At 64.7% G+C, this 56938-nt stretch carries 52 protein-coding genes and 1 tRNA gene (1 of these 53 cut by a window edge); 28 read left to right on the top strand and 25 right to left on the bottom strand.

Annotation, left to right across the window (positions count from 1 at the left end; genetic code table 11):
* Together acnA and ASG57_RS29855 are read left to right on the top strand one after the other, a co-directional pair.
* A protein-coding gene (gene acnA / locus ASG57_RS29860; protein WP_024338853.1) for an aconitate hydratase AcnA crosses the window boundary here: on the top strand, positions 1-713 show its 3' end. Its footprint begins 2008 nt before the window's first position; 713 of the gene's 2721 nt are visible here — the last part of the coding sequence; the start codon falls outside the window, past its left edge; it ends in the stop codon at positions 711-713.
* 232 nt (positions 714-945) lie between these two features.
* The gene (locus ASG57_RS29855; RefSeq protein ID WP_024338854.1) at positions 946-1722 is read left to right on the top strand and encodes a DUF1223 domain-containing protein; all 777 of its coding nucleotides are present in this window, start codon (positions 946-948) and stop codon (positions 1720-1722) included.
* A gap of 337 nt (positions 1723-2059) precedes the next feature.
* Here ASG57_RS29855 and ASG57_RS29850 read toward each other — a convergent pair.
* Positions 2060-3008 (bottom strand): IS630 family transposase gene (locus ASG57_RS29850; RefSeq protein WP_156402870.1). Its coding sequence is split into 2 segments (ribosomal slippage): positions 2060-2671 and positions 2673-3008, totalling 948 coding nucleotides; the frame shifts between segments, so codons are not numbered across the junction.
* A 317-nt stretch (positions 3009-3325) separates the two neighbouring features.
* On the opposite strand from ASG57_RS29850, the gene ASG57_RS29840 reads away from it, so the two are divergent.
* Positions 3326-3697, top strand: a complete 372-nt coding sequence (locus ASG57_RS29840) for a DUF2794 domain-containing protein (RefSeq protein ID WP_024338855.1) — start codon at positions 3326-3328, stop codon at positions 3695-3697.
* 78 nt (positions 3698-3775) lie between these two features.
* Here the strand turns inward: ASG57_RS29840 and ASG57_RS29835 are convergent, their stop codons facing one another.
* The 4 genes from ASG57_RS29835 to ASG57_RS29820 form a co-directional block, all read right to left on the bottom strand.
* Complete coding sequence (locus ASG57_RS29835) at positions 3776-4306, bottom strand: GNAT family N-acetyltransferase (RefSeq protein WP_057198680.1); 531 nt, start codon at positions 4304-4306, stop codon at positions 3776-3778.
* 223 nt (positions 4307-4529) lie between these two features.
* Complete coding sequence (locus ASG57_RS29830) at positions 4530-5321, bottom strand: Bax inhibitor-1/YccA family protein (protein WP_024338857.1); 792 nt, start codon at positions 5319-5321, stop codon at positions 4530-4532.
* A gap of 270 nt (positions 5322-5591) precedes the next feature.
* Positions 5592-8162: an ABC transporter permease gene (locus ASG57_RS29825; RefSeq protein WP_057198678.1), complete on the bottom strand. Its 2571-nt coding sequence runs from the start codon at positions 8160-8162 to the stop codon at positions 5592-5594.
* Positions 8159-8881, bottom strand: coding sequence for an ABC transporter ATP-binding protein (locus tag ASG57_RS29820; RefSeq protein ID WP_024338859.1), 723 nt, complete (start codon positions 8879-8881; stop codon positions 8159-8161). Before ASG57_RS29820 ends, ASG57_RS29825 begins: the two co-directional genes overlap by 4 nt.
* Before the next feature lie 55 nt (positions 8882-8936).
* On the opposite strand from ASG57_RS29820, the gene ASG57_RS29815 reads away from it, so the two are divergent.
* From ASG57_RS29815 to ASG57_RS29755, 13 genes are all read left to right on the top strand, one after another.
* Positions 8937-9581, top strand: coding sequence for an arylesterase (locus ASG57_RS29815; protein WP_024338860.1), 645 nt, complete (start codon positions 8937-8939; stop codon positions 9579-9581).
* A 172-nt stretch (positions 9582-9753) separates the two neighbouring features.
* Complete coding sequence (gene thpR, locus ASG57_RS29810) at positions 9754-10290, top strand: RNA 2',3'-cyclic phosphodiesterase (protein ID WP_024338861.1); 537 nt, start codon at positions 9754-9756, stop codon at positions 10288-10290.
* Between the two features lie 187 nt (positions 10291-10477).
* On the top strand, positions 10478-11665 hold the full coding sequence (gene zapE, locus ASG57_RS29805) for a cell division protein ZapE (protein WP_024338862.1): 1188 nt from the start codon (positions 10478-10480) through the stop codon (positions 11663-11665).
* A gap of 184 nt (positions 11666-11849) precedes the next feature.
* Positions 11850-12818 carry a malate dehydrogenase gene (gene mdh, locus ASG57_RS29800; protein WP_057198676.1) on the top strand — a complete coding sequence of 323 codons (969 nt, stop codon included), beginning with the start codon at positions 11850-11852 and terminating at the stop codon, positions 12816-12818.
* Positions 12819-13034: 216 nt separating this feature from the next.
* Positions 13035-14231 (top strand): ADP-forming succinate--CoA ligase subunit beta, encoded by a 1197-nt coding sequence (gene sucC, locus ASG57_RS29795; protein ID WP_057198674.1) that lies wholly within the window; start codon positions 13035-13037, stop codon positions 14229-14231.
* Positions 14232-14235: 4 nt separating this feature from the next.
* Entirely contained in the window at positions 14236-14715 is a 480-nt protein-coding gene (locus ASG57_RS29790) for a DUF1579 domain-containing protein (RefSeq protein ID WP_024338865.1), read from the top strand.
* Between the two features lie 44 nt (positions 14716-14759).
* Positions 14760-15281 carry a hypothetical protein gene (locus ASG57_RS29785; protein ID WP_155248375.1) on the top strand — a complete coding sequence of 174 codons (522 nt, stop codon included), beginning with the start codon at positions 14760-14762 and terminating at the stop codon, positions 15279-15281.
* A complete protein-coding gene (sucD, locus tag ASG57_RS29780; RefSeq protein WP_024338867.1) occupies positions 15281-16165 on the top strand; it encodes a succinate--CoA ligase subunit alpha in 885 nt (294 codons plus the stop codon). Before ASG57_RS29785 ends, sucD begins: the two co-directional genes overlap by 1 nt.
* Positions 16166-16301: 136 nt before the next feature.
* A complete protein-coding gene (locus ASG57_RS29775) occupies positions 16302-19271 on the top strand; it encodes a 2-oxoglutarate dehydrogenase E1 component (RefSeq protein WP_024338868.1) in 2970 nt (989 codons plus the stop codon).
* 177 nt (positions 19272-19448) lie between these two features.
* On the top strand, positions 19449-20693 hold the full coding sequence (odhB, locus tag ASG57_RS29770) for a 2-oxoglutarate dehydrogenase complex dihydrolipoyllysine-residue succinyltransferase (RefSeq protein ID WP_057198672.1): 1245 nt from the start codon (positions 19449-19451) through the stop codon (positions 20691-20693).
* Between the two features lie 52 nt (positions 20694-20745).
* A complete protein-coding gene (locus ASG57_RS29765) occupies positions 20746-21507 on the top strand; it encodes an SDR family oxidoreductase (RefSeq protein WP_029674025.1) in 762 nt (253 codons plus the stop codon).
* Positions 21508-21564: 57 nt separating this feature from the next.
* Positions 21565-22965: a dihydrolipoyl dehydrogenase gene (lpdA, locus tag ASG57_RS29760; protein ID WP_057198670.1), complete on the top strand. Its 1401-nt coding sequence runs from the start codon at positions 21565-21567 to the stop codon at positions 22963-22965.
* Positions 22966-22999: 34 nt separating this feature from the next.
* On the top strand, positions 23000-23530 hold the full coding sequence (locus ASG57_RS29755; protein WP_024338872.1) for a hypothetical protein: 531 nt from the start codon (positions 23000-23002) through the stop codon (positions 23528-23530).
* A 119-nt stretch (positions 23531-23649) separates the two neighbouring features.
* Here ASG57_RS29755 and ASG57_RS29750 read toward each other — a convergent pair whose 3' ends face one another.
* Together ASG57_RS29750 and ASG57_RS29745 are read right to left on the bottom strand one after the other, a co-directional pair.
* Positions 23650-24240 (bottom strand): DUF4337 domain-containing protein, encoded by a 591-nt coding sequence (locus ASG57_RS29750; RefSeq protein ID WP_024338873.1) that lies wholly within the window; start codon positions 24238-24240, stop codon positions 23650-23652.
* A gap of 82 nt (positions 24241-24322) precedes the next feature.
* Complete coding sequence (locus ASG57_RS29745; protein WP_024338874.1) at positions 24323-25288, bottom strand: tyrosine recombinase XerC; 966 nt, start codon at positions 25286-25288, stop codon at positions 24323-24325.
* A 111-nt stretch (positions 25289-25399) separates the two neighbouring features.
* Here ASG57_RS29745 and ASG57_RS29740 point away from each other — a divergent pair, with 111 nt between their 5' ends.
* Positions 25400-27607: a primosomal protein N' gene (locus tag ASG57_RS29740; protein ID WP_057198668.1), complete on the top strand. Its 2208-nt coding sequence runs from the start codon at positions 25400-25402 to the stop codon at positions 27605-27607.
* A 264-nt stretch (positions 27608-27871) separates the two neighbouring features.
* Here ASG57_RS29740 and ASG57_RS29735 read toward each other — a convergent pair whose 3' ends face one another.
* Entirely contained in the window at positions 27872-28363 is a 492-nt protein-coding gene (locus ASG57_RS29735) for a septal ring lytic transglycosylase RlpA family protein (protein WP_024338876.1), read from the bottom strand.
* Positions 28364-29023: 660 nt separating this feature from the next.
* On the opposite strand from ASG57_RS29735, the gene ASG57_RS29730 reads away from it, so the two are divergent.
* From ASG57_RS29730 to ASG57_RS29710, 5 genes are all read left to right on the top strand, one after another.
* Complete coding sequence (locus ASG57_RS29730) at positions 29024-29584, top strand: F0F1 ATP synthase subunit delta (protein ID WP_024338877.1); 561 nt, start codon at positions 29024-29026, stop codon at positions 29582-29584.
* Positions 29584-31113 carry a F0F1 ATP synthase subunit alpha gene (atpA, locus tag ASG57_RS29725; protein ID WP_057198666.1) on the top strand — a complete coding sequence of 510 codons (1530 nt, stop codon included), beginning with the start codon at positions 29584-29586 and terminating at the stop codon, positions 31111-31113. The genes ASG57_RS29730 and atpA overlap by 1 nt, the downstream gene beginning before the upstream one ends.
* Before the next feature lie 148 nt (positions 31114-31261).
* Positions 31262-32134, top strand: a complete 873-nt coding sequence (locus ASG57_RS29720; protein ID WP_024338879.1) for a F0F1 ATP synthase subunit gamma — start codon at positions 31262-31264, stop codon at positions 32132-32134.
* A gap of 82 nt (positions 32135-32216) precedes the next feature.
* Positions 32217-33650, top strand: a complete 1434-nt coding sequence (gene atpD, locus ASG57_RS29715; protein WP_024338880.1) for a F0F1 ATP synthase subunit beta — start codon at positions 32217-32219, stop codon at positions 33648-33650.
* An 86-nt stretch (positions 33651-33736) separates the two neighbouring features.
* Positions 33737-34144, top strand: coding sequence for a F0F1 ATP synthase subunit epsilon (locus ASG57_RS29710; RefSeq protein WP_057198664.1), 408 nt, complete (start codon positions 33737-33739; stop codon positions 34142-34144).
* A 184-nt stretch (positions 34145-34328) separates the two neighbouring features.
* On the opposite strand, the gene ASG57_RS29705 is transcribed toward ASG57_RS29710, so the two are convergent.
* From ASG57_RS29705 to proB, 10 genes are all read right to left on the bottom strand, one after another.
* Positions 34329-34829 carry an RNA pyrophosphohydrolase gene (locus ASG57_RS29705; RefSeq protein WP_057198662.1) on the bottom strand — a complete coding sequence of 167 codons (501 nt, stop codon included), beginning with the start codon at positions 34827-34829 and terminating at the stop codon, positions 34329-34331.
* 65 nt (positions 34830-34894) lie between these two features.
* Positions 34895-35398: an RNA pyrophosphohydrolase gene (locus ASG57_RS29700; protein ID WP_057198661.1), complete on the bottom strand. Its 504-nt coding sequence runs from the start codon at positions 35396-35398 to the stop codon at positions 34895-34897.
* 69 nt (positions 35399-35467) lie between these two features.
* Entirely contained in the window at positions 35468-36691 is a 1224-nt protein-coding gene (locus ASG57_RS29695; RefSeq protein WP_057198659.1) for a divergent polysaccharide deacetylase family protein, read from the bottom strand.
* 146 nt (positions 36692-36837) lie between these two features.
* Positions 36838-38199: a S41 family peptidase gene (locus tag ASG57_RS29690; RefSeq protein WP_024338885.1), complete on the bottom strand. Its 1362-nt coding sequence runs from the start codon at positions 38197-38199 to the stop codon at positions 36838-36840.
* Entirely contained in the window at positions 38196-39518 is a 1323-nt protein-coding gene (locus ASG57_RS29685) for a murein hydrolase activator EnvC family protein (RefSeq protein WP_024338886.1), read from the bottom strand. The genes ASG57_RS29690 and ASG57_RS29685 overlap by 4 nt, the downstream gene beginning before the upstream one ends.
* Before the next feature lie 32 nt (positions 39519-39550).
* Complete coding sequence (rlmH, locus tag ASG57_RS29680) at positions 39551-40033, bottom strand: 23S rRNA (pseudouridine(1915)-N(3))-methyltransferase RlmH (RefSeq protein WP_024338887.1); 483 nt, start codon at positions 40031-40033, stop codon at positions 39551-39553.
* Between the two features lie 111 nt (positions 40034-40144).
* Positions 40145-40501 (bottom strand): ribosome silencing factor, encoded by a 357-nt coding sequence (gene rsfS / locus ASG57_RS29675; protein ID WP_024338888.1) that lies wholly within the window; start codon positions 40499-40501, stop codon positions 40145-40147.
* A gap of 226 nt (positions 40502-40727) precedes the next feature.
* Positions 40728-41372 (bottom strand): nicotinate-nucleotide adenylyltransferase, encoded by a 645-nt coding sequence (locus ASG57_RS29665; protein WP_057198655.1) that lies wholly within the window; start codon positions 41370-41372, stop codon positions 40728-40730.
* 19 nt (positions 41373-41391) lie between these two features.
* On the bottom strand, positions 41392-42687 hold the full coding sequence (locus ASG57_RS29660; RefSeq protein ID WP_057198653.1) for a glutamate-5-semialdehyde dehydrogenase: 1296 nt from the start codon (positions 42685-42687) through the stop codon (positions 41392-41394).
* A 202-nt stretch (positions 42688-42889) separates the two neighbouring features.
* The gene (proB, locus tag ASG57_RS29655; protein WP_024338891.1) at positions 42890-44011 is read right to left on the bottom strand and encodes a glutamate 5-kinase; all 1122 of its coding nucleotides are present in this window, start codon (positions 44009-44011) and stop codon (positions 42890-42892) included.
* Between the two features lie 189 nt (positions 44012-44200).
* On the opposite strand from proB, the gene ASG57_RS29650 reads away from it, so the two are divergent.
* Positions 44201-45166 (top strand): Bug family tripartite tricarboxylate transporter substrate binding protein, encoded by a 966-nt coding sequence (locus tag ASG57_RS29650; RefSeq protein ID WP_057198651.1) that lies wholly within the window; start codon positions 44201-44203, stop codon positions 45164-45166.
* 78 nt (positions 45167-45244) lie between these two features.
* Here ASG57_RS29650 and ASG57_RS29645 read toward each other — a convergent pair whose 3' ends face one another.
* The 3 genes from ASG57_RS29645 to ASG57_RS29635 all read right to left on the bottom strand — a co-directional run bounded on the left by ASG57_RS29645 (position 45245) and on the right by ASG57_RS29635 (position 48691).
* Entirely contained in the window at positions 45245-46879 is a 1635-nt protein-coding gene (locus tag ASG57_RS29645; protein WP_057198649.1) for an alkaline phosphatase family protein, read from the bottom strand.
* Positions 46880-47083: 204 nt separating this feature from the next.
* A complete protein-coding gene (obgE, locus tag ASG57_RS29640; RefSeq protein WP_057198647.1) occupies positions 47084-48124 on the bottom strand; it encodes a GTPase ObgE in 1041 nt (346 codons plus the stop codon).
* An 84-nt stretch (positions 48125-48208) separates the two neighbouring features.
* A complete protein-coding gene (locus tag ASG57_RS29635) occupies positions 48209-48691 on the bottom strand; it encodes a MaoC family dehydratase (protein WP_024338895.1) in 483 nt (160 codons plus the stop codon).
* 267 nt (positions 48692-48958) lie between these two features.
* Here ASG57_RS29635 and ASG57_RS29630 point away from each other — a divergent pair, with 267 nt between their 5' ends.
* Entirely contained in the window at positions 48959-49873 is a 915-nt protein-coding gene (locus ASG57_RS29630) for a DMT family transporter (RefSeq protein ID WP_057198645.1), read from the top strand.
* A gap of 38 nt (positions 49874-49911) precedes the next feature.
* On the opposite strand, the gene ASG57_RS29625 is transcribed toward ASG57_RS29630, so the two are convergent.
* The 3 genes from ASG57_RS29625 to rplU form a co-directional block, all read right to left on the bottom strand.
* The gene (locus tag ASG57_RS29625; protein ID WP_024338897.1) at positions 49912-50505 is read right to left on the bottom strand and encodes a GNAT family N-acetyltransferase; all 594 of its coding nucleotides are present in this window, start codon (positions 50503-50505) and stop codon (positions 49912-49914) included.
* A gap of 147 nt (positions 50506-50652) precedes the next feature.
* Positions 50653-50922 (bottom strand): 50S ribosomal protein L27, encoded by a 270-nt coding sequence (gene rpmA / locus ASG57_RS29620; protein ID WP_024338898.1) that lies wholly within the window; start codon positions 50920-50922, stop codon positions 50653-50655.
* Between the two features lie 102 nt (positions 50923-51024).
* On the bottom strand, positions 51025-51411 hold the full coding sequence (gene rplU, locus ASG57_RS29615; RefSeq protein WP_024338899.1) for a 50S ribosomal protein L21: 387 nt from the start codon (positions 51409-51411) through the stop codon (positions 51025-51027).
* A 330-nt stretch (positions 51412-51741) separates the two neighbouring features.
* On the opposite strand from rplU, the gene ASG57_RS29610 reads away from it, so the two are divergent.
* The 3 genes from ASG57_RS29610 (at position 51742) to ASG57_RS29600 (ending at position 55070) form a co-directional block, all read left to right on the top strand.
* Entirely contained in the window at positions 51742-52878 is a 1137-nt protein-coding gene (locus ASG57_RS29610) for an ROK family protein (protein WP_024338900.1), read from the top strand.
* A 726-nt stretch (positions 52879-53604) separates the two neighbouring features.
* A tRNA-Ser gene (locus ASG57_RS29605) sits at positions 53605-53694 on the top strand.
* 98 nt (positions 53695-53792) lie between these two features.
* Positions 53793-55070: a DUF6538 domain-containing protein gene (locus tag ASG57_RS29600; protein WP_057198644.1), complete on the top strand. Its 1278-nt coding sequence runs from the start codon at positions 53793-53795 to the stop codon at positions 55068-55070.
* Between the two features lie 443 nt (positions 55071-55513).
* Here the strand turns inward: ASG57_RS29600 and ASG57_RS29595 are convergent, their stop codons facing one another.
* Positions 55514-56200, bottom strand: a complete 687-nt coding sequence (locus tag ASG57_RS29595; protein WP_057198642.1) for a DUF3800 domain-containing protein — start codon at positions 56198-56200, stop codon at positions 55514-55516.
* Positions 56201-56436: 236 nt separating this feature from the next.
* On the opposite strand from ASG57_RS29595, the gene ASG57_RS29590 reads away from it, so the two are divergent.
* The gene (locus tag ASG57_RS29590) at positions 56437-56913 is read left to right on the top strand and encodes a hypothetical protein (RefSeq protein WP_057198640.1); all 477 of its coding nucleotides are present in this window, start codon (positions 56437-56439) and stop codon (positions 56911-56913) included.
* Positions 56914-56938 lie beyond the last annotated feature (25 nt).

Below are 56938 nucleotides of genomic sequence, written 5' to 3'. Positions count from 1 at the left end.
AGGCGCGTATCCTCGCCCTGTTCGGCGACAAGATCACCACCGACCACATCTCGCCGGCCGGTTCGATCAAGCTCACCTCGCCCGCCGGCAAATATCTCAGCGAGCACCAGGTGCGCCCCGCCGACTTCAACCAGTACGGCACGCGCCGCGGCAACCATGAAGTGATGATGCGCGGCACCTTCGCCAACATCCGCATCAAGAACTTCATGCTGAAGGGCGCCGACGGCAACATTCCGGAGGGCGGGCTCACCAAGCACTGGCCCGACGGCGAGCAGATGTCGATCTACGACGCCGCCATGAAGTACCAGGAAGAGAAGGTGCCGCTGGTGGTGTTCGCCGGTGCCGAATACGGCAACGGCTCCTCGCGCGACTGGGCCGCGAAGGGCACGCGCCTGCTCGGCGTTCGCGCCGTGATCTGCCAGAGCTTCGAACGCATCCACCGCTCCAACCTGGTCGGCATGGGCGTGCTGCCGCTGACCTTCGAGGAAGGCACCTCCTGGCAGTCGCTTGGTCTGAAAGGCGACGAGAAGGTCACGCTGCGCGGCCTCGTCGGCGACCTCAAGCCGCGCCAGAAGCTGACTGCGGAGATCGTCTCCGGCGACGGCTCTTTGCAGCGTGTTTCGCTGCTCTGCCGCATCGATACGCTGGACGAGCTCGACTACTATCGCAACGGCGGCATCCTGCACTACGTGCTGCGCAAGCTTGCGGCGTAAGCGCGGATTTGTGAACGATGGCTCACTGCGAAGTGAGTAGAAGCCTGAACGAAGGCGGCCTATCAAAGGCCGCCTTCGCGCGTTTGCGGTGCGCTTCAGATGGGCCCGCCCGGCGGAAAACCTCCCCTTGGACGGTTGCCTGGACGGAGGAATGTGCCGCGCCCGTAAGACTACGGTGACCATCCGGCGATAAGATCTCCCTTCTCACGAGCAACGGTGTGCGGCGTTCGATATGACGACAATGACGGCTTCTCATCTGATTCCACGTTGGTCCGGTGCCCTCTGGTCGGGAGCTCTCGGCATCTGTGCGATCATCGCCGTCATCCGTCCCGCCCACGCTGATCCGCGTGCTGTTGTCGAGTTGTTTACCTCGCAGGGCTGCTCGTCCTGCCCGCCCGCCGATCAGATCATCGGCGATCTCTCCAAGGACCCATCGATCATCGCGCTAAGCATGCCGATCGACTATTGGGACTATCTCGGCTGGAAGGACACGCTGGCGGACTCGCGCTTCTCTGCACGGCAGCGTGCCTACTCGCGCATGCGCGGCGACCGCGAAGTCTACACCCCGCAGGTCATCGTCAACGGCTCGACGCACGTCATTGGCAGCGACCGCGCCGGGATCGAGCGTGCGATCGGCAAGGCAGACAAGGGCACTGGCGTGATGAGCGTGCCGGTGACGATGTCGCTTTCCGGCAAGCAGATCAACGTTTCGGTGGCGGCGAGCAAAGAGCCCGCGGTCTCGCGCGGCGAGGTCTGGATCTGCTCGATCGCGAAGTCGGTGCCGATCGCCATCACCCGTGGCGAGAATCGCGGACAGCAGGTCACTTACCACAACGTGGTGCGCAACCTGCTCAAGGTCGGCGACTGGACCGGCCGTCCGGAAAGTTGGACGGTGCCGATCGAGAACCTCACCCGCGACGGCGTCGACGGCGCGGTGGTCTATGTCCAGGACGGCAGCCGCGAAAAGCCCGGCCCGATGCTGGGCGCGGCGTACACCTCGCTGCATTGAAGCCGGCAGAACGTCTCGGTAATTGGCGTCATTTCGGGGTGCGCGAAGCGCTGGCCCGAAATCCATTCATTCATCGCACGAGTCGAGAAATGGATTCTCAGACGCGCAATTGCGCATCATAGTTCGCGCCGAGAGGCGCGCTCCGGAACGACAGCGGCCGGAAACATCCCGACACAAACAAAAAAGGACCAACTTGCGCTGGTCCCTCCTTGCCGTGCGTACAGACCCGATCCTGTTCGACCCCGGGGGGCTGGGGGCTGAGGAATCCGGAACCGAAAGGACCGGGTCAACGCACGCGAATCTTCTCGCAATTCAGGGCGGCAGTCGCTATAGCGTTTCACATTTTGATTGAAGCATAACCGGCGCTGAGGAAGTAGTTGGCGCATTCGCGAGGCTGGATGTCCTGGACGAGGTGACCGATATGGCGCCAGGTCTCCTCGATGGTGCGCTTCTGAGCTTGCCGCATCCAGTGTTTGATCTTGGAGAAGGCCTGTTCGATCGGGTTGAGATCGGGCGAGTATGGCGGCAGGTACCAGAGCCTGGCGCCAGCCGCCTTGATCATCTGCCTGACCGCTTTCGACTTGTGGCTTCCGAGATTGTCGAGAATGACGATGTCGCCTTCGCGCAGGGTTGGCAGGAGAATGTGCTTCACGTAGCCACGGAAGCATTCACCGTTGATCGGGCCATCGAAGACGCAGGGTGCCGTGAGTTGGTCATGGCGGAGCGCGCCGAGGAATGTGAGGGTACGCCAGTGACCATGCGGAGCGAAGCCGCGCAGGCGCGCCCCTTTGGGTCCCCAGCCCCGCAAGGGGGCCATGTTGGTCTTGATCCAGGTCTCATCGATGAAGACGAGTCGGCTCGGATCGAGCCCGGCCTGCCAGGATCGCCAACGCAAACGCCTACGAGAGACGTCGGCGCGCGCCTGTTCGAGCGCGAACAGTGTTTTTTTTGAACCGCAGCCCTTCCCGGCGCAGGAACAGCCAGACCGCGTTATGTGAGACCTTGACCCCACGGGCTGCCAGTTCCGCCTTCAGACCATGCAGCGTCAGGTGTGGCGTCTGCGTGATCCGCTCGACGATGAAGGCGCGGTGCAGATCAAGCACAGGCTTGCGGTGACCGCCCATCTTGCCAGGCGCTACCGAGCCGGTCGCTCGATAACGCTGCGACCACTTCACAACTGACGAGACCGCAACGCCAAACCGGTCTGCCACAGATCGGCAGCTCTCACCTTTGGCAACAGCGGATACCGCGCGCTTACGCAAATCGTTCGAAATTGGTCGGACCATCGGATGCTGGCCTCCAGCCCAGCCAGCATCTTGAATCATATTCGCCCCAGATCCGGAATCCCTTCCGATTCAATAAATCCGTGAACCGCTCTAGGCGGAAAAGCGGCGACACTATGATTCCTGCTAACGATCCCGTGACGGTTTGCCGCGACAGAGTTCCACCACTGCGTGTGTCTCGATGCACAGCCGATTCGACGGGTTGAGGGGAACCCCTTGCGGCCACGAACGGTTGGCGCGATCATGCAATCGTCATGAACGCGGTTCCCGGGGGCGGTCTTCGCGGACGCGGTCATTGCTGGCGATGAGGAGGCGCTTCCATGAGCCTGATGTCGGAGGATGCCGATCCGAGCGAGCAGCGCGCGGCGGCGCGCCCCGCCGCCCTGAATGCGCAGGCAAACCGGGTGACGTTCAACCGGCTCGAGCTGCACCGGATTCTCAATCTCTACGGTCGCATGGTCGCGGATGGCGAATGGCGCGACTACGCGATCGACTTCCTGAAGGATCGCGCCGTGTTCTCGGTCTATCGCCGTGCCTCGGAAGTGCCGATCTACCGCATCGAGAAGGACCCGCGCCTCGCGCGCAAGCAGGGCATGTACAGCGTGATCTCGGCGACCGGGCTCATCCTGCGCCGCGGCCATGAGCTGGAGCGCGTGCTGCTGGTGATCGATCGCAAGCTCGCGGTGGTGTGACGACCTCTGCCCGTCATTCCGGGACGCGACGAAGTCGCGAGAGCTCGCGCGGCGCGTGCCCCGGAAGGACGGGAGCCGTTACGTCACCGGCACGGTGCTTGCCCCCTCGCCGAGGTCGCGCTGCATCATCACGGTATCCAGCCAACGGCCGAATTTCAGCCCGACATTTGGATGGGTGCCGATCATCTTGAAGCCGCTCTTGGTGTGAACGCCGATCGAGCCGGCATTGGCGGAATCGCCGATGACCGCGATCATCTGGCGGAAGCCGCGCGCCTCGCACTCGCTGATCAGCCGCTCCAGCAGCAACGAGCCGACGCCCCGGCGGTGGAAGGAGGGATCGAGATAGATCGAGTTCTCCACCGTGAAACGGTAGGCCGGCCGCGGCCGGTAGGCGCCCGCATAGGCATAGCCGGCGACGCGTCCATCGAGCATGGCGACCAGATAGGGGTAGCCGCCGTCCACCAGCGCACGATAGCGGCGCGTCATCTCGGCAAGGTCAGGAGGCTCCAGCTCGAACGTCGCCGTGCCCTCGCGGACGGCTTGCTGGTAGATCGCGGTGATGGCGGGGAGGTCGGCCTCGGCCGTGGGCCTGATTTCGGGTGCGGACATGGGGCGGAGATTAAGGCCTTGCCGCGGGCCCTGGAAGAGGCCGCACCGCCTCCACACCCGTCATTTGCGAGCGCAGCGAAGCAATCCTGGAATGCAGCCGCGGAGGGACCCTGGACGCTTCGTCGCAAGGGCTCCGCGCAATGACGGCGTTCGTGGCTGCCGCAGGCCCAAACAAAAACCCCGGCCTCTCGGCCGGGGTCCGTGTCGTTCCCTCGCCGGGCGCCTACTCGCGCTGGCCGAGGAGCTGCAGCAGCAGCGTGAACAGGTTGATGAAGTTCAGGTACAGCGACAGTGCGCCGGTGATGGCCGCACGCTCTGCGATGTCACCGCCGGCCGAGGCATAGCCGTAGATGTAGTCGTTCTTCAGCCGCTGGGTATCCCAGGCGGTGAGGCCCGAGAACACCAGCACGCCGACCACCGACACGATGAACTGCAGCATCGAGCTGGCCAGGAACAGGTTCACCAGGCTGGCGAGAACGACACCGATCAGGCCCATGAACAGGAACGAGCCCATCCCGGTGAGGTCACGCTTGGTGGTGTAGCCGTAGAGGCTCAGCGCACCGAAGGTGGCCGCGGTGATGAAGAACACCCGCACGATCGAGGTGTGCGTGAACACCAGGAAGATCGACGAGAGCGAGATGCCCATCAGCGCCGAGAACACCCAGAACAGGATCTGGGCGGTCGAGGGTGCCAGACGGTTGATGCCTGCCGATATCACGAACACCATCGCGAGCGGCGCGAGCATGAACAGCCACTTCAGGGGGCTGACGAACATCGCGTAGCCGAACGGCGTCAGGAACAGCTTGCCGACGCGGACCGCGTCCGGGGTCGCAACGTCGGTCACGGCAGCCATGTAGACACCGAGCGCGGCGAGACCGGTGATGGCCAGGCCGATGCTCATGTAGTTGTAGATGCGCAGCATGTAGGCGCGCAGGCCGGCATCGACCGTCGCGGCGTCAACACGCCCGGCGGCCCTGCCGAAAGGAGAAGCGTAGTTACGGTCTAGGTCCGACATGGTCGAATTCCCGTTGGTTGGTCCGGTCCGGCACGAGGGTCGCCATGCCGCCGGTTCGTCAAATTCTATCTCGGACCCCGATGTGAGCCGACTAAATTCCGGCTCACAATCGGGACTCCGAACCCATTCGATATGTGGGAAACTAACACATTCGATGCAACCGTCCACGCGCGGCTGAATGTCGCCCTCGCCCGCAATCCTGACGAGCGGACGTGGTTAATCGCAGGAATCGTGCGATTCCGCTCCCGCACGGCGACCCGCTACATTTTGTCACAAATTCCGCAACACCGTGGCCGGCTTTTTGTTCAACGCCAGCAGCGTGCCGGCGAGCCCCAGCCCGACGGTAACGACGAGTGCCGCTGCCACCACGCCGGCCGCGCTGCTGGCCTGCCAGACGAAGCTCAGCGTCATCAGGCGCGTCACGATGATCCAGGCCGCGATGCTGCCGGCGATCACGCCGAACACGGCGGTTGCCAGGCCGATCAGGAGGTATTCGAGCGCATAGGCGCCGAGCAGCCGCAGCCGCGTCGCGCCCAGGGTTTTCAGGATCACCGCATCGTAAACCCGGTGACGATGGCCGGCTGCGAGCGCCCCGCCCAGGACAAGGATGGCCGAGATCAGGGTGACGGCACTGGCGCCGCGGATCGCCAGCGCCAGGTTGGTGACCACTGAGCCGACCGTCTCCATCACCTCGCGCACCCGCACGCTGGTGACCATCGGATAGGCGTCCGCGACCTCCTTGATGATCCTGCCGTCGCCCACGGCATTGCCGCCGGCCTCCGTCAGCGTCGCGATATGCGTATGCGGTGCGCCCTTGAATGCGTTTGGCGAGAAGACGAGAACGAAGTTGATGCCGAGGCCCTGCCAGTCGATGGTGCGCAGATTGCCGATTTTGGCGGGAATGTCGCGGCCGAGCACGTTGACCACGATCTCGTCGCCGAGCTTGAGGCCAAGCCCGTCGGCGATCTTCTTCTCCATCGAGACCAGCGGCGGGCCGGAATAATCGGCGCTCCACCATTCGCCTTCGACCACTTTGGAACCTTTCGGCAGCTCGCCGGTGTAGGTCAGGCCGCGGTCGCTCTGCAGCACCCATTCGGAATCCGTTGTCGGCTTGAGCTCCTCGGCGCGAACGCCGCGCGCGGCGACGATGCGCCCGCGCAGCATCGGCACGTCCTCCACCTTCGCGCCGGGGGCAATCCGGCGCAGATAACCGTCGAACTGCTCGGCCTGCGCGCTCGGGATGTCGATGAAGAAGAAGGACGGCGCCTGGTCGGGCAGAGCTGCGAGGAATTGCCGGCGCAGATTGCCGTCGATCTGGGTGATGGTGACGAGCACGGCGAGGCCTAGGCCCAGCGACAGCACGACCGACGGCGTCAGCGCGCCCGGCCGGTGGATGTTGGCAATCGCCAGCCGCAGCATCGGCAGCCGCGACCGCGGCAGCCGCCGCGCGATCGCCATCAGCAGGGCGGCAATGCCGCGGAGCAGGGCGAACACGAGGACCGAGGAGGCGACGAACACCGCGGCGATGCGCTTGTCGAAGGAGAGGCCGATCACGACCGCAATGAGCAGCGCGATCACGAGTGCCATGAACACGAGATAGCCCAGGCGGGGCCGGTGCCATTCCGAGCTGATCGTGTCACGGAACAGCGCGGCCACCGGCACGTCGTGCACACGCCCGAGCGGCCACAGGCCGAAGGCGAGCGCGGTGAGGAGGCCGTAGACGAAGGACAGCGCGAGCTCATCGACATGCATGGCCGGCACCACCGGCAGCGGCAGGAGCTTGCCGAACAGGCCGACGATCGCGAAAGGCATGGCGGCACCGAGCGCGAGGCCGATGACCGAGCCGATGCCCGCGAGCAGAATGACCTGCGCCAGGTAGATGCCGAACACGTCGCGACCGGTCGCGCCGACGGCCTTGAGCGCAGCGATCACCTCGAGCCGGCGATCGATATGGCTCTTCACGGCATTGGCAACGCCGACCCCGCCGACCAGCAGCGCGGCCAGGCCGACCAGGGTCAGGAACTGCGTGAAGCGGTTGATGTTGCGTTCGAGCTGTGGCGAGGCATTGGAGCGGCTGCGGATCTCCCAGCCGGCCTGCGGCGCGGCGTTGCGCGCGTCCGCGATGAAGGCCTCGGTGGCGCGCTCGCTGTTCGCGGCATCCGGCAGCTTGACCCGGTAGACCCAGCGCACCAGGCTGCCGGGCTGGATCAGGCCGGTGGCGCGCAGGCCCGCCTCGCTGATCAGAAAGCGCGGCCCGAAGCCGATGCCGCCGGCGAGCTTGTCCGGCTCGGCTTCGACGGTAGAGCGGATCTGGAAGGTTGCCGCGCCGATGGTGACCCGATCGCCGGCCTTCAGCGACAGCCGGGTCAGCAGTGCCGGATCGGCAGCGGCGCCGAATGCGCCGTCACGCTCCGCGAGCAGATCGGACATCGGCAGTGGCGGTGCCAGCGTGAGCTGTCCAAGCATCGGATAGGCGTCGTCGACGGCCTTCATCTCGACCAGCGCCAGCTTGCCGTCAGCCGAGCGCGCCATGCCGCGCAAGGTCGCCGCCGTCGACAGCGTGCCGCGCGAGCGCAGGAACGCGATCTCTTCCGGCTTGGCCTCCCGCTGGAACAGCACGAAGGAGACGTCGCCGCCGAGCAGGGTGCGGCCTTCCCGCGCAAGGCCCTCGGAGAGGCTCGCCGACACGGAGCCGACGCCGGCGATCGCCATCACGCCGAGCGCGATGCAGGCGATGAAGACGTAGAAGCCGCGCAAGCCCCCGCGCAATTCGCGCATCGCGTAACGCAGCGACAGCGCGACGCCATTGGGCTTCGCGAAAGGTTCGGCAACCGTGCTCATGCCGGCGCAGACTGCGTGTCGATGCGCCCGGAGCGCAGGCGGATGACGCGGTCGCAGCGATGCGCCAGCGAGGAATCGTGCGTCACCAGCACCAGGGTCATGCCGCGCTCGGCGTGCTTGCTGAAAAGCAGATCGACGATCTGCTTTCCGGTGGCCTCGTCGAGATTGCCGGTCGGCTCGTCGGCGACGAGGATCGCCGGATCGGGCGCCAGCGCGCGCGCGAGCGCGACGCGCTGCTGCTCGCCGCCGGACAATTGCGTCGGATAATGATGCAGGCGGTCGCCGAGCCCGACCGATTGCAGCTCCTCTGCCGCACGCTTCGCGGCATCGGGATTGCCGGCAAGCTCGAGCGGCACGGCCACGTTCTCCAGCGCCGTCATGGTCGGGATCAGGTGGAAGGACTGGAAGACGATGCCGACCTGGCGGCCGCGAAAGCGGGCCAGCGCATCCTCGTCGAGGGCATTGAAAGCCGTGCCTGATACCACCACCTCTCCGCTATCAGGACGCTCCAGCCCCGCCATGACCATCAGCAGCGTGGATTTGCCCGAGCCTGACGGGCCGATCAGGCCGATCGCCTCGCTGCGGCCCACCCGCAGGCTGATATCCTTGAGGATGTGAACGCGTGCCGCGCCCGTACCCAATGAAAGATTGACGTTGGAGATGGCGATGGTGTCCGCGTCGGTAGCGGCGAGCGAAGAGGTTTCGATGCGTGTGTCCATGGTCCGGTCATATGGCAACTCCGATAGCGCGGTCGAGAGGCGTTACGGATTGTTCATGCACATAGCCGTGTTGATGCTCGCTTTGATGACGATGGCGATAGCGGCGCCGGCGCAGGCGCAGCCGCCGGCCAAGCCGATCAGGCTGGTGGTTCTCGGGGATTCCCTCAGCGCCGGTTTCGGCCTTGCGGCGCAGGAGGCGTTCCCCCAAAAGCTCAAAAAAGCCTTGCAGACCAAGGGCATAGAGATCGATATGATCAACGCCGGGGTGTCCGGCGACACCACCTCCGGCGGCCGCGACCGGCTCGACTGGTCGGTGCCGGAGGGAACCGATGGCGTCATCGTCGAGCTCGGCGCCAACGACGCGTTGCGTGGTATCGATCCCGACCTGACGCGCGCCGCGCTCACCGACATCATCCAGCGGCTCAAGGCGCGCAAGATCGCGGTGATGCTGTGCGGCATGCTGGCGCCACCGAATTACGGCGCCGATTATGCCGCGCGCTTCAATTCGATTTATCCGGAGCTGGCGAAGAAATTCGACGTGCCGCTCTATCCGTTCTTCCTCGAAGGCGTTGCCGCCGATGCCACGCTCAACCAGGCCGACGGCATTCATCCCACGGCGGCCGGCATCGACATCATCGTCGGCAGGATCATGCCCGCGGTGGAGGCATTCATTGGCACGATCGCTGAGCAGCGGCGTTGAAAGCAGGCAGCGGCAACCTTAATTCCCAGGGTTTTACCGGAGTGAGGTGGGCGAAGCTTCGCAGAGTCACACAACTGCGATAGGAATCAGGGTACCGGTGATTCGTCGCCGGCTCTAATTTGGATATGGTCCTGCCTCGAGGGCTGTACCCAAGCATCGGGAGTGCGAAACGATGCCGCGTTTGTTCACGGGTCTGGAAATTCCGGCCGAGATCGGCCAGTCGCTTTCCAACTTGAGGGGCGGCCTTCCCGGCGCCCGCTGGATTGATCCCGAGAATTATCACGTCACCCTGCGTTTCATCGGCGACATCGACGGCGCTTCCGCCAACGAGATCGCCTCCTTGCTGTTTCGCGTCGACCGCAAGCCGTTCGAGGTGAAGGTGCAGGGCCTGACCAGCTTCGGCGGCCGCAAGCCGCGCGCGGTGGTCGCCACCATCGCGCCGAGCAAGCCGCTGATGGAATTGCAGGCCGAGCTCGAACGCATGATGCAGCGGATCGGCCTTGATCCGGAAGGACGCAAGTTCATCCCGCATGTCACGCTGGCCCGCCTGCATGATGCGTCCGACCGCGACGTCGCCGACTATCTCTCGCTGCGCGGCTACTTCCCGAGCAAGGCGTTCATGGCGGAACGTTTCGTGCTGTTCTCGTCGCGCGCATCGACCGGCGGCGGACCGTATGTGGTCGAGGACGCCTACGAGCTGTGCGCCTAGCTCGCTGTCGTGCCCCGGACGTCGAGCCGGGGCCCGTCGCTCCGCGACCAACGACATAGGACGAGCGACATGGAAGGTCCGTCAGCGCAGCGGGCAAGACCGCTGCCGCCTCCAGGACACGAAAGCGCATACCTCTGACCTCATTTCACGACTTGCAATTTCCGCCGCTCTCTGGCGGTAAAGGACCATGCTCTCGACCCCGAGTTCCCCATTCCGCGAGGCCTACCAGGCCGAGATCGCGTCCGGCGCGATCGAGCCCGATGCCGCGCAGGCCGAGGTCGCCGAAGCCTATGCGGCGCTCGACCAGCGGCTTGCCACCTACAAGCCGCAGCGCAAGCAGGGCCTGCTCGCCCGCCTGTTCGGCGGCAATGACAAGGACGAGGCGCCGCGCGGGCTCTACATCCATGGCGAGGTCGGCCGCGGCAAGACCATGCTGATGGACTTGTTCTTTCAGCACTCCTCGGTCGAGCACAAGCGTCGGGCGCATTTCCACGAGTTCATGGCGGAAGCGCATGAGCGCATCTACGACTATCGCCAGAGCATCGCGCGCGGCGAGATCGCCGACGGCGACGTCATCGCGCTGACCGCGAACGCGATCTTCGAGGAGAGCTGGCTGCTCTGCTTCGACGAATTCCACGTCACCGACATCGCCGACGCGATGATCCTGGGACGCCTGTTCGCGAAATTGTTCGAGCTCGGCACCGTCGTGGTCGCGACTTCCAACGTCGCGCCCGACGATCTCTACAAAGGCGGCCTGAACCGCTCGCTGTTCCTGCCCTTCATCAAGCAGATCACCGATCACATGGACGTCGCGCGGCTCGATGCACGCACCGACTTCCGTCTTGAGAAGCTGCAGGGCGTGCCGATGTGGCTGACGCCGGCGGATAGTGACGCGGACGCCGCGCTCGACCGCGCCTGGAAGCGGATGTCGGGCGGCGCCAAATGCAGGCCGCGCGACATCTCCATCAAGGGCCGCATCCTGCACGTGCCGTGCTCGGCCCATGGCGTGGCGCGGTTCTCGTTCGCCGACCTCTGCGAGAAGCCGCTCGGCGCCTCCGACTACCTCAGGCTGGCGCACGACTATCACACCATCCTGGTCGACCATATTCCAGTGATGGACCTCTCCCAGCGCAACGCCGCCAAGCGCTTCATTACGCTGATCGATGCGCTCTATGACAACGCCGTGAAGCTGATGGCCTCGGCCGACGCCAACCCGATCTCGCTCTACCTCGCGACCGAGGGCAACGAGGCCAACGAATTCAAGCGGACCGCCTCGCGCCTGATCGAAATGAGTTCGGAATCCTATCTGGCGCTGGCTCATGGCCGCAAGGATTCCACCGCGAGCGGCTCGACCAAGGGCCTGGTCGAGACTTAAGTCCTATGTGCCAGCGCCGTCACTCCGGGGGGCGCGAAGCGGCGAGCCCGGAATGACGAGGATGTGGCTGGCGGCTCTCTCGGCAAGCCCGACAAATGGGCATCCACCGACTTGAACGGGGGAAGCGAAAGGGATAACCACCCACTCAGTTTCCCCTCCTTACGTCTCCAAAGGACAGGTTCACATGGCGCGCGACAAGATTGCTTTGATTGGCTCCGGTCAGATCGGCGGAACGCTGGCTCACCTCATCGGCCTGAAGGAACTGGGCGACGTGGTGATGTTCGACATCGCCGAGGGCGTGCCACAGGGCAAGGCGCTCGACATCGCGCAGTCCTCGCCGGTCGACGGTTTTGACGCGCACTATACCGGCGCGAACTCTTACGAGGCGCTGGACAACGCCAAGGTGTGCATCGTCACCGCCGGCGTGCCGCGCAAGCCGGGCATGAGCCGCGACGACCTCCTCTCCATCAACCTCAAGGTCATGGAGCAGGTCGGTGCCGGCATCAGGAAGTACGCGCCCGACGCCTTCGTCATCTGCATCACCAACCCGCTCGACGCCATGGTCTGGGCGCTGCAGAAGGCTTCAGGCCTGCCGCACAAGAAGGTCGTCGGCATGGCCGGCGTGCTCGACTCCGCGCGCTTCCGCTACTTCCTGGCCGACGAGTTCAACGTCTCGGTCGAGGACGTCACCGCTTTCGTGCTCGGCGGCCATGGCGACACGATGGTGCCGCTGGTGAAGTACTCCACCGTCGCCGGCATCCCGCTGCCCGACCTCGTCAAGATGGGCTGGACCTCGCAGGCGCGTCTCGACGAGATCGTCGATCGTACCCGCAATGGCGGCGCCGAGATCGTCAACCTGCTCAAGACCGGCTCCGCCTTCTATGCGCCGGCCGCGTCCGCGATCGCCATGGCGGAGAGCTATCTGAAGGACAAGAAGCGCGTGCTGCCCTGCGCCGCCTACCTCAACGGCGAGTACAGCGTGAAGGACATGTATGTCGGCGTACCGGTCGTGATCGGGGCCAAGGGCGTCGAGCGGGTGGTCGAGATCGAGCTCGCCGGCAAGGACCGCGAGGCCTTCGACAAGTCGGTCGGCGCGGTGCAGGGTCTGGTGGACGCCTGCAAGAAGATTGCCCCCGATCTTCTCGGCAAGTAATTCAAGTCATCCCCGCCGAAGATCGAAGCCCGATCTTCGGCGGTTTCACTTCCGGAGGACAGGCCAAGTCCCGTCGAGGGTGTGGCGGCTCCGGACCGGCAGTCCAGAGATTTCGACGACAATCCGGGTTGTAGTTCCTTTGGTATATGGTATGCCAAGCCAAAAGAATGATGCGGCCTCGCGAGGGCGCCGCCCGGGGGTTCAGGGAGCGACCATATGAATATCCATGAATATCAGGCCAAAGCGCTGCTGAACGAGTTCGGCGTGCCGATCTCAAAGGGTGTGCCGGTGCTCAAGGCTGCGGACGCCGAGGCTGCCGCCAAGGCGCTGCCGGGCCCGGTCTGGGTGGTGAAGAGCCAGATCCATGCCGGCGGCCGCGGCAAGGGCAAGTTCAAGGAAGCCAGCGCAGGGGACAAGGGCGGCGTCCGCATCGCCAAGTCCGCCGCGGAAGTTGCCGAGTTCGCCAAGCAGATGCTGGGGGCGACGCTGGTGACCGTGCAGACCGGTCCCGCCGGCAAGCAGGTCAATCGCCTCTACATCGAGGACGGCTCGGACATCGACAAGGAGTTCTATCTCTCGATCCTGGTCGATCGCGAAACCTCGCGCGTCTCTTTCGTCGTCTCGACCGAAGGCGGCGTCAACATCGAGGAGGTCGCGCACAACACCCCCGAGAAGATCGTGACCTTCTCGGTCGATCCCGCGACCGGCATCATGGGCCATCACGGCCGCACGGTCGCGAAGGCGCTGAACCTCTCCGGCGATCTCGCCAAGCAGGCCGAGAAGCTCACCGCCCAGCTGTACGCCGCCTTCATTGCCAAGGACATGGCGATGCTGGAGATCAACCCGCTGGTCGTCACCAAGCAGGGCCAGCTCCGTGTGCTCGACGCCAAGGTGTCGTTCGACGACAATTCGCTGTTCCGTCATCCCGAGGTGCTCGCGCTGCGCGACGAGACCGAGGAAGACGCCAAGGAAATCGAGGCGTCGAAATACGACCTCAACTACGTCACGCTCGACGGCAACATCGGCTGCATGGTCAACGGCGCCGGTCTCGCCATGGCGACGATGGACATCATCAAGCTCTACGGAATGGCGCCGGCGAACTTCCTCGACGTCGGCGGCAGCGCCAGCAAGGAGAAGGTCGCGGCCGCGTTCAAGATCATCACCGCCGATCCCAACGTGAAGGGCATCCTGGTCAACATCTTCGGCGGCATCATGAAGTGCGACGTGATCGCCGAGGGCGTCACCGCCGCCGTCCGCGAGGTCGGCCTCAGCGTGCCTTTGGTGGTTCGCCTCGAAGGCACCAATGTCGAGCTCGGCAAGAAGATCATCAGCGAGTCCGGACTGAACGTGGTGCCGGCCGACAATCTCGACGACGCCGCGCAGAAAATCGTGAAGGCCGTCAAGGGAGGCTAAGGCCATGGCCCAGGACCATCTCGCCGCATCATCTCCGCTCCCCGAACACGCGCGCCTGGCCGCGTTTGCCGGCGAATGGGATGGCGAAGAGACGGTCTTCCCGTCGCGCTGGACGGAGGGCGGGCCGGCCACCTCCCGCGTCGTTGCGCGCATGGACCTCAATGGATTCTATCTGATCCAGGACAGCGTCCAGATGCGCGACGGCAAGCAGGCCTTCGCCACCCACGGCATCTTCACCTACGACCGCGACGACCGGACCTACAAACTGTTCTGGTACGATTCGCTCGGCTACACGCCGCCCTCGCCCGCCTCGGGCGGGTGGGTCGGCAAGACCCTGACGCTGGTGCGCGGCTCGCTCCGCGGCAATGCGCGCCATGTCTACGAAATCATCGACGACAATTCCTACTCGATGAAGATCCAGTTCTCGCCGGACGCGGAAGGTTGGGCCGACGTGCTCACGGGCGTCTATCGACGGGCCCACTGAGGCAGGTGCGGGTCGATGACAAACGTCTACCTGGACGGTGCCGCGTGATAGCGAATGCCGCGTTGCTTTCGGGAGTGGCTCTTGCTGCCGCAGTATCAGCGGCGAGGGCGGGCGCCGATGAAAATGAGGTCCTGTTCAACGCCGTCAACGATCTCTGCGTCAATGGTTCGGAGACCGTGGACGGCCTCGCCAAGCGCGCGCTGAAGATGCCTTACGACGCTTTCAATTATGATTCCGACAACGACGGAAAGTATGCGCGCCAGATCGGGCTGCGAAAGCTCGGCAGCGGCGGCACCATTCTCATCGTGTCGGCGTCTTCAAGGCGAGCGCCGGTGACGGAATGCCGCTTCGTGTCCTATGCCGACGACATGGCGAGCTTGGCGACCCGCCTCCGAGCCGCCTTCGATCTGCCGCAACCGACTGCGCAGTCCTTTGACGTCTCCGTCATCACCCGTGGCGAAAAGTCGATTTCGGGACGACCGATGAAATTCGTTCTTCAATATGGCCTGCAGGACAACAAGCGCTCCGGGGCCTTCACACTCACCGTCAGCCGAGGAAGTAACTGATGTCCATCCTGATCGACAAGAACACCAAGGTCATCTGCCAGGGCTTCACCGGCAAGAACGGCACCTTCCACTCCGAGGCCGCGATTGCCTACGGCACCAAGATGGTCGGCGGCACCTCGCCGGGGAAGGGCGGCTCGACGCATCTGGGCCTGCCGGTGTTCGACACCGTGCGCGAGGCGCGTGAGAAGACCGGCGCCGACGCGTCGGTGATCTACGTGCCGCCGCCGGGCGCGGCGGATGCGATCTGCGAAGCCATCGATGCCGAGATCCCGCTGATCGTCTGCATCACCGAGGGCATCCCCGTGCTCGACATGGTGCGGGTGAAGCGCTCGCTGCTCGGCTCCAAGTCCCGCCTGATCGGGCCGAATTGCCCGGGCGTCATGACCGCCGGCGAGTGCAAGATCGGCATCATGCCGGCCAACATCTTCAAGACCGGCTCGGTCGGCATCGTCTCCCGCTCCGGCACCCTGACCTATGAAGCCGTGTTCCAGACCTCGCAGGAAGGTCTCGGCCAGACCACCGCGGTCGGCATCGGCGGCGACCCGGTCAAGGGCACGGAATTCATCGACGTGCTGGAAATGCTGCTTGCCGATCCCAAGACCGAATCGATCATCATGATCGGCGAAATCGGCGGCTCCGCCGAGGAGGACGCCGCCCAGTTCCTCAAGGACGAGGCCAAGCGCGGGCGCAAGAAGCCGATGGTCGGCTTCATTGCCGGTGTGACCGCCCCTCCCGGCCGCCGCATGGGCCATGCCGGCGCGATCATCTCGGGCGGCAAGGGTGATGCCGGCTCCAAGACCGAGGCGATGAAATCGGCAGGGATTACAGTGTCCCCGTCGCCCGCGCGGCTCGGCCACACGCTTGCCGAAAAGTTGAAAGGCTAATTCAGTTCTTCGTGCTTTTCCGGGCGAAGTTTCGCAGCAAATAGGGTAAAGGGTGCCTGTCGCGCCGAGCCTCTGCCGGGGAGCTCGGCGCCAGCGCCGTTTGTTATGCGCGAACCTAAATCGCCAGGAACTCCATATGTCTCGCCAGGACGCGAACGCAGCCTTTGCCTTGTCATCCTTTTTGCAGGGCACAAACGCCACCTACATTGACGAAATCTACGCCCGCTACGAGAAGAACCCGTCTTCGGTCGATCCCGAGTGGCAGGAGTTCTTCAAGAGCCTGAACGACGCGCCCGCCGACATCAGCAAGAACGCGGAAGGTCCGTCCTGGGAGCGCGACAACTGGCCCCTGACGCCGCAGGATGATCTGACCTCCGCCCTCGACGGCAATTGGGCCGAGGTCGAGAAGGCGGTCGGTGCCAAGATCGCCGCCAGGGCGCAGGCGAAGGGAAGCGAGAAGGGCGCCGACTTCTCCTCTGCCGACCTGCTCCAGGCCACGCGCGACTCCGTCCGCGCCCTGATGCTGATCCGCTCCTACCGCATGCGCGGCCACTTCCATGCCAAGCTCGATCCGCTCGGCATCGAAGCCCCACGCAACCGCGAAGAGCTCGATCCGCGCACCTACGGCTTCACCGAGGCCGATTTCGACCGCAAGATCTTCCTCGATCACGTGCTCGGTCTCGAATACGGCACGCTGCGCGAGATCACCGCGATCTGCGAGCGCACCTACTGCCAGACGCTCGGCGTCGAGTTCATGCATATCAGCAACGCCGCGCAAAAGGCCTGGATCCAGGAGCGCATCGAGGGACCGGACAAGGAGATCTCGTTCACCCGCGAAGGGCGCCGCGCGATCCTGCAGAAGTTGGTCGAAGCCGAGGGCTTCGAAAAGTTCTGCGACACCAAGTTCACCGGCACCAAGCGCTTCGGCCTCGACGGCGGCGAAGCCCTGATCCCCGCGCTGGAGCAGATTATCAAGCGCGGCGGCAATCTCGGCGTGAAGGAGATCGTGCTGGGCATGCCGCATCGCGGCCGCCTCAACGTGCTGACGCAGGTGATGGGTAAGGCGCACCGCGCCCTGTTCCACGAGTTCAAGGGCGGCTCGGCCAATCCAGACGCGGTCGAAGGCTCGGGCGACGTCAAATATCACCTCGGCGCCTCCTCGGACCGGGAGTTCGACGGCAACCGCATCCATCTGTCGCTGACCGCCAACCCCTCGCATCTCGAGATCGTCGATCCCGTGGTGCTCGGCAAGGTGCGTGCGAAGCAGGACCAGCACGGCGATCCTCCGGACATGCGCATCTCCGTGATGCCGCTGCTGATGCACGGCGACGCCGCGTTCGCAGGCCAGGGCGTGGTCGCCGAATGCTTCGGCCTGTCCGACCTGAAGGGCTACCGCACCGGCGGCTCGGTGCACTTCATCGTCAACAACCAGATCGGCTTCACCACCTATCCGCGTTACTCGCGCTCCTCGCCCTATCCGTCGGATGTGGCGAAGATGATCGACGCGCCGATCTTCCACGTCAACGGCGACGACCCGGAGGCCGTCGTGTTCGCGGCCAAGGTCGCGACCGAATTCCGACAGAAGTTCCACAAGCCAGTCGTCATCGACATGTGGTGCTATCGCCGCTACGGCCACAACGAGGGCGACGAGCCCGCGTTCACCCAACCGGTGATGTACAAGCGCATCGCGGCCCATCCCTCGACCCTCACGCTCTACTCCAAGCGCCTGATCGCCGAAGGCGTCGTCACCGAGGGCGAGGTCGACAAGCTGAAGGCCGACTGGCGCGCCCGGCTCGATGCCGAGTTCGAGGCCGGCACCTCCTACAAGCCCAACAAGGCCGACTGGCTCGACGGCAAGTGGGCGGGCTTCAAGATCGCCGACCAGGAAGAGGATGCGCGCCGCGGGGTCACCGGCGTCGACCTGCCGATCCTGAAAGACATCGGCCGCAAGATCACCAAGGTGCCGGACGGCTTCCGCGTCCACCGCACCATTCAGCGCTTCCTCGATAACCGCGCCAAGGCGATCGAGAGCGGCAACGGCATCGACTGGGCGACCGGCGAGGCACTGGCGTTCTGCTCGCTGCTCAACGAAAACCACCACGTCCGCCTGTCCGGACAGGATTCGGAACGCGGCACGTTCTCGCAGCGCCATTCGGTCTTGATCGATCAGGAGGACGAGAGCCGCTACACGCCCTTCAACCATCTCGGCAACGAGCAGGGCCATTACGAGGTCATCAACTCGCTGCTGTCGGAAGAAGCCGTGCTTGGCTTCGAATACGGCTATTCGCTCGCCGAGCCGAACACGCTGACGCTGTGGGAAGCCCAGTTCGGCGACTTCGCCAACGGCGCGCAGGTTGTGTTCGACCAGTTCATCTCCTCGGGCGAGCGCAAATGGCTGCGCATGTCCGGCCTCGTCTGCCTCCTGCCGCACGGCTACGAGGGCCAGGGACCGGAGCACTCCTCGGCGCGCCTCGAGCGCTTCCTGCAGATGTGCGCGGAAGACAACATCCAGGTGGTCTACCCGACCACGCCGGCCAACTACTTCCATGTGCTGCGCCGGCAGCTGCACCGCGAGATCCGCAAGCCGCTGATCATGATGACGCCGAAGTCGCTGCTGCGTCACAAGCGGGCGGTGTCGCGTCTCGAGGAGCTGGCGAAGGGCACGACCTTCCACCGCATCCTCTATGATGACGCCCAGATGCTGCCGAACGAGGCGATCAAGCTCGTCCCCGACGAGAAGATCCGCCGCATCGTGCTGTGCTCCGGCAAGGTCTATTACGACCTCTACGAGGAGCGCGAGAAGCGTGGCATCGACGACATCTATCTAATGCGCATCGAGCAGCTTTACCCCGTGCCGCTGAAGGCGCTGGTGGCCGAGCTGTCGCGCTTCAAGAAGGCCGAAGTGGTGTGGTGCCAGGAGGAGCCCCGCAACATGGGCGCCTGGCACTTCATCGAGCCTTATCTGGAATGGGTGCTCAACCAGGTGAACGGTGCGAGCCGGCGTCCGCGTTATGTCGGCCGCGCCGCCTCCGCCGCGACCGCAACGGGCCTGATGTCCAAGCATCAGGCGCAGTTGAAGGCGTTCCTGGACGAAGCACTGAGCTGAACTTTTTGGACTGCGTCATGCCCCGCCTCGTGCGCGCCGCGCACCGGAGCGGGGCATCCGGTAGGTCGTGGCGTTCTCGTGATGCGAACGCCCCGCTCGCTGGATGGCCTGCCTTTTTCGCCGGCCGATGACACCTGAAATTCACGACCGCATTGGCGATCCCTTAAGGAAAAGACCATGACTGAAATTCGTGTGCCGACGCTCGGCGAATCCGTCACCGAGGCCACCATCGGCCGCTGGTTCAAGAAGGCCGGCGATCCTGTCGCCGTCGACGAGCCCCTGGTGGAGCTCGAGACCGACAAGGTCACCATCGAAGTCCCCGCGCCCTCCGCGGGCACGCTGAGCGAGATCATCGCTGCCGATGGCGCGACCGTTGCGGTCGGTGCACTGCTCGGCCAGATCACCGAGGGTGCCGGTGCAGCCAAGCCCGCCGCCGCGCCTGCCAAGCCTGCCGCCGCGCCGGCGCCCGCCGCTGCAGCACCGGCTGCTGCCGCCGCTGCGCCGAAGGCGCCGCCCGCCGATGCGCCGCTCGCCCCGTCCGTGCGCAAGCTCTCGGCCGAGACCGGCATCGACGCTTCGACAGTTCCCGGCTCCGGCAAGGACGGCCGCGTCACCAAGGGCGACATGCTGGCCGCGATCGAGCGCGCCGCCTCTGCGCCGACCCCGGTCAACCAGCCCGCCGCCGCCGTGCAGGTCCGCGCGCCGTCGCCGGCCGATGACGCCGCCCGCGAAGAGCGCGTCAAGATGACCCGCCTGCGCCAGACCATCGCGCGCCGCCTCAAGGACGTGCAGAACACCGCGGCCATGCTCACGACCTTCAACGAGGTCGACATGACCAACGTCATGGCGCTGCGCGCGCACTACAAGGACGCGTTCGAGAAGAAGCACGGCGCCAAGCTCGGCTTCATGGGCTTCTTCACCAAGGCCGTCGTGCAGGCGCTCAAGGACATTCCGGCCGTCAACGCCGAGATCGACGGCACCGACCTGATCTACAAGAACTATTACCACATCGGCGTCGCCGTCGGCACCGACAAGGGCCTCGTGGTCCCTGTCGTGCGCGATTGCGACCACAAGTCGATCTCCGACATCGAGAAGAGCATCGCCGATTTCGGCCGCCGCGCCCGTGACGGCCAGCTCAAGATCGACGAGATGCAGGGCGGCACCTTCACCCTCACCAATGGCGGCATCTACGGCTCGCTGATGTCCACCCCGATCCTGAACGCGCCGCAATCCGGCATCCTCGGCATGCACAAGATCCAGGAGCGGCCGATGGTCGTCGGCGGCAAGATCGAGGTGCGCCCGATGATGTATCTGGCGCTGTCCTACGATCACCGCGTCATCGACGGCAAGGAAGCCGTCACCTTCCTGGTCCGCGTCAAGGAGAGCCTGGAAGATCCGGCGCGGCTGGTGCTCGATCTCTGATCCCTAGAGCTCTGCGAGCGCCGTCGCCATTCGCGACGGCGCGGGTCGAACCATGGAGGCGCGCGTGACGGATAAAGTCGTTGTCATCACCGGCGGCAGCCGCGGCATCGGGCGGGCGACCGCGATTGCGGCGGCCGCGCGCGGCTACCGCGTCGTGGTCGGCTACGCCAGCAACAAGCAGGCCGCCGACGAGGTGGTCGCGCAGATCGCGGCCAGCAACGGCAAGGCCATCGCGGTGAAATGCGATGTCGCCGAGGAAAGCGATATCCTCAACCTGTTCAAGGAAGCCGACAAGTTCGGCACGCTCGGGGCGCTCGTCAACAATGGCGGCATCGTCGGCAAGAGCGGCGTGCGGGTCGACGAGATGTCGGCCGAGCGCATCCAGCGCGTGATGGCGGTCAACGTCACCGGCTCTATCCTCTGCGCGCGCGAGGCCATCAAGCGGATGTCGACCAGGCACGGCGGCAAGGGCGGCGTCATCGTCAACCTCTCGTCTGTCGCAGCCCGCCTCGGCGCCCCCAACACCTATGTCGATTACGCCGCATCCAAGGGCGCGGTGGATTCCTTCACCGTCGGCCTCGGTCATGAGGTCGCGAACGAAGGCATTCGCGTCGCCGCGATCCGTCCCGGCCTGATCGACACCGAGATCCACGCCGCCGGCGGCGAGCCCGACCGCGCCCATCGCCTGGCCCACATGGTGCCGATGAAGCGCGTCGGCACCGCCGACGAGATCGCCAATGCCATCGTCTGGCTGATCTCGGACGAGGCCTCCTACGTCACCTCGGCCATTCTCGATGTGTCCGGCGGACGCTGATGCGCCGGCGGACGCTGACACATCCTCATCACGCCTAACCTTACGGGACTTTCTCTCATGGCTACCTACGATCTCGTCGTCATCGGCACCGGACCGGGCGGTTATGTTTGCGCGGTGCGTGCAGCTCAGCTCGGCATGAAAGTCGCCGTGGTCGAAAAGAATGCAACCCTGGGCGGCACCTGCCTCAATGTCGGCTGCATGCCGTCAAAGGCGCTGCTGCACGCATCCGAGATGTTCGAGGAAGCCGGCCATTCCTTCGCCAAGATGGGCGTGAGCGTTTCCGCGCCGAAGCTCGATCTGCCGGCGATGATGAACTTCAAGCAGCAGGGCATCGACGGCAACGTCAAGGGCGTCGAGTTCCTGATGAAGAAGAACAAGATCGACGTGCTCAAGGGCACCGGCAAGATCTTGGGCACCGGCAAGGTGGAAGTCTCCGCCGACGGCAAGTCGCAGACGATCGAAACGAAGAACATCGTCATTGCCACCGGCTCGGACATCGCGCGCCTCAAGGGGATCGATATCGACGAGAAGCGCATCGTGTCCTCGACCGGCGCGCTCTCGCTGGACAAGGTCCCCGGCAAGCTGCTGATCATCGGCGCCGGCGTGATCGGTCTCGAGCTCGGCTCGGTCTGGCATCGCCTGGGCGCCGAGGTCGTCGTGGTCGAATTCCTCGACCGCATCCTGCCCGGCATGGACGGCGAGATCGCCAAGCAGTTCCAGCGCATCCTGGAAAAGCAGGGCTTTGCGTTCAAGCTCGGCGCCAAGGTCACCGCGGTCGACACCTCCGGCAAGACGCTGAAGGCGACGGTCGAGCCCGCCGCCGGCGGCACCGCAGAGACGCTCGAAGCCGACGTCGTGCTCGTCTGCATCGGCCGTGTGCCCTACACCGAGGGTCTCGGCCTGAAGGAAGCCGGCGTCGCGCTCGATGCGCGCGGCCGCGTGCAGATCGACGCGCATTTCGCCACCAGCGTGAAGGGCATCTATGCCATCGGCGACGTCGTCGCAGGCCCGATGCTGGCGCACAAGGCCGAGGACGAGGGCGTTGCGGTGGCGGAGATCATCGCAGGGCAGGCCGGTCACGTGAACTACGACGTCATTCCCGGCGTCGTGTACACGACGCCGGAAGTGTCCTCCGTCGGCAAGACCGAAGAAGAGCTGAAGCAGGCAGGCGTGGCCTATACGGTCGGCAAGTTTCCGTTCACCGCCAACGGCCGCTCCAAGGTCAACCAGACCACTGACGGCTTTGTGAAGATCCTCGCAGATGCGAAGACCGATCGCGTGCTCGGCGTGCACATTATCGGTCGCGAAGCCGGCGAAATGATCCATGAAGCCTGTGTTCTCATGGAGTTTGGCGGCAGTGCGGAAGATCTCGCACGCACCTGTCATGCGCACCCGACCCGCTCGGAAGCCGTCAAGGAAGCCGCGCTTGCAGTCGGCAAGCGGGCCATCCATATGTAACCGCGCGCCCAGCACCGAACCGGGCGGGAAACATATGCTGCGCCGCCTGCTTCAACCGGTCTGGGTTCTGCTTGCGATCATCTTCCTGATCGAAGCTTGGCTGTGGGACCATCTCGAGCCGATCGTCGCCCGGGTCGTCGCAGCGATCCCGCTGGCGCGCTTCAAGCAATGGCTGACGGAGCGCGTCAATGCATTGTCGCCAGCCATGACGCTGATCGTGTTCGCGGTCCCCGTCGTTCCGCTGTTTCCGCTCAAGCTGGTCGGCCTCTGGCTGCTTGCCCACGAATACTGGACCAGCGCGTTCTTCATGATCGTGTTCGCAAAGCTGGTCGGTGTCGGCGTCACCGCCTTCGTGTTCGACGTGACCCGCGCCAAGCTTCTGGAGATGCACTGGTTCGAGCGAATCTACGTTCTGGTGCTGAAGGTGCGTGCCAAGGCTGCCGAGCTGGTTGACCCGATCAAGCGGCGCATCCGCGAGCTGATCGCCGGCAACGGCGAGGGGTGGTCCTATCGCACGCTGCGCATGGTCCAGCGTTTCCGCAGGAGCGTGCACCAGGCGCGGTGAGCTTATTGAGTGGGCTTATCTGGTTCTTCCGTCATTGCGAGCGAAGCGAAGCAATCCAGAAACTTGCTTCGTCGCTTCGCTCCTCGCAATGACGCCGAGAGGACAGCGATCTCCGCTCCCTAGTGCAAGTGCAACAGATGCGGCCACCACAGGCCGAGCGCGGTCATGATCAGGCCGGCGATCGTCAGCACCCCGCTGACATAGGCCAGCGCCAGCATGCCGGTGATGATGGTCGCCGACGCCAGCACGATTCCGATCTGGAAGGCTGCCGATGCCAGCTCGAAATGGTGGTATTTGGCTGTCGCCTCGTCGCGCGCGTGCTCGGCGTGCTTGGCCTTCGCGGCGAGCTGCTCGGTGCCTTCGCCGGTCTCGGGCTCGGAGCGGTAGCGCTGCGCGGTCTTGGTCCAGTCATCGATCTGTTTCTGCACCGTCGCCTTCATGGCATCGTCGGCCGTGCCCGCCAGCGTCAGCCTGCCCTGCTCGGCAGCAGTCAGCATCACGGTGCGGCGGATGCTCTTGGCCTGGAAGAACGCCCACAGGTTGGCGGCTTCGACGTTCTTGCTGATCGATTCGGTCTGGGCGCCTTTGCCGAGCGTCTCCGAGATCGCCAGAAACAGCGCCAGCACGGCGATCAGGAGCGCGATCTTCTTGTTCGAGCCGGACGCATGTTCGGCGTGCTCGGCGTGCTCCATGCTTTCGTGTGCGCCCATAAATCCCTCCTGCCTCGGTTCCCCACGATTGAACCAACCGCGCGGCCTTCGCAAGAGGCAAGGAAGTTATGACGTCAGTGTGTCAGCGCCGCGGATGTGCGCTCGCATAGACTTCGAGCAGCCGCTCGGAATCGATGCCGGTGTAGATCTGCGTGGTGGAGAGCGAGGAATGGCCGAGCAGTTCCTGGATGGCGCGAAGGTCGCCGCCGCGCGAGAGCAGATGTGTGGCGAAGGAGTGCCGGAGTGCGTGCGGCGTGGCGCTGTCGGGCAGGCCGAGCGCGCCGCGCAGCCGCTCCATCGCAAGCTGGATGATGCGCGGGCTCAAGGGGCCGCCACGCGCGCCGACGAAGATCGGGCCTTCCGCCGGCAGCGGGTAAGGGCACATCGAAACGTACTCCTGCACCAGTGCGAGCACGTTCTGCAGCACCGGCACCATGCGGGTCTTGTTGCCTTTCCCGGTGACGACCAGCACGTCGCCTTCGCCGGGGCGCGGCACCTCGCGGCGCTTCAGGCCGAGCGCTTCGGAGATGCGCAGGCCCGAGCCGTACAGCAGCGCCATCACCGCAGCATCGCGCGCCAGGATCCAGGTCTCGCGTTCCTCGCCGGCGCGCTCGTCGGCATCGGCAAGACGTTTGGCCGAGGCCATCGGCAGCGGCTTTGGCAGGCTCTTTGCGACTTTTGGCGCGCGGATCGCAGACAACGCGCCGACCTTGCCCTTGCCTTCGCGCTCCAGGAAACGTCCGAACGAGCGCAGGCCCGCCAGCGCGCGCATCAGCGAGCGGCCGGCAATGTCGTCGGCCCTGCGCATCGCCATGAAGGCACGCACGTCGGTGGCTTCCAGCCTCGCGAAGCGCTCGAGGGTGACGCGCTCGCCCCAATGATTGCTGAGAAAATCCAGGCACTGCCGCAGGTCGCGGCCATAGGCCTCCAGCGTCTTCGGCGACAGCCGCCGCTCGGCGCCGAGATGCGAGAGCCAGCGCGCCATCTCCTGCGCGATCGAGGGATCGGCGCTGGCGAGCTCGATCTGTGGGGCGGCCGCTTTGCTCATGCGCTCTGGACGTGATGATTCCGCACAGTATATCGCATCCCACTCGTTTATCGTTCGCTAAGGCCGGCCCAGGGCGCTAGCTTCAAGACCCCGAGTTCCGATTCTCCATCCATGGATCACACACCGCGCAGCCCCACCTCCGCCAACGCGACCCGCATGGTCGACGTGCTGGTGCCGGTCGCGCTCGACCAGACCTATTCCTACAAGGTGCCGCGCGGGATGGATCTGAAGGCGGGCGACCTCGTCGGCGTACCGCTCGGGCCGCGCGAGGTGCTGGCGGTGGTCTGGGGCGAAAACGCCAATCCCGATCCACGCCTGCACAACCGCCTCAAGGAGGTCAGCGAGAAGCTCGATATCCCGCCGCTCAAGCCCGAGCTGCGCTCCGTGGTCGACTGGGTTGCCAATTACACGCTGAGCCCGCGCGGCATGGTGCTGCGCATGTGCCTGCGCATGGGCGAGAACCTCGGCCCTGAGCGGGCGCGCGCCGGCGTACGCCTCACTGGCGATCCCCCGAAGCGGCTGACGCCGGCACGGCAGCGCGTGATCGCGCTGCTGTCGGACCGGCTGCTGCACGCAAAGTCCGAGGCGGCGAGGGAGGCGGGCGTGTCCGCTGGCGTCATCGACGGCCTCGTCGATGAAGGCACGCTCACGGTCGAGCCGATGCCGCCGCCTCCGCCGCCTCCGGCGCCCGATCCGGAATTCGGCCGGCCGGATTTCACGCCGCTCCAGCGCACTGCCGTCGACACGATGCGCGCGCTCGCGGCCAACGGCACGTTCCACGTCGCGCTGCTCGATGGCGTGACCGGGTCGGGCAAGACCGAGGTCTACTTCGAAGCCGTGGCCGAGGTGATCCGTCGCGGCAAGCAAGCGCTGATCCTTATGCCGGAGATCGCCCTCACCGGCCAGTTCCTCGATCGCTTCGCGCAGCGTTTCGGCGTGCGCCCGATCGAATGGCATTCGGAGCTGACGCCGCGCACCCGCGCGCGCAATTGGGCGGCGATCTCCGGCGGGACTGCGCCGGTCGTGGTCGGCGCGCGCTCGGCACTGTTCCTGCCCTATGCCGATCTCGGGCTCATCGTCGTCGACGAGGAGCACGACCAGGCCTACAAGCAGGACGAGGGCGTGCATTACCACGCTCGCGATATGGCGGTGGTGCGCGGGCATATCGCCAGGATTCCGGTCGTGCTGGCGTCAGCGACGCCATCGGTCGAGTCCGAGGTCAACGCGCGCAAGAACCGCTATCAGCGCATCGCGCTGCCCTCGCGCTTCGGCGGCCAGCACATGCCGCATATCGAGGCCATCGATCTGCGCCGCGAGCCGCCCGCGCGCGGCCGCTTCATCTCGCCGCGGCTCGCCGGGGAGATGAGAGTTGCGATCGAGCGCCGCGAGCAGGCGCTGCTCTTCCTGAATCGCCGCGGCTATGCGCCGCTGACGCTGTGCCGTGCCTGCGGCCATCGCTTCGCCTGTACCATCTGCGACGCCTGGCTGGTCGATCATCGCTTTCGCCAGCGCTTGGTCTGTCACCACTGCGGCTTCTCGATGCCGCGCCCGCATATCTGCCCGAACTGCTCGGCCGAGGAATCGCTGGTTGCGGTCGGGCCCGGCGTCGAGCGCCTGCAGGAGGAGGCGGCAGCGCTGTTCCCGGAAGCGCGCACCATGGTGCTGTCGAGCGATCTCATCACCTCGATCGAGACGATGCGCTCGGAGCTCACCGAGATCGCGGAGGGCCGCGTCGACATCATCATCGGCACCCAGCTCGTGGCAAAGGGTCACAATTTCCCGCGGCTTAATCTGGTCGGCGTCGTCGATGCGGATCTCGGTCTCAGCAACGGCGATCCCCGCGCGGCGGAGCGGACCTGGCAATTGCTTAACCAGGTGATTGGCCGCGCCGGACGCGAGCAGGGGCGCGGCGTCGGCTATCTCCAGACCCATCAGCCCGATCATCCCGTGATGAAGGCGCTGGTCGCCTGCGACCGCGAGGCCTTCTACGACAGCGAGATCGAGCTGCGCGAGAAGACGCTCTATCCGCCGTTCGGCCGGCTCGCGAGCCTCATCATCTCGGCCGGCGACCGCCCGAGCGCGGAAGGCTTTGGCCGCAAGCTCGTGACGCTCGCCCCGCGCGACGAGCGCGTCGTGGTGCTCGGTCCGGCAGAGGCCCCGCTCGCGGTGATCAAGGGCCGCTATCGCTTCCGCATCCTGTTGAAGTCGGCGCGCGGGTTCGATTTGTCCGACTACCTGCGGACCTGGCTGGCGGTCTGCCCGAAGCCGACGGGCAATCTGAAGCTCGAAGTGGACGTCGATCCGCAGAGCTTCTTGTAAAGGCTGCGCACTCTCTCTCCACGTCAGTGCGAGGGGCGAAGCGACGAAGCAGTCCAGGGTCCCTCCGCGGAACCAGCCTGGATTGCTTCGCGGAGCCTGTCATAGGGCCGCGCCCTGCGCGGACCGTTGGCTCGCAATGACGAGGTGGAGAGAGTGCATCATGACCAAACAAAAAGCCCGCGGTCCCCCAAGACCGCGGGCTTGTTCGTGCGCGCAACAAACTGATGAAAACTGCGCGTGTGAGATGAGCGCTCTAACGCGCCGTCAGGAGATGACTTCCGCCGTGACGCGGCCCACGCCGCGGCTGGTGAGGCCGATGGCACGGGCGGCGCCCGTGGAGAGGTCGAGCACGCGGCCGCGAATGAACGGGCCACGATCATTGATGGTCACGATGACGCTCTGGCTGCCATGGGTGACACGCAGCTTGGTGCCGAACGGCAGCGAACGGTGTGCCGCCGTCATGGCGTTCTGGTTGAAGCGCTGGCCCGACGCGGTCCGGCTGCCGGATTCGTTTCCATAATAGGAAGCCACGCCGGAGAAGCTGCGGCCGGTGCCGGAGGTCGGCGTCATCGACGCATTGGCGTTGCGCCAGTCGGAGGTCGCATTGGTATGGGTCTGGGCGTGGTGGCGGTGATGGTGACGCCGAGATTTGGCGGAAGCTTCGGTGGCAGTTCCACCGACGAGGAGAGTTGCGGCAACGAAAGCAATAGCCGTACGCGGCCGGGTCACAGAGCCCAGCGTCTTCAAAGACAGCATTTAGTGGTCCCTAAGCTAGTATTGCCACATATGTGGCTAGTGGAGCCCCCATCAGTTTGTGAGCGGGTTCGCGTTTCGATTCCCAATGCGGCGTGAATTGGGCAGTAAATCCGCTATGTGTCACCACGAAACATCTTGTGACCCGGAGCCGATATTCAGCCGATGTTCCGTAATCTTTCGCTTTAACGAATTATTAACCTAGCGATTACTTGTTTTTACTGTAGAGCGAAGTCATCGTCGCCGCTGTTCAGAAATTGGTAAGTATTCGGCGCGCGGAACCCACGTGCTCGGATTCACGGCTCAGCGATCCGTGTTCATGGCCGCTATGCGCTGGAGGCAGGAACCAATGCAGGAGATTGGGGCGTGGGCCGATCGAAATTTCCGCGCCGTGAGATGTAATCGGTCACGCCTCGCAGCGTCGCCTTCGGATGCGGCATTGGCTGCGACGAACTGACGACAGAACCTCGTGCCTTTAATCTGGCGTCATGTTGCACCTGCGCACCTGCTATGTTAGCAAAGCCGCGATTTTAACGAGCCCGGCACCTCCCGTGCCGGTCGAAAATCGAAGTCCCGCTTGAATTCCAAGGGCTTGGATCGCTAGGCGCCGCTTCGTGGCGACGGTTTTTCCCTTGCGAGTTTGACAGCAAAAAGAGCGCGTCTGTGGCTGCAGAAGATACGTCCGTTTCAGGTGTGTCCGGCCGTTATGCAACGGCCTTGTTCGAATTGGCGCGCGACCAGAAAGTGGTCGACGAGGTCAAGGCCGATCTCGACAAATTCGGTGCCTTGCTGAACGAGAGTGCTGATCTCAAGCGCCTCGTCCGCAGCCCGGTTTTCGCGGCCGACACCCAGTCCAGGGCCCTGTCGGCCGTTCTGGCCAAGGCAGGTATCGCCGGCATCTCCGCCAACTTCCTCAAGGTGCTGACCGCCAATCGCCGTCTGTTCGCGGTGGCCGACATCATCCGCGACTACCGCGCGCTCGTCGCCAAGTTCAAAGGCGAGACGACGGCCGACGTCACCGTGGCGGAAGCGCTCTCTGACAAGAATCTCGATGCCCTCAAGGTTGCCCTGAAGTCGGTGACCGGCAAGGACGTCGCGCTGAACGTGAAAGTCGATCCCTCGATCATCGGTGGCCTCGTCGTCAAGCTGGGCAGCCGCATGGTGGATGGTTCGCTTCGCACCAAACTCAATTCGATCAAGCACGCGATGAAAGAGGCAGGCTGATGGACATCCGCGCCGCGGAAATTTCCGCGATCCTCAAGGACCAGATCAAGAATTTCGGCCAGGAAGCTGAAGTCTCCGAAGTCGGACAGGTGCTGTCCGTCGGCGACGGTATCGCCCGCGTCTACGGTCTGGACAACGTCCAGGCCGGTGAAATGGTCGAGTTCGAGAACGGCACCCGCGGCATGGCGCTGAACCTCGAAACCGACAACGTCGGCGTCGTTATTTTCGGTGCCGACCGCGAGATCAAGGAAGGCCAGACCGTCAAGCGCACCCGCGCCATCGTGGACGCGCCGGTCGGCAAGGGCCTGCTCGGCCGCGTCGTCGACGCGCTCGGCAACCCGATCGACGGCAAGGGTCCGATCCAGGCCGAGAAGCGCATGCGCGTCGACGTCAAGGCGCCCGGCATCATCCCGCGCAAGTCGGTGAACGAGCCGATGGCCACCGGCCTCAAGGCGATCGATGCCCTGATCCCGATCGGCCGCGGCCAGCGCGAGTTGATCATCGGCGACCGCCAGACCGGCAAGACCGCGATCGCGCTCGACACCATCCTGAACCAGAAGCCGCTCAACGCGCAGCCCGACGAGAACATCAAGCTGTACTGCGTCTATGTCGCGGTCGGCCAGAAGCGTTCGACCGTCGCCCAGTTCGTGAAGGTGCTGGAAGAGCAGGGTGCGCTCGAATACTCGATCGTCGTCGCCGCCACCGCCTCGGATCCGGCGCCGATGCAGTACATCGCGCCCTTCACCGGCTGCACCATGGGCGAGTATTTCCGCGACAACGGCATGCACGCGGTCATCATCTATGACGATCTCTCCAAGCAGGCCGTCGCATACCGCCAGATGTCGCTGCTGCTGCGCCGCCCGCCGGGCCGCGAAGCCTATCCCGGCGACGTGTTCTATCTGCACTCCCGCCTGCTAGAGCGCGCGGCGAAGCTGAACAAGGACATGGGCTCGGGCTCGCTGACGGCGCTGCCGGTCATCGAAACCCAGGCCAACGACGTGTCGGCCTACATTCCGACCAACGTCATCTCGATCACCGACGGCCAGATCTTCCTGGAAACCGACTTGTTCTTCCAGGGTATCCGTCCCGCGGTGAACGTCGGTCTGTCGGTGTCGCGCGTCGGCTCCTCGGCGCAGACCAAGGCCACCAAGAAGGTCGCCGGCAAGATTAAGGGCGAACTCGCACAATATCGCGAAATGGCGGCGTTCGCGCAGTTCGGTTCCGACCTCGACGCCTCGACCCAGCGCCTGCTCAATCGCGGTGCTCGCCTCACCGAGCTCCTGAAGCAGCCGCAGTTCTCGCCGCTGAAGATGGAAGAGCAGGTCTGCGTGATCTGGGCCGGCACCAACGGCTATCTCGATCCGCTCCCGATCAACAAGGTGCGCGCGTTCGAAGACGGCCTGCTCTCGCTGCTGCGCGGCAAGCATGTCGACATCCTCAACGCGATCCGCGACACCCGCGATCTTACCGACGAAACCGCCGCCAAGCTGAAGTCGGTGGTCGAAGGTTTTGCGAAGAGCTTCGCGTAAGAGTCTTCGTGCCCGGGCTTGTCCCGGGCATCAAACTATTCCTCTCCACGCGGCAACGCGTGGACGGCCGGGACGAGCCCGGCCATGTATCGACTGGGATTGGCTAGCGGCTTGATCGCGAGGATCGAACCGCCGGGGTGAACGAAGAATGGCGTCACTTAAAGACATGCGCGTCCGCATCGCCTCCACCAAGGCGACGCAAAAGATCACCAAGGCCATGCAGATGGTCGCAGCATCGAAGCTGCGCCGTGCACAGACCGCTGCGGAAGCGGCGCGTCCCTATGCCGACAAGATGAGCGCGGTGATCTCAAACATCGCCAGCGCCGCTGTCGGCTCGCCCGGCGCGCCAGTGCTGCTGGCCGGCACCGGCCGGGACCAGGTCCACCTGCTGCTGGTCTGCACCGGCGAGCGCGGCCTCTCCGGAGCCTTCAACTCATCGATCGTGCGTCTCGCCCGCGAGCGCGCTCTGGCGCTGATGGCGCAGGGCAAGGACGTGAAGTTCTTCTGCGTCGGCCGCAAGGGCTACGAGCAGCTGCGTCGCCAGTTCGACAAGCAGATCGTCGAGCACATGGACCTGCGCAGCGTCCGCCAGCTCGGCTTCGTCAATGCCGAGGAGATCGCCAAGAAGGTGCTGGCCCGTTTCGAGGCCGGCGAGTTCGACGTCTGCACGCTGTTCTATTCGCGCTTCAAGTCGGTGATCGCGCAGATTCCGACCGCGCAGCAGGTGATCCCGCTGGTGGTCGAGGAGGGCGCTGCCGCCAACACCACGTCCTACGAATACGAGCCGGAAGAGGACGAGATCCTCACCCGCCTCTTGCCGCGCAACCTCGCAGTCCAGATCTTCCGTGCGCTGCTCGAGAACAACGCCTCGTTCTACGGCGCGCAGATGAGCGCGATGGACAACGCGACGCGCAACGCCGGCGAAATGATCCGCAAGCAGACGCTGGTCTACAACCGCACGCGTCAGGCGCAGATCACCAAGGAACTGATCGAAATCATCTCGGGTGCCGAAGCCGTCTGACCAAGGCGCTTCAGTACCACCACACGCAACATCCCGGTCACGCTGACCGTGGTCTAGAAGTTCGGATCGAAGGAGACATTCAATGGCAGCCCAGGTCGGTCGCGTCACCCAGGTCATCGGCGCCGTCGTCGACGTGCAGTTCGAAGGCCACCTCCCGGCCATTCTCAATTCGCTCGAGACCAAGAACGGCGGCAATCGCCTGGTGCTCGAAGTCGCCCAGCATCTCGGCGAATCTACCGTGCGTACGATCGCGATGGACACCACCGAGGGCCTCGTCCGCGGCCAGGAAGTGACCGACACCGGCGCTCCGATCCGCGTTCCCGTCGGCGAGGGCACGCTCGGCCGCATCATCAACGTCATCGGCGAGCCGATCGACGAAGCCGGTCCGGTCAAGTCGGAAGGCCTGCGCGCCATCCACCAGGAAGCGCCGAGCTACACCGACCAGTCGACCGAAGCCGAAATTCTCGTCACCGGCATCAAGGTGGTCGACCTTCTCGCGCCCTATGCCAAGGGCGGCAAGATCGGCCTGTTCGGCGGCGCCGGCGTCGGCAAGACTGTGCTGATTCAGGAGCTGATCAACAACGTCGCGAAGGCGCACGGCGGCTACTCGGTGTTCGCCGGCGTCGGCGAGCGTACCCGCGAGGGCAACGACCTCTATCACGAGTTCATCGAGTCCAAGGTCAACGCCGATCCGCACAACCCGGATCCGAACGTGAAGTCGAAGTGCGCGCTGGTGTTCGGCCAGATGAACGAGCCCCCGGGGGCCCGCGCCCGCGTCGCGCTCACCGGCCTGACCATCGCGGAAGATTTCCGCGACAAGGGCCAGGACGTGCTGTTCTTCGTCGACAACATCTTCCGCTTCACCCAGGCCGGCTCGGAAGTGTCGGCGCTGCTGGGCCGTATTCCTTCGGCGGTGGGTTATCAGCCGACGCTCGCGACCGACATGGGCGCGCTGCAGGAGCGCATCACCACCACGCAGAAGGGTTCGATCACCTCGGTGCAGGCCATCTACGTCCCGGCCGACGACTTGACCGACCCGGCGCCGGCGACCTCGTTCGCGCATCTTGACGCGACCACGACGCTGTCGCGCTCGATCGCCGAAAAAGGCATCTATCCGGCGGTGGACCCGCTCGACTCGACCTCGCGCATGCTCTCCCCGCTGGTCGTCGGCGAGGAGCACTACGCGGTCGCCCGTCAGGTCCAGCAGGTGCTGCAGCGCTACAAGGCGCTGCAGGACATCATCGCCATTCTCGGCATGGACGAGCTTTCGGAAGAGGACAAGCTGACCGTGGCCCGCGCCCGCAAGGTCGAGCGCTTCATGTCGCAGCCGTTCCACGTCGCCGAAATCTTCACGGGTTCGCCGGGCAAGTTCGTCGACCTCGCCGACACCATCAAGGGCTTCAAGGGCCTGGTGGAAGGCAAGTACGACCACCTGCCGGAAGCCGCCTTCTACATGGTCGGCACCATCGAAGAGGCGGTCGAGAAGGGCAAGAAGCTGGCCGCTGAAGCGGCTTAAGAGGCGAATGGCGAACAGGGAGCCGCGAATCATACGCTGCTCCTGCCCGCCACTCGCTATTCGCCATTCGTATTCGCAGGTTCTCCATGGCCACCTTCCACTTCGATCTCGTCTCTCCGGAAAAGCTCGCCTTCTCGGGTGAGGTCGATCAGGTCGACATCCCCGGCGTCGAAGGTGATTTCGGCGTGCTGGCGGGACATGCGCCGCTCGTGGCTGCGATCCGGCCCGGCATTCTCACCGTCACCACCGGCGGCAAGCACGAGAAGATCATCGTGCTCGGCGGCATCGCCGAAGTCTCCGAGAACGGCCTGACCGTGCTTGCCGACGTCGCGACGTCGCTCGCCGAGCTCGACCGTGCGCAGTTCGCAGAGACGATCGCGGAGATGGAAGAAAGCCTCAAGGAGCACGAAGGCGACGAGCTCGATCAGGCCATCGAGCGGCTCGACCACTTCAAGAGCATCCAGCACCAGCTCAACGCGACGGCTATGCACTAAGCCCCGGGGCACTGCTCCGGGGCTCAAGCTCCAGATTCCTGACCTGGTTCAGCGCTCGTCACGGAAGTGGCGGGCGCTGCAATCTTGCTAGGCGATCGACGCAGCTGCGACGCTTACGCCGTCCCGCCCATTTATCTCGTCCTGCCAAACACTTCGCTACTGTGCATGGGGTTGTTTTCGCGAGTTAGTTTGCGAAGGCTGCAAACTGCTGCGCCACCGCCTGATAGACCTCGCGGCGGAACGGCACCACGATGTCGGCGACGCGATCCAGGCGCTCCCAGCGCCAGTCGTCGAATTCCGCCGGCTGGCCGTTGCGCGGCGTCAGCGGATCGATCTCGTCGTCCTTGCCGGTGAAGCGCAGTGCGAACCACTTTTGACGCTGCCCGCGGAACTTCGCCAGCCGGTGCGTTTGCGGTCCGTCGTAAGGCGGGAACTCGTAGGTGAGCCAGCCGGTCTCGCCGAGGTAGTCCGCGCTGACCACGCTGGTCTCCTCCCAGAGCTCGCGCATCGCGGCGTCGCGCAGATTCTCGCCCTCGTCGACGCCGCCTTGCGGCATCTGCCAGTCGAGGCCCGGCAGGATGATTTCCGGCCCGTCGCCCTTGAAGCGATGGCCGATCAGCACGCGGCCCTCGGTATTGAACAGCGCGATGCCCACGTTGGGGCGGTAGGGCTTTTCGTTGGTCACTTGCTAGTGTCTCTCGTCGTCATTCCGAGGCGATGCTTCGCATCTCGCCGGGACGACCATAGAGACTATTGACCTGCCAGCGCAGAAAATTCCTTCACCACGCGCTCATAGACCGGACGCTTGAACGGAATGATCAGTTCCGGGAGATTTTTCATCGGCTCCCAGCGCCAGCTCACGAATTCGGCCTTGTGGCCGCCGCCGGGATGCTCGACGTTGATCTCGCTGTCCTTGCCGGTGAAGCGCACCGCGTACCATTTCTGGCGCTGGCCGCGATAGCGGCCCTTCCAGGCGCGTCCGGCGACCGTGCGGGGGATGTCGTAGATGAGCCAGTCGGGGACCTCGCCGAGCCGCTCGACCGAGCGTACGCTCGTCTCCTCATAAAGCTCGCGCTTGGCGGCTTCCCAGGTGTCCTCGCCAGGATCGACGCCGCCTTGCGGCATCTGCCAGACATGGGTGTCGTCGACATGCTCGATGCCGCCGGCGCGGCGGCCGATGAACACCAGTCCCTTTGGATTGATCAGCATCACGCCGACGCAGGTCCGGTAGGGCAGATCCTCGTAACGCGCCATTCCGCCAGACCTCTCGCATGCCTCAGGTCCGGCGGCCCGCGGGGAGCCGTACCGTACCAATTCGTTGATTTAGCTGGATTTTGATTTCAGCATCGCGGTTGTCAATGGCACCAAAAGGATACCTCGGTCGCTCAGTGTCTTGGTCCAGGCGCCGATGCGCTCGATTGAGACGGGCAGGGCGGAGGCCGTGCCGACGGCGATGCCGCGCTCGCGCGCGGTCGATTCGAGCTTGTTCAGAGCGCGGTCGATCTCGGTCGGGGTCGGCACCACGTCAATCGCAATGTCGCCCTTGCCGAACGGCATGGCCTGGTTCGCCGCGGCCTGGGAGGCGATGCTGCGGGGCGAGGAGCCGTCGTCGAAGAAGCCGAGGCCGCGTTTGGCGGCCTCGCGCATGATCGGCTGCATTGCCGGTTCGGTCGCGATGAAGCGGGCGCCCATGAAATTGGCGAGACCGGCATAGCCCTGCAACCGGCTCAGGTGCCAGTGCAGGCGGTCCATGTTCTGGTCGGCGCTGAGCGAGGTCAGCAGCGTCTGCGGCCCCGGATCGTTGTCGGGGAAGTCGTAGGGCTCCATCGGGATCTGGAGGAAGATCTCATGACGCTGCGCGCGGGCGCGCTCGGCGAGCTTGCCGGGGTCGGCGCCATAAGGCGTGAACGCCAGCGTCACCGCGGGCGGCAGCCTCATGATGGCATCATTGGTCTTGGCCGCGCCGACCCCGAGGCCGCCAATCACGATCGCGACCACCGGCATGGTGGCAGCCTTGGCGCGGTCGGCGTCGGCTGCATAGACGTTGAACGGCTTCAGCCCGTCAGCCACGACGGGGATCATGCCGTAGCGAGACTTCTCCAGCAGCTTCGGGTTGATCCCGGCCATGACGGGCGGCGGTGCGGAAGCCGTACCACCCTTGTCGCTGCCGCTCTCGCCGGCTCCAATCACCACGTCGTGGCGGGCGCCGGTCGAGCCGTCGATCATGGTGATGGTCTTTTGCTCGCCGGCCTGCTTCGGCACCTCCTTGGTGTTGGGCTTGCCGTCGTGTTTGGCATCCGAAGCATGGCTTGCGGCTGCGGGCCTCTCGTCGGCAGCCTTGTCCGTCGGCTTGATCGCGATCCGGGTCATCGGCTCGCCGCCGAGCGGATCCTTGTTGAAGATGGCGAAGCCGGCGAAGGTAACCAGGAACAGGCCGAGCAGGACGGCAAGCAACTGCATGGCCGTGAACGGCAGCCGCAGCCGGCGCTTCCGGCGCGGCTTGTCCTGTCCGAGCGGGGCGCTCAGATCATCGGCCGTTTCAGTCATGTGAGATCCCGAATCACTCCAGCCGACGATACCACGCCAAGGTCAAGCGGCGGCAGGCCGGGATAGGCCGGAGGCTTCAGGAGTTCCCAAGCAAAAAGGGCGGCTTCAGCAAGCCGCCCTCTGCCAGATCGCATCAATGCGCCGATTTAGTTGGCCGCTTTGGGCTTGTCGGTCGTCGCCTTGTTGTCGCTGCCGGGCGCGGGCGCCGCCGAGGCGCTGTTCTTGATGCCGTGGAGCAGGTCGCCGGCGAGCTTGAGCGCCTTGTCGTCCTTGGCATCCGGCGGGACGTAGGACTGCGAACCGGTCTTCTCGTCGCCGTCGTTCTTGAGATGGCCGCGCAGCGAAGCCTCGCCCTTGGTGTCGGTGCGGGACTTCAGCTCGTCCGGCACGTCCTGCAGCACTTCGATGTCGGGCACGATGCCCTTGGCCTGGATCGACTTGCCCGACGGCGTGTAGTAGCGCGCCGTGGTCAGCCGCAGCGCGCCGTTGCCGCTTCCGAGCGGGATGATGGTCTGAACCGAGCCCTTGCCGAACGAGCGCGTGCCGACGATGGTCGCGCGCTTGTGGTCCTGCAGTGCGCCGGCGACGATTTCCGACGCCGAGGCCGAGCCGCCGTTGACCAGCACGATGACCGGCTTGCCCTTGGTCAGGTCGCCCGCATGCGCGGTGCGGCGCTGGGTCTCCTCGGCGTTGCGGCCGCGGGTCGAGACGATCTCACCTTTCTCCAGGAAGGAATCGGAAACGGTGACCGCTTCCTCCAGCAGGCCGCCCGGATTGTTGCGCAGGTCGATGATGAAGCCCTTGAGCTTGTCGCCGCCGATCTGGTTCGTGAGGTTGCCGATCTCCCGCTTCAGGCCTTCGGTGGTCTGCTCGTTGAAGGTGGTGATACGGATGTAGCCGATATCGTCCTGCTCGACGCGCGCGCGCACCGACCGGACGCGGATGTTGTCGCGCACGAGCGTGACGTCGATCGGATTGTCCTGGCCCTTGCGGATGATCTTGAGCTTGATCTTTGTGTTGACCGGACCGCGCATCTTCTCGACCGCCTGGTTCAGGGTCAGGCCCTGCACCGCCTCGTCGTCGAGGTTGGTGATGATGTCGTTGGCCATGACGCCGGCGCGCGATGCCGGTGTATCGTCGATGGGCGAGACCACCTTGATCAGGCCATCCTCCATCGTGACCTCGATGCCGAGGCCGCCGAACTCACCGCGGGTCTGCACCTGCATGTCACGGAAGCTCTTGGCGTCCATGTAGCTCGAATGCGGATCGAGGCCGGTGAGCATGCCGCTGATGGCGGATTCGATCAGCTTGGTGTCGTCGGGCTTCTCGACATAGTCGGAGCGCACCCGCTCGAAGACGTCGCCGAACAGGTTGAGCTGGCGATAAGTGTCGGCAGTGGCGGCTCGCGCGCTGGAGCCCATGAACACCGCGCGGGGCTGGGTCACGAACAGCGTCAGCGCTGCACCGGTGGCGGCGCTGAGGAGGATTACTGAAGTCTTGCGCATCATCCGCGAACCTTCTCGCCTTCATTTGTGGCCCACCATGGGCCTGGATCGATTGGAGTGCCGTCCTTGCGGAACTCGACATACAGCACAGGTTGACTCGCGTTCGTGGCGAGAATGGAGGCGACTTGCGAAGTCGACCCCATGGTCGCGACCGGCTCCCCCGTGAGCACAAACTGTCCGATGTTGACCGAAATGCGCTCCATCCCAGCGATCAGGACATGATACCCGCCACCGGCATTGAGGATCAAGAGTTGTCCATAGCTGCGGAAGGGCCCGGCATAGACAACCCAGCCGTCACACGGCGTCGTGACCTGGGAGCCGGGCCTGGTGGCCAGCGAAATTCCCTTCTGGACCCCACCGACCCCGTCGGAACCGCCAAAATCCCTGATCTTGTTACCGTTAACCGGAAGCGGCAGCAGGCCCTTGGCGGAGGCGAAGGCGATCGCCGGGGTGGTGCGGGAGCGGTCCTTGAAAGCGGCCGGACCGGACTTGGCGCTGGCGGCCGCTTTTGCCTCGGCCTGCCTGGCGGCCTCAGCCGCCTTCTCAGCGGCCTTGGCGGCGCTTTGCAGGTCCTGCTCCATCCTGGTGATCAGTCCCTGGAGATCACCGACCTGTTTTGAAAGCATGATGGCGCGCGACTTCTCGGCATCGAGATCCTTTTCGCGTGCCGCCTGCTGGCGCTGCCGTTCGTCGACCAGAGCCGTGAGCCGGGTCTGGTCGTTGCGGACCTTGTCGCGATCGGAGGCGAGCTGGTCGCGCTCGGTGGCAATGGTCTTGCGCAAGGCGACGAGCTCCCCGAGCTCGGCCGCGATCTTCTCGGCTCGCCCTCGCAATTCCGGCACGACGGCGCCGAGCAGCATCGCCGTGCGCAGCGATTGCAGCGCATCTTCGGGGCGCACCAGCAGCGCCGGCGGCGTGCGCCTTCCGGCGCGCTGCAGGGCCGCCAGCACCTCGACGATGTCGGCGCGGCGCGAATCGAGCGAGGCGCGCATCTGTTGCTCCCGGGCATTCAGCGCGCCCAATCGCGCTTCGGCCTCATCGATCTTGGTTTCCACAGCGCGAACATTGGCGGCGGTCTCGATCAGCTGCTGATTGAGCTGGCTGCGGTCCTGGCCGAGCGCGGCGATCTCTGCCTTGAGCTTGGCCTGCGCTTCTTCCGCGCTCTTCTGCCTGGCGCGCGCGGCCTCGAGCTCCTGCTCGCGCTGCTTGATCGCTTCGGGCGAAATCGCCGCGGTCTGCGGGGGCGCCGCCGTCTGAGCTTGCGCCAGGCTTGCGCCGGCAAGGCTTGTGATCAGCAACAGGTTGAGGAGCGGCGCTCGCATCGTCTCGGCAAAGGTGCTCGTCGTGGCGCGTGTCACGCGCGGTGATAGGGGTGGCCGGCCAGAATGGTGGCGGCCCGATAAAGCTGTTCCAGAAGCATGACGCGGACCATTTGGTGCGGCCAGGTCGCAGAGCCGAACGCGATCGCGAGCTTGGCCTTACGGCGCAATTCGGGCGAAAGTCCGTCCGCCCCTCCGATCATGAAGATAGTATGTCCGGCACCCTCGTCGCGCCAGCGCGACAGATGCCGTGCGAATACGGTGGATTCGAGGTTCTGGCCGCGCTCGTCCAGCGCCACCAGGATCGATTTCTCCGGAATATGCGCCGAGATCGCCGCGGCCTCTTCGGCCATCCGTGTCGCGGTGTCGCGCGCGCGGCTTTCGGGGATCTCGTGGATGCTGAGCTCGCGGAATCCGAGCTTGCGGCCGGCGTCGTCGAACCGCTCGAAATAGCGGTCGGCAAGCTCCCGTTCGGGGCCCTGCTTCAGCCGGCCCACCGCAATGACAGCAACACGCATGACGTCTTCTAGGGGCGACGCTTTCAGCGTCGTGTTTTCAAGGTCGCGCGCATCGGGCGCGCGCACGACGCTAGCATGCGCGTCAGCCGATTCGAAATCGGCTCGATGAGCCTAGATCGCCTTCGCCGCCCCTGGGCCCTGCGTGTACAATCGCTCGAGATTGTAGAATTCGCGGACCTCGGGTCTGAACACGTGCACGATCACGTCGCCGGAATCGATCAGCACCCAGTCGCAATTGGGCAAGCCCTCGACATGGATGTTCTTGATGCCGTTTTCCTTGAGGCTCTTGGTGACGTTTTCCGCGATCGCGCCGACGTGCCGGTTCACCCGGCCGGTGGTGACGATCATGTAGTCGGAGTACGCCGATTTGCCGCGAAGGTCGATGGTGACCGTCTCTTCCGCCTTCATGTCCTCGAGGCGGGAGAGGATCAGGCTCAGCGTCTTGTCGGCGTCGGGTTGCGCCTTCAAGGCCGCAGCTTTGGTCGATGTTTTACGCGTCGGCTTGGCAACCTTGGGTAAAACAGACTTCGTCGAAGCTGGCTTCGTGGAAGTCGACTTGGACAATACAGATGCGGTCAGGGACCATTCCTTTCACTGTATCGCGAACGCCGAATCCGGCGCTCACTGGTTACACTACATCATGTGGGGTTAAGGGTTTCAATATGCCAGAGCGCCCCAGCCCGCACACTTCGTCTCACTTCGTACCTTTCCAACTCCCGTCCGGGTTCCGTAGGCCTGTCGAGGAGAGGTTCAGCTTCAATCCGGTCAGGAACACCCAGGCCGGCGCCGGCCGGTCTGCAAGCAGTGCTGCCTTGCCTTCGGGTAGGCGGTAGCGCGCTAGCGCCTGGGCGGCGGGCGAGCCGAGCGCGCGAAAACTCTGCGGGGGGCGGTCGATGACTGCGATCGGCACCTGGCCAGCGATGCGCCGCCAGTCCTGCCAACGGTGGAATTGAGCGAGATTGTCGGCGCCCATGATCCAGACAAAGCGCAGAGCCGGGAGGCGGCGGCGCAGGGTGTTGATCGTGTCGATAGTGTAGCGCGTGCGAATGACGGATTCGAGACAGCTCACCGCGATGCGGGGATCGTCCGCGACCTCGCGCGCGGCTTGCATGCGCGCGCCGAGCTCATGAAGCGTGCCGTTCTCCTTCAGCGGATTGCCCGGTGTGACCAGCCACCACACACGGTCGAGCTGCAGGCGCTTGAGCGCGAACTGGCTGATGGCGCGATGGGCCTGATGCGGCGGATTGAACGATCCGCCGAGCAGGCCGATGCGCATGCCCGGCATGTGGGGCGGGATCGCTTGCGCCACGAAACGCGGCACGAGGAATGTGTTGCTCAATGCGCGCGCCTCGCGACGTCTACGGCCGGGTCTGCCCGGTGCCGTGGACGCGATACTTGAAGCTCGTCAGCTGCTCGGCGCCGACCGGACCGCGGGCGTGGAAACGGCCGGTGGCGATGCCGATCTCGGCACCGAAACCGAACTCGCCGCCATCGGCGAACTGCGTCGAAGCGTTGTGCAGCACGATCGCGGAATCGACCTCGCTGAGGAATTTCTTCGCGGCGACCTCATCCTGGCTCACGATGGCGTCGGTGTGATGGGAGCCGTGATTTTGGATGTGCGCGATGGCGCCGTCGACGCCGTCCACCACCTTCGCCGCGATGATGGCGTCGAGATATTCGGTGTCCCAATCCTCTTCGCTGGCAGGCTTCACGCGCGCGTCGGCCTTCTGCACGGCCTCGTCGCCGCGCACCTCGCAGCCGGCATCCAGCAGCATCTCGACCAGCGGCTTCAAGGTCTTGCCGGCCGCGGCGCGATCGACCAGCAGCGTCTCGGCCGCGCCGCAGACGCCGGTGCGACGCATCTTGGCATTGAGCACGATCGACTTTGCCATCGCGAGGTCGGCGCTGCCGTCGACATAAACGTGGTTGACGCCCTCGAGATGCGCGAACACAGGCACCCGCGCTTCCTGCTCGACGCGCGCAACGAGGCTTTTCCCTCCGCGCGGCACGATGACGTCGATGGCGCCATCGAGGCCGGACAGCATCATGCCGACCGCGGCGCGATCGCGCGTCGGTACCAGCGTGATCGCAGCTTCGGGCAGGCCGGCCTCGCGCAGGCCCTGCACCAGGCAGTCATGGATCGCGCGGCAGGAGCGAAAGCTGTCGGAGCCGCCGCGCAGGATCACGGCATTGCCCGCCTTCAGGCACAGCACGCCGGCGTCGGCCGCGACGTTGGGACGGCTCTCGAAGATCACGCCGACGACACCGAGCGGCACGCGCACGCGCTCGATGCTCATGCCGTTCGGCCGCTGCCATCTCTCGGTGACGACCCCGATGGGATCGGCGATGCCGCGCACGATGCCGATGCCCTCGGCCATGCCCTCGACCCGCGCAGGCGTCAGCGTCAGGCGGTCGATGAAGGCGGAGGTGGCATTGCCGGAGGCGCGGGCCTCCGCGACGTCCTCGGCATTGGCGGCGAGAATGGCGGTCGCATTGGCGCGAATGGCCCGCTCCATGGCTTCCAGCGCCCGGTTCTTCTGCTCCGGCGGCGCCAGCGCCAGCACGCGCGCGGCAGCGCGGGCACGGGTTCCGAGATCGGACATCAGCGCCTGAAGATCGGCATTGCCGTCGACGGCTTTGAGGGGAGCGGCCATGGGGGTTCAACCTTCTGCTAAGGCGGTGTCCTAGCACGGAAATCCCGCGTCTGCGAAGGGTAGGCAGGGTATGGCTGGTTCCCCGGCGGCGGGCTGGCTCGGTCAGTGCGCCGTCATTCCGGGGGATGCGGAGCATCAAACCTGGAATCTCGGGATCCGGGTCTGGTCCTTCGGACCATCCCGGAATGACGGGGCAAAGGCCTTATCCGCCCACCACCAGGTCATCCCGGTGGATCATCTCCGATCGCCCGCTGATGCCGAGGATGGCCATGACGTCCGGGGAGGAGCGGCCTTTGATCCGCTCGGCGTCGTCGGCGTCGTAGGCGATCAGGCCGCGGCCGATCTCGCTGGTGTCGGGGCCGCGCACGACCACGGCATCGCCGCGGGCAAACTGGCCCTCGACCTTGATCACGCCCGCCGGCAGCAGGCTCGCCCCCGCGCGCAGCGCGGCAACCGCGCCGGCGTCGATCGTCAGCGTGCCCTTTGGCTCCAGCGAGCCCGCGATCCAGCGCTTTCGCGAGGTGATGGGATTCGCCGGCGTCAGGAACCAGGTGCAGCGGCCGCCATCGGCGATCGCCTGCAAGGGATGCTCGATCTTGCCGGAGGCGATCAGCATATGCGTGCCGCCTGTGGTCGCGATCTTGGCCGCCTCGACCTTGGTCCGCATGCCGCCGCGAGACAGCTCGGACTCGGCGTCTCCGGCCACCGCCTCGATCTCCGAGGAAATGCTTTCGACCACCGGAATGAGCTTGGCATTCGGGTTGTTCTTCGGCGGCGCGTCGTAGAGGCCGTCGATGTCGGACAGCAGCACCAGGAGATCGGCGCTCGCCATGGTGGCCACGCGCGCGGCGAGACGGTCATTGTCGCCGTAGCGAATCTCGGTGGTCGCGACGGTGTCGTTCTCGTTGATCACGGGGATGGCGCGCCATTCCAGCAGCTTGCCGATGGTGGAACGCGCGTTGAGATAGCGGCGGCGCTCCTCGGTGTCCTGCAGCGTCACCAGGATCTGGCCGGCGCCGATGCCGTGCGCCCCGAGCACCTCCGACCAGATCCGCGCCAGCGCGATCTGGCCGACCGCGGCCGCGGCCTGGCTCTCCTCCAGCTTCAGCGGGCCACGCGGCAGCTTGAGCCGGCTACGGCCGAGCGCGATCGAGCCGGAGGAGACCACGAGGACGTCGCGCCCTTCCTTGTGCAGCTTGGCCATATCGTCGGCGAGCGCGGCGAGCCAGGATGCCCGCACCTCACCCCTGTCGGAATCCACCAGCAGCGCAGAGCCGACCTTGACGACGATGCGGCGGAATTGACTGAGTTCGGGGCTGGCCATGGCGCTAACAGGACGGGACTGCTCTGGAAACGGCGGAGCGATGGGCGGCGCCGATGAGCCCTGCTTTTGCAGCAGGACGACGACCGGCGCAAGGCGGCAGGCCAGGTAACCGCCCCCAATGCCGGCCTTGTGTCGGGCGTCTCGCGAGGCTCTAATTGCCGTCAATCAAAACGAGCCGGAGAGGGAACGATGGATCGCCGCAAATTCATGGCCGGATGTCTTGGTCTGCCGCTGCTGGCGCGGGCGGGTGACGCGCAGGCGCAGGCGGGGCTGACGAAGATCATCTTCCCGTTTGCAGCGGGAGCCGGCGGCGACACGCTGTGCCGGCTGATCGCGCAGGAGATGGCGCCGTTGCTGCAGCGGACCGTCGTGGTCGAGAACCGCACCGGCGGCGACGGCCTGATCGGCATCAAGGCCGTGAAAGGGGCGAGCCCCGACGGCAGCATGGTGCTGGTGACGACCGGGCCGACCATGTACCTGCTGCCGATGGTGGAGAAGACACCGAGCTTCGATACGGCCAAGGACTTCATGCCGGTGTCGCTGCTGGCGCGGTTCGAATTCGCCGTCGTGATCGGCCCGGGCGTCGATGCCCCGGATTTCAAGAGCTTCGTCGCCTGGCTGAAGGCACATCCGGACAAGACCTCGTTCGGGGTGCCGAGCAACGGCACCATTCCGCATTTCATGGGCTCCAAGCTCGAGAAGGATCTGGGCATTCCCCTGACTCGCGTGCCCTATCGCGGTAGCGCGCCCATTCTCAACGATCTCGTCGGCGGTCATATCTCGTTCGGCATCACGACATTGGCCGATGCGTTGCCGCAGCATCGCGCCAAGGGCGTGAAGATCATCGCGGTGTCGAGCGCGGAGCGTTCACCCTTTGCGCCCGACGTGCCGACCCTGAGGCAGAGCGGCATCGATCTCGTTGCCGACGCCTGGTACGGCATGTGGCTTCCCGCCGGCAGCCCGCCGGAGTTCGCCGGCAAGATCGGCGCCGCCGCAAGCGCCGCACTCGCCAAGCCCGAGGTGAAGGAGAAGCTCACGGCAATCGGTCTCATCCCGGTCGGCTCGGCGCCGGAGGGATTGACCAAGGAGCTCGCAGCGAACATCGCGCTGTGGCAGCCGATCGTGAAGGCGACCGGATACAAGATCGAGAATTGAGTCTCTCGCGGCGCCACACACTCAGGCGTCGTGCCCTGGTCAAGCCCGGGCATGACGATGGAGAGAGCCTTCCTCCGCTCACATCTTCGCGCGCTGTGCGATGCCGTCCTTGATCGCGGCGAGCTCTTTGTCGTCCCAGATGCCGATCAAGATGCCGCCCTTCACCTGCAGCTGGTTGTCCGCATAGGCTGCGATCTTCTCGCGCGGTGTCGTGATGTGGCCGCTCGGATGCAGCGCCCAGTCGAACAGTTCGGCCTGAAGCCGCGCGATGACGCCGGCGCATTCCGGGTCGTCGCCGCGATCGACATATTCCTGCGGATCGGTATCGAGATCGTACAGCATCGGGCGGAAGCCGGAGGCGTGGATGTATTTCCAGCGGCCGTCGAACACCATGAACAGGCGGCAGCGCTCGATCGGCTGGTTCAGCTTCAGCCGCACGTCCTGCATGGCGTAGTCGTATTCTGAGAACGCGACCTTGCGCCAATCGCTCGGGGTCGGACCACGCAGCAGCGGCAATAGCGAATGTCCTTCGAGGATGTGGCCGGGCACCTTGCCGCCGAAATAATCGACGAAGGTCGGCGCGAGATCGATCGCCTCGACCAGCGCATCGCTGCGCGTGCCGCGCGTGGCGTCAGCCTCTTGCGACGGATCGACGATGATCAGCGGAATCTTCGCCGACTGCTCGTGGAAAAGGTCCTTCTCACCCATCCAGTGATCGCCGAGATAATCGCCGTGGTCGGAGGTGAACACGATCATGGTGGTTTCCAGCAGGCCATGCGCCTCCAGGAATTTCATCAGCACGCCCATCTGGTCGTCGATCTGGGTGATCAGTCCCATATAGGTCGGGATCACCTTCTCGCGGGCATCATCGCGCGCCATGTTGCGGGAATAGCGCATGTCCATATACGCCCCGAACACCGGATGCGGATTCTGCCGCTCGCGCTCGGAGCGGATCGCCGGAATCACGTCACCAGTCGAATACATGCTCGCATAGGGCTCCGGCGCGATGTAGGGCCAGTGCGGCTTGATGTAGGACAGATGCAGGCACCACGGCCGGCCGTCGGCCTCGGCCTCGCTGATGAAGTCCATCGCGCGCCGCGTCATGTAGGGCGTTTCGGAGTGCTCGTCCGGCACGCGCGCGGCCTTGTCGGCATGCACCAGCAGCCAGCCGTTCTGCAGCGAACCATCTTCCGCCGCTCCTGAATTGGCCCAATGCTCCCAGGGATTGGTGGCCTCGAATCCCTGGCTGCGCAGATACTCATCGTATTTCGGACGCGGTCGTCCCGTGGGATGCAGGCCGTCGTCACGCTCATACGGCTCGAAGCCGCATTCGGCGACGTGCACGCCGATGATCGACTCCGGTGGGATGCCGAGCGCCTTCATGCCTTCGAGGTCGGGTGCCATGTGGGTCTTGCCGACCAGCACGTTGCGGACGCCGATCTTCTTGAGGTGATCGCCCAGCGTGGGCTCACCCACGCGCAGCGGCCAGCCGTTCCAGTGCGAGCCGTGCGAGCGCATGTAGCGCCCGGTGTAGAACGACATTCGCGATGGGCCGCAGATCGGCGATTGGACGTAAGCCTTGGTGAACAGCACGCCACGCTGGGCCATGGCGTCGATGTTCGGCGTCTTCAGCGTCGGGTGGCCGGTGCAGCCGAGATAATCATAGCGAAGCTGGTCGCACATGATCCAGAGAACGTTCTTCGCGCGCGCCATGCGTCTATCTCCGCCCGATACTTATCTGCTGGATGCTGCTCTATCGATGGCACTAAGACAACCTCTCCCGGAGGGAGAGGTCGGCGCGTAGCGCCGGGTGAGGGTTTGCGGTGTCTCGCAGAGGAGCCAATCCCTCACCCGATTTGCTACCCAAATCGACCTCTCCCCGGTGGGGGGGGGAGATGTGGAGAGAGCGTCGCTCGACTAAGCCGACCACGGCTCCGCTTCCGCCGCGCTCTTGGCCTTGGCGGAGACCGGGCTTTCGCCGATCACCTCGGCCAATGCGCGCAAGGCTTCCTTCACGCCCTGGCCGGTGACGCCGGAGAGCAGCAGCGGCGTCTTTTTGGCGGCGCGCTTGAGGCGCTCCTTCTGCTTCTTCAGCTCCTCCGGTTCGACCGCGTCGATCTTGTTCAGCGCGACGATCTCGATCTTGTCGGTGAGCTGCCCGCCATAGGCGTCGAGCTCCTTGCGCACGGTCTTGTAGGCCTTGCCGGCGTGCTCGCACGTCGCGTCGACGAGATGCAGCAGCACGCGGCAGCGTTCGACGTGGCCGAGGAAGCGGTCGCCGAGGCCGGCGCCTTCATGCGCGCCTTCGATCAGGCCGGGAATATCCGCCAGCACGAATTCGCGGCCGTCGGCATTCACGACGCCGAGCTGCGGATGCAGCGTGGTGAAGGGATAGTCGGCGATCTTCGGCTTCGCCGCGCTGACCTTGGAGAGGAAGGTCGACTTGCCGGCATTGGGCAGGCCGACGAGGCCGGCATCGGCGATCAGCTTCAGCCGCAACCAGATCCAGCGCTCCTCGCCGGGTTGGCCGGGATTGGCATTGCGCGGCGCGCGGTTGGTCGACGACTTGAAATGTGCGTTGCCGAAGCCGCCATTGCCGCCCTCGGCCAGCACGAACTTCTCGCCGACCTTGGTGAAGTCGTGGATCAGCGTTTCGCGGTCCTCGTCGAAGATCTGCGTGCCGACCGGCACCTTGAGCACGATGTTCTTGCCGTTGGCGCCGTGGCGGTCCGAGCCCGAGCCGTTCTCGCCCTTCTGAGCCTTGAAATGCTGCTGGTAGCGGTAGTCGATCAGCGTGTTGAGGCCGTCGGCGACCTCGACGATGACGTTGCCGCCGCGCCCGCCATTGCCGCCGGAGGGACCGCCGAATTCGATGAACTTCTCGCGGCGGAACGCCACGCAGCCGTTCCCGCCGTCACCGGAGCGGATGTAGACCTTTGCTTCGTCGAGGAATTTCATGGGCCATAGGTAGGCCAGCCAGTCCCGCGCGGCAACCCGAGCGCCCTGCCAATCGGCCGAATTTCTGGCGATTTCGCCGCTTGCTTAACCCGCCGGCCGCCGCCGGATCAGGAATTTCTGCATGCCTTCCAGCACCAGCTCCTTGCGCTGGTTGAACACGGTGCTGCGAAGCGTCACGGCGCCGGTCGTGCGTCCGGGCACCAGTTCGGTGACCTCGAGCGCCGGATAGATCGTATCGTCCGCGTAGACGGGCTTGAGGAACCGGCTCGACTGCTCGAGGAAGCCGACCAGGGAGTCTTCGACCATGAATGGAAACAGGCCGGCACCGGGCGCGGTGTGGATCAAGGTCTGGAAGCCGTGGGCGAGCAGATGCGGCATGCCGCGGCTGCGGCAATATTCGACGTCATAGTGCACCGGATGGGTGTCGCCGCTCGCGGTCTGGAATGCGGCGAACACCGCCGACGTCTGGGTGCGGCTCGGCAGCACGAAACGCTCGCCGAGGACGAAATCCTCGAACCAGCGCTGCGTGGGGATCATGCGATGCTGGGTGGGATCGAAGTCGGTCATGCGCTGCACCATCGTCGCGTTTTCGGATTGCGATCCGTATCGCGCCACGCGCAGTGCGACAATGCGTTCAATTCGGCGGAAGTGGGCTTGTCCCTGGTGCTTACGTCATTAAAACGATGGCAAGCACCACTACCAGCCGATTCCTGACGCGCTCTCCCCGTCATTGCGAGCGCAGCGAAGCAATCCAGACTGCCGCTGCGGAAGCAGTCTGGATTGCTTCGTCGCAAGAGCTCCTCGCAATGACGATCCCCGAACTCGTGTTTCGTCATGCCCCTGTTCAAGTCACTCTCCGCCTATGACGACCGTTCCGCGCGGCTGGCCGGCATCGCACTGATGGTGCTGTCGATCTTCATGTTCTCGTTCGGCGACGCCATGGGCAAGTTCCTGGTCGGGACCTACTCGGTGGGGCAGCTCTTGTTTCTACGTGCCTGCGCCGCGCTGCTCTTGCTGTCGCCGCTGATCTGGACGCAGCGTCACCAGTTCCTGCATCTGGAGCGGCCGGGCCTGCAGATGGTTCGCGTCGTGCTGTCGACGCTGGAGGTTGCCGCCTTCTTCCTTGCGACGGTTTACCTGCCGCTCGCGGACGTCATCACCTATTATCTCGCCGGTCCCATTTTCGTCACCGCGATGTCGGCGATCTTCCTGGGGGAGAAGGTGGGCTGGCGGCGCTGGACCGCGATCCTGATCGGTTTCTGCGGCGTGCTGATCGCGCTGCGGCCGTCGGCGCAGACCGTCAGCCTGCCGGCGCTGATCGCGCTCGGCGGCAGCCTGTCGTTTGCGACCCTGATGCTGATCACGCGCAGCCTGCGCAAGACGCCCGATATCGTGATGGCGTCCTCGCAATTCGTCGGCACGTTTTCGCTGGGCGCGGTCCTGTCGGCGTTCAACTGGGTGCCGCCGACGCCTGGCAGCCTCGTGTTCTTCGCTGCCGCCGGGCTGGTTTCGGTGACGGCGCTGTTCTGCGTCAACCGCTCGCTCAAGCTCGCGCCCGCCAGCGTCGTCGTGCCCTACCAATATTCGATGATCGTCTGGGCCGTGATCTTCGGTTTCGTCGTGTTCGGCGACGTCCCGTCGATCGCGACACTCGTCGGCGCGGCCATCATCATCGGCGCCGGGTTCTACATCTTCTTGCGGGAGCGGGATCTGGGGCGGGAGACCGCGGACGTGAATCCGCCGGCGTAGCTCTTACCCTCCCCTGGAGGGGGAGGGGAATTGGCGCCCTACCTCACCCGTCTTGCGCTGCTCCAGCTCTTCAGCGACGCCCACACCCCGCGTGACAGGCGGAAGCAGTCGACCGGCGTCGAGGAGCCCAGCGCCAGGAAGCGGTGCAGCTGCACGCCGCTCCACTGGAAGCCGCACTTCTCCAGCACCTTGCGCGAGGCCGGATTGGTGACGCGCGCGCCCGCATAGAGATGCTCGTCCTCGAACTCCTCGAAGAAGAAGTCGATCGCGCCGCGCGCGGCCTCGGTGGCAAAGCCCCGGCCCCAATGCTCGACGCCGAGCCAGTAGCCGAGCTCGGCATTGCCCGGTGTGGAGCAGTCGATGCCGACCATGCCGACCGGCCCGTTATCGTGCTCGATCAGGAACACGGTCTCGCTGCCGAGCTCGGCGGTGGCGCGGATGAAGTCGGCGGCGTCGTCCTGGGAATAGGGATGCGGCAGGCGGCGCGTGTTCTCGGCGACGCGGCGGTCGTTGGCGAGCCGGGCGATGGTCCTGACGTCGGCGAGAGTGGGCCGCCGCAAAGTCAGCCGCTCGGTGGCGACGACATCAGGTCTCGCCTCACGCAAGGTCACGCTCGAGAAATCCTGCAACATGTCCGGCTCCGTGAAAGTCACTAAGTCAATGTGAGCAATGAAAAGGGGAGGCCGGTTTCCCGCCTCCCCTGGAGCCTTCGATCTCTTGCGATCTCTAGGACTCCGCCGGTTCAGTCGGGACCGGCGGACTCCAATTTGATCCACCGTCTATTCAGCCGCCTCGGCGATCGGGAGCACCGATACGAAGGTGCGGCCGTTGGCTTTGGCCTGGAACGCAACACGACCCTCGATCTTGGCGAACAAAGTGTGGTCCGTGCCCATGCCGACATTAAGGCCGGGGTGCCAGGTCGTGCCGCGCTGACGCGCAATGATGTTGCCGGGAGTGACGACCTCCCCGCCGAACGCCTTGATACCGAGGCGCTTGCCCTTGGAATCGCGTCCGTTACGCGATGAACCGCCTGCTTTTTTGTGAGCCATGGCTCGTCTCCGAAATCCTGCGTATGTCTAGGTCAATTCCTTGACGGAATCATTTCAAAACGTCTCACGCATCAATTCGTGAATTGGCGTGATCAATTCTGTCTACTCGGCGGCTTCCGCTGCCGGCTCCTTGGCCACCTTTTCCTTCTTCGGACGCGGGCCCTTGGTGGGCTTGGCGCCGTCCGTCAGGATCTCGCTGACGCGCAGCACGGTGATCTCGTCGCGGTAGCCGCGCTTGCGGCGCGAATTCTTGCGGCGGCGCTTCTTGAACGCGATGACCTTGGGGCCGCGCTTGTGGTCGAGCACCTCGACCGCGACGGAGGCACCTTCGACCGTCGGAACGCCCAGCACCGGCGTGTCGCCGCCGACCACCAGAACTTCATTCAGCTGCACGATCGAGCCGACTTCGCCTTCGATCTTGCCTACTTCCAGGACATCATCCGGCACGACGCGGTATTGCTTGCCGCCGGTTTTGATGACTGCGAACATCGTTTTTTTCCTTCGTGTTCAATCCCGGCCTCGGGACGGGACTCGTCCGGGCCGGCTTTTTGTCAGTCGCTAAGGGTTTATGCGCGTTTGCGTGGGCGGGGCTTAGCCCATTGAAAACCCACGCAAAAGCAAGCGGCGCGAGAAACGCCCCGCGCCGGCTGTGGGACTTATAGCCGCTGGTCGCCGCGAGTCAAGGAAAACCCCGGGAAAAAGCCACGGATTAGAAGGATTTGCGCCGTTCGAGCGGCTGGAGCGGAATCTCCGCCGGGGACGCAACCAACGGGTTCCCTCGCCGTTGTCCCGCAAATCTTCATGCGGGCAAGGGCTATCATGGCAACAGACGAGCTGGTCAAGACGACGGGCATCGCCCACCACGGGGCGGAGCGGCTGCCCTCGGTGGACGTCGACAGTTTCAACATCGAGATCAAGGACGAGGACGGCTTCCTCGGCGACCGCGCCAGCAGGGGCGCGTTCCGCGAGATCCTCGAGCGCTGGCGCAAGCCGTTGCGCAAGAGCGGCGAGGATCCGTTCGGCAAGGAGCAGACGGAGAACATCAGCAAGAAGACGCTGGACGACATCATGGTTGGCGACGACGTCGAGGCCTCCGCCGTGGTGCACAGCGCCATCGAGGACTTCGCGCAGGAGCTTGCCTACGTCACGCGCCGCTTCCTCAAGACCAAGGCCTGGGCCAAGACCGAGCGCATCGTGGTCGGCGGCGGTTTCCGCGATTCCCGGCTCGGGGAGCTCGCGATCGCGCGCACCGAGATCATCCTCAAATCGGAGGATTTCAAGATCGACCTGCAGCCGATCCGCCATCACCCCGACGAAGCCGGCCTCGTCGGCGCGTTGCATCTGGCGCCGTCCTGGATCTTCGAGGCCCATGACAGCATCATTGCCGTCGACATCGGCGGCACCAACATCCGCTGCGGCCTCGTCGAGACCGGCTGGAAGAAGGCCAAGGACCTGTCGAAGGCCAAGGTCGTGACATCCGAGCTGTGGCGTCACGCCGACGACGAGCCGACCCGCGAAGGCGCGGTGAAGCGGCTCACCAAGATGCTGAAGGGGCTGATCACCGAGGCCGAGACCGAGGGCTACAAGCTCGCGCCCTTCATCGGCATCGCCTGTCCCGGCGTGATCAACGCCGACGGCTCCATCGAGAAGGGCGCGCAGAATCTCCCCGGCAATTGGGAGAGCAGCAAGTTCAACCTGCCGGCGAGCCTGATCGAGGGCATCCCCGCCATCGGCGAGCACGACACCGCGATCCTGATGCACAATGACGGCGTGGTTCAGGGCCTGTCGGAGGTGCCGTTCATGCAGGACGTCGATCGCTGGGGCGTGCTCACCATCGGCACCGGTCTCGGCAACGCCCGCTTCACCAACCGCCGCAAGGAGAACGGCAAGGACAAGGACCGGGATTCCGCGGAGAACGGCAAGAAAAAGACCAAGGACAGCAAGAAGGACGACTGAAGCGGCCAAGGTCGATCGGCCTACCGTTGCCCACCTCTCCCGGAGCGAGAGGTCGGATGCCATCGCAGATGCCGCTCGGGTGAGAGGTTTCGATCCGTCCAATGCGGCGCGAGGGATGCTCCGCCCGGTCTTGCCGGCGCGGGCGCCCAGGTAACCTTGACCGGTTAGGTTAAGGACCGGATTGCGTTGCGGCAGGCCCGCCGCACGTTAGGGTCGAATCGTCGCTTCCACTCGGCCGGCGAAGCCGCCCTTCACGGCCAGTATTTCAATGAGCGGCACCGGGACCGCCAGTATTTACCGCGTCTGGCGGTCCCACCCCGTTTTCCTCCTGCTTGAGCGGGCTCCTCAAATGAGGGACCCATCGCGCCGGCAAAACAATCGCGCCACGACACGAGACCTCATCCTGAGGACCCGCCGCGGGCAGGTGTCTCGAAGGATGGCCGCAGGCGAACTTCCCGCTTCGCGAGCTGTGGGCCCCTCCCGTTCACCCGACGGAGGGCAGCGATGATTCGTTCAGATGCACGGCGCGTCACCGCCCGTGCCGATCGACCCGATGCTCAGCACAAATCGCGCGAAATGCCGCCGAAACGCGCCGCCCCAACCGCTGGAGCCGGTCGCCCGGCCGAAACCGGTCCGATTTTCGTATCCCGCGCCTTGTCTGGCCCGCCATCCTCGCCTATTAACGCCCCCAACCACGGGGGCCGCTGCTCCTACATGGCGCCTTCAGGAGAGGTGGCAGAGTGGTTGAATGCACCGCACTCGAAATGCGGCATAGGTGCAAGCCTATCGGGGGTTCGAATCCCTCCCTCTCCGCCAGCAGTCCCGAAAACACCCGTAAATCGGCTGTCTTTTTGATCTGAAAGGACTTTTCGCGTTTTTCCGGACGACCGACGGTACACAACGTCGGTACACAGATGGTTCATGCGCTCGGCACGCCCAAACGTCATCCGCAAAGCGGAATCTACCTGTTCAGGAAGCGCGTTCCCGAACGGCTGAAGGACTTCATCGGCAAGAGCGAGATCAAGTTCTCGCTGCAGACGCGCGATCCCGTCGTCGCGCGGATCCGCAACCTCGAAGAGATGGCGCGGCTCGCGCGCGCTTGGTCGGAAATCGGCGGGTCGGTCGTCGACGGCACGCGACATGCGGCAATCTGCGTCGATTGCAAGACGGCGGGATCCGGGGCAGCCGCCGCGGCCGCGCTTGCCGCCGGCGCGCTGCCGCCTCCGTCCGCTCCGGCCGCAACAGCCACCGCGAACACGCCGGTCGCACTGCGCCCGATCTTCGAATCCTACGCCAAGGAGGCCGAACTCGCGCCTTCGACCGTGAAGCGCTGGTCGCCGGTCCTCGACCGCCTGATCGGCCATCTTGGCCACGACGACGCCGCGGCGATCACGCGGGCCGACATCGTTGCGTGGAAGGACGCGCTGCTCGACGGCGACATGTCGAACGTCACCGTCCGCGACGTCTACGTGGCCGCGGTGAAGGCGACGTTGCAGTACGCCGTCGACCAGGGCCGGCTCGCCGAAAACCCCGCCGCCGGCGTCAAGGTGCGCGTGCGCGAGGCGCCGGTGGAGCGGGACAAGGGCTTCGACGGCAAGGAGGCCGAGACGATCCTGTCGGCGACGCTGCGCAAGCCCTCCGACAAGATCAGCGTCGAGATGGCGGCGGCGCGGCGCTGGGTGCCCTGGATCTGCGCCTACACCGGCGCGCGGGTCAACGAGATCACCCCGCTGACCAGGCGCGACTTCGTCCTGCGCGACGGCATCTGGATGATCCGCATCCGGGCGGAAAACAACAAGGGGCGCAAGTTTCGGGAGGTGCCGCTTCATAGCCATCTGATCGAACAGGGTCTGCTCGACTACGTGAAGACGCGCGGCTCGCGGCCACTGTTCTACGACCCGCGCCGTAGCCGTGGCGGCAAGGATTCCAATCCCCACCATAAGAAGGTCGGCGAGCGGTTGGCGGAATGGGTCCGCTCGCTCGGTATCGACGACCGCGTCGCCCCCAACCACGGCTGGCGTCATCGCTTCTCGTCGATCGCGCGCGTGGTCGCAATGCCAGAGGACGTCCGCAACATTGTCCAGGGCCATGCGGGCACAAAGGTCGCTGATCGCTACGGCGAGACCTGGCCGCTCGTCGCGCTGCGCGAGATCGAAAAGCTGCCGCGGTACGCAGTCGAAAGGGAGACCTAAACTGTCACGCTTAGGCTGACTGATGCGAACGGGTGGTCCGACCTGGACGAGATGTCCCGGATCGTACTCAGCATCCTCCGCCAAGCCGCAGAGCCTCTTGCCAGTCGTCCACTTTTGAGTAGAGCGGCTTTGGACAGAACGAACAGCGGCTTTCACGGCTCATGAGCGGACAGGTTTTGCGCATGTGCGACCTGCCTAGCTCAGGGTGGCGAAAGTTAACGTTTTAGTAACACTCTGATATTGTTTGAAACTTCTCTAGGGTTCCCGCGTTGCCCCCAAAATATAGGATAGCCATGCGGCGAATTCGCGCTTGACCAGGCGAAAGCGACCCCCTAGGTTACCCGCGCTCGGTAATTCCTTAGCAAGCGTCTCTGAGGAGATAAGCCCCGTTAATCGTGGCCGCCCTAGGGTACAAGCAAAATATGGCTCGCAAGTTGCGGGCCTTATTTTTTGGTAGATTGCCAGTCGTCGCGATGAGCAAGATTCTTGGTCATCAGATCGGCAAATTGCGAGTCACCGTGCTCGTATTTTCGAAATAGGCTCCACGAAAGAAAGTCTACCGCCTGTAGACCGGGATACAGGTGAGACTCGCCGTGCGTGATGGAAAGCGAATGCTCATGGGCGCAATGGCCGACTAGCCTCGTCTCTAGATAGCCATCGAACTTGTTCTTGGTTTGGAGTTCCTTGGTTCTGGCGTCGATAACGATCTCAAGGTCACCGACGAAGTGATTCGGATACGCGCGGCAGACGAGCGAGCCGCAGAGATAGTTGTACGAAATGCCGTAGTGGGCCTTGCTGAGGAATGGCGGCAGGTGCTTTTTCTTCGCTATCGAATAATGCACTTTGTTCGGACCGGAGCAAATTGCGGTTATTATCTCTTTCAGGACCTGATCGCGCCTGTCGCTGATGGCTTTTGGAATGCCCGGAAGGTGGGGCGATGCCCAAATGGACGTCCCCTTAATCTCCATCCTCTTTGGCCAGCCAGCGTTTATTAGCTTGGCGAATTCTTTCTTAACCCTTTTTTCGAGCGCCTTTCGGTTCTCGGTCCAGAGCGCGGTGATCAGAAAAAATTCACTCGATTCCTGCTTCTGGCCAAGCTCGCCGGACTCGTCGATAAACAAGTGATGCATAGATTACTTCTCTGTTACGCACTGAATGAATTACATTTTTTTTGACGATTCAACTGCTGACGGTTCGTTGCCAATAGCCCTTCCACTGTCGCGAAACGCGGTGCTGCAAGGCAGCGGGTGGGGCCTGAGTCGCCGGCGCGGATGCTAAGCTTTCGAAGTCGTTCACGAAATTCGAAGGATATGACTTAACCCGCGCCCGAAATCCTTACGGTCCCCCTGCATAAGGGAGTTCGATTTTGGGGGCGGAACAGGTGCGGGTCCGGGAGCCAATTCTCGATAAAAGCGGCGTCTATCACTACCGTCGTCGGATCCCCGACGACGTACGTCGGGCGCTCCGCGAGTTGGATGCTGCCGCCGGCGCAGGTAGCCGTCGTCAGGATAAGCGCGAGGAGAAGAAGCGACTCGGCCGCGACAAGGCCAGGGCCGAGGCCGCTTGGGAGAAATACGATCGTGAAGTCGAAGCCAGATGGGCCCAGCTCAGGCAGGGGCGGATCCGCGGTCTCTCTCTGGTCCAGATCCAGGCTTTGGCAGGGGACATCTACCGGCGCTGGCTGAACGGCTACCATCCAGCACGCTTCCATGCCGGCATCAGCGCCGGTGTTGCGCTAGGACTCATGGAGGAAATTGAACTTCCTCCGAATGAGTGGACACCTGTAGTAGGCTCGTTGAGCCTGGAGGTGTTGAATGGAACGTGCACGTCGGTCGTTTACTGAAGAGTACAAGCGCGAGGCGGCGGGG

It is taken from the genome of Bradyrhizobium sp. Leaf396, assembly GCF_001424605.1.
Lineage (GTDB): Bacteria > Pseudomonadota > Alphaproteobacteria > Rhizobiales > Xanthobacteraceae > Bradyrhizobium > Bradyrhizobium japonicum_C.
This window is presented reverse-complemented; position numbering and strand designations above follow the sequence as displayed.

Coding starts and splice junctions, on each gene's coding strand:
- ASG57_RS29855 (WP_024338854.1), top strand. CDS start 946: ATGACGACAATGACGGCTTCTCATCTGATTCCACGTTGGTCCGGTGCC.
- ASG57_RS29840 (WP_024338855.1), top strand. CDS start 3,326: ATGAGCCTGATGTCGGAGGATGCCGATCCGAGCGAGCAGCGCGCGGCG.
- ASG57_RS29835 (WP_057198680.1), bottom strand. CDS start 4,306: ATGTCCGCACCCGAAATCAGGCCCACGGCCGAGGCCGACCTCCCCGCC.
- ASG57_RS29830 (WP_024338857.1), bottom strand. CDS start 5,321: ATGTCGGACCTAGACCGTAACTACGCTTCTCCTTTCGGCAGGGCCGCC.
- ASG57_RS29825 (WP_057198678.1), bottom strand. CDS start 8,162: ATGAGCACGGTTGCCGAACCTTTCGCGAAGCCCAATGGCGTCGCGCTG.
- ASG57_RS29820 (WP_024338859.1), bottom strand. CDS start 8,881: ATGGACACACGCATCGAAACCTCTTCGCTCGCCGCTACCGACGCGGAC.
- ASG57_RS29815 (WP_024338860.1), top strand. CDS start 8,937: ATGCACATAGCCGTGTTGATGCTCGCTTTGATGACGATGGCGATAGCG.
- thpR (WP_024338861.1), top strand. CDS start 9,754: ATGCCGCGTTTGTTCACGGGTCTGGAAATTCCGGCCGAGATCGGCCAG.
- zapE (WP_024338862.1), top strand. CDS start 10,478: ATGCTCTCGACCCCGAGTTCCCCATTCCGCGAGGCCTACCAGGCCGAG.
- mdh (WP_057198676.1), top strand. CDS start 11,850: ATGGCGCGCGACAAGATTGCTTTGATTGGCTCCGGTCAGATCGGCGGA.
- sucC (WP_057198674.1), top strand. CDS start 13,035: ATGAATATCCATGAATATCAGGCCAAAGCGCTGCTGAACGAGTTCGGC.
- ASG57_RS29790 (WP_024338865.1), top strand. CDS start 14,236: ATGGCCCAGGACCATCTCGCCGCATCATCTCCGCTCCCCGAACACGCG.
- sucD (WP_024338867.1), top strand. CDS start 15,281: ATGTCCATCCTGATCGACAAGAACACCAAGGTCATCTGCCAGGGCTTC.
- ASG57_RS29775 (WP_024338868.1), top strand. CDS start 16,302: ATGTCTCGCCAGGACGCGAACGCAGCCTTTGCCTTGTCATCCTTTTTG.
- odhB (WP_057198672.1), top strand. CDS start 19,449: ATGACTGAAATTCGTGTGCCGACGCTCGGCGAATCCGTCACCGAGGCC.
- ASG57_RS29765 (WP_029674025.1), top strand. CDS start 20,746: ATGGAGGCGCGCGTGACGGATAAAGTCGTTGTCATCACCGGCGGCAGC.
- lpdA (WP_057198670.1), top strand. CDS start 21,565: ATGGCTACCTACGATCTCGTCGTCATCGGCACCGGACCGGGCGGTTAT.
- ASG57_RS29755 (WP_024338872.1), top strand. CDS start 23,000: ATGCTGCGCCGCCTGCTTCAACCGGTCTGGGTTCTGCTTGCGATCATC.
- ASG57_RS29750 (WP_024338873.1), bottom strand. CDS start 24,240: ATGGGCGCACACGAAAGCATGGAGCACGCCGAGCACGCCGAACATGCG.
- ASG57_RS29745 (WP_024338874.1), bottom strand. CDS start 25,288: ATGAGCAAAGCGGCCGCCCCACAGATCGAGCTCGCCAGCGCCGATCCC.
- ASG57_RS29740 (WP_057198668.1), top strand. CDS start 25,400: ATGGATCACACACCGCGCAGCCCCACCTCCGCCAACGCGACCCGCATG.
- ASG57_RS29735 (WP_024338876.1), bottom strand. CDS start 28,363: ATGCTGTCTTTGAAGACGCTGGGCTCTGTGACCCGGCCGCGTACGGCT.
- atpA (WP_057198666.1), top strand. CDS start 29,584: ATGGACATCCGCGCCGCGGAAATTTCCGCGATCCTCAAGGACCAGATC.
- ASG57_RS29720 (WP_024338879.1), top strand. CDS start 31,262: ATGGCGTCACTTAAAGACATGCGCGTCCGCATCGCCTCCACCAAGGCG.
- atpD (WP_024338880.1), top strand. CDS start 32,217: ATGGCAGCCCAGGTCGGTCGCGTCACCCAGGTCATCGGCGCCGTCGTC.
- ASG57_RS29710 (WP_057198664.1), top strand. CDS start 33,737: ATGGCCACCTTCCACTTCGATCTCGTCTCTCCGGAAAAGCTCGCCTTC.
- ASG57_RS29700 (WP_057198661.1), bottom strand. CDS start 35,398: ATGGCGCGTTACGAGGATCTGCCCTACCGGACCTGCGTCGGCGTGATG.
- ASG57_RS29695 (WP_057198659.1), bottom strand. CDS start 36,691: ATGACTGAAACGGCCGATGATCTGAGCGCCCCGCTCGGACAGGACAAG.
- ASG57_RS29690 (WP_024338885.1), bottom strand. CDS start 38,199: ATGATGCGCAAGACTTCAGTAATCCTCCTCAGCGCCGCCACCGGTGCA.
- ASG57_RS29685 (WP_024338886.1), bottom strand. CDS start 39,518: ATGCGAGCGCCGCTCCTCAACCTGTTGCTGATCACAAGCCTTGCCGGC.
- rlmH (WP_024338887.1), bottom strand. CDS start 40,033: ATGCGTGTTGCTGTCATTGCGGTGGGCCGGCTGAAGCAGGGCCCCGAA.
- ASG57_RS29660 (WP_057198653.1), bottom strand. CDS start 42,687: ATGGCCGCTCCCCTCAAAGCCGTCGACGGCAATGCCGATCTTCAGGCG.
- proB (WP_024338891.1), bottom strand. CDS start 44,011: ATGGCCAGCCCCGAACTCAGTCAATTCCGCCGCATCGTCGTCAAGGTC.
- ASG57_RS29650 (WP_057198651.1), top strand. CDS start 44,201: ATGGATCGCCGCAAATTCATGGCCGGATGTCTTGGTCTGCCGCTGCTG.
- ASG57_RS29645 (WP_057198649.1), bottom strand. CDS start 46,879: ATGGCGCGCGCGAAGAACGTTCTCTGGATCATGTGCGACCAGCTTCGC.
- obgE (WP_057198647.1), bottom strand. CDS start 48,124: ATGAAATTCCTCGACGAAGCAAAGGTCTACATCCGCTCCGGTGACGGC.
- ASG57_RS29635 (WP_024338895.1), bottom strand. CDS start 48,691: ATGACCGACTTCGATCCCACCCAGCATCGCATGATCCCCACGCAGCGC.
- ASG57_RS29630 (WP_057198645.1), top strand. CDS start 48,959: ATGCCCCTGTTCAAGTCACTCTCCGCCTATGACGACCGTTCCGCGCGG.
- ASG57_RS29625 (WP_024338897.1), bottom strand. CDS start 50,505: ATGTTGCAGGATTTCTCGAGCGTGACCTTGCGTGAGGCGAGACCTGAT.
- rpmA (WP_024338898.1), bottom strand. CDS start 50,922: ATGGCTCACAAAAAAGCAGGCGGTTCATCGCGTAACGGACGCGATTCC.
- rplU (WP_024338899.1), bottom strand. CDS start 51,411: ATGTTCGCAGTCATCAAAACCGGCGGCAAGCAATACCGCGTCGTGCCG.
- ASG57_RS29610 (WP_024338900.1), top strand. CDS start 51,742: ATGGCAACAGACGAGCTGGTCAAGACGACGGGCATCGCCCACCACGGG.
- ASG57_RS29600 (WP_057198644.1), top strand. CDS start 53,793: ATGGTTCATGCGCTCGGCACGCCCAAACGTCATCCGCAAAGCGGAATC.
- ASG57_RS29595 (WP_057198642.1), bottom strand. CDS start 56,200: ATGCATCACTTGTTTATCGACGAGTCCGGCGAGCTTGGCCAGAAGCAG.